This window comes from Nostoc sp., assembly GCF_036917395.1.
GTDB lineage: Bacteria > Cyanobacteriota > Cyanobacteriia > Cyanobacteriales > Nostocaceae > Nostoc.
Genome location: NZ_JBALDI010000018.1, coordinates 1 through 57671, shown reverse-complemented (window position 1 = coordinate 57671; position 57671 = coordinate 1). Strand labels below are relative to the sequence as shown.

The 57671-nt window shown below is 41.5% G+C and carries 46 protein-coding genes and 3 pseudogenes (1 of these 49 running past the window's edge); 36 read left to right on the top strand and 13 right to left on the bottom strand.

Annotation, left to right across the window (positions count from 1 at the left end; translation table 11 throughout):
- The 12 genes from V7K46_RS09200 to gshB all read left to right on the top strand — a co-directional run.
- Positions 1-1445, top strand: partial view of a B12-binding domain-containing radical SAM protein gene (locus tag V7K46_RS09200; RefSeq protein WP_335112315.1) — the 3' portion only. 202 nt of this gene lie to the left of the window's left edge; the window shows 1445 of its 1647 coding nt (coding positions 203-1647); its start codon lies off the left edge, out of view; the stop codon is at positions 1443-1445.
- 11 nt (positions 1446-1456) lie between these two features.
- Positions 1457-1645, top strand: a complete 189-nt coding sequence (locus V7K46_RS09195; RefSeq protein ID WP_300418224.1) for a CPXCG motif-containing cysteine-rich protein — start codon at positions 1457-1459, stop codon at positions 1643-1645.
- 19 nt (positions 1646-1664) lie between these two features.
- Complete coding sequence (locus V7K46_RS09190) at positions 1665-2111, top strand: SRPBCC family protein (RefSeq protein WP_335112313.1); 447 nt, start codon at positions 1665-1667, stop codon at positions 2109-2111.
- Between the two features lie 319 nt (positions 2112-2430).
- The gene (gene crtW / locus V7K46_RS09185) at positions 2431-3192 is read left to right on the top strand and encodes a beta-carotene ketolase CrtW (RefSeq protein WP_335112311.1); all 762 of its coding nucleotides are present in this window, start codon (positions 2431-2433) and stop codon (positions 3190-3192) included.
- Between the two features lie 258 nt (positions 3193-3450).
- Positions 3451-4431 (top strand): 7,8-didemethyl-8-hydroxy-5-deazariboflavin synthase subunit CofG, encoded by a 981-nt coding sequence (gene cofG, locus V7K46_RS09180; protein WP_335112309.1) that lies wholly within the window; start codon positions 3451-3453, stop codon positions 4429-4431.
- Positions 4432-4936: 505 nt separating this feature from the next.
- Entirely contained in the window at positions 4937-6262 is a 1326-nt protein-coding gene (locus V7K46_RS09175) for an ATP-binding protein (protein WP_335112307.1), read from the top strand.
- Positions 6259-7719, top strand: a complete 1461-nt coding sequence (locus V7K46_RS09170) for a tetratricopeptide repeat protein (protein WP_335112305.1) — start codon at positions 6259-6261, stop codon at positions 7717-7719. Before V7K46_RS09175 ends, V7K46_RS09170 begins: the two co-directional genes overlap by 4 nt.
- Positions 7720-7820: 101 nt before the next feature.
- Positions 7821-8075 (top strand): UPF0175 family protein, encoded by a 255-nt coding sequence (locus tag V7K46_RS09165; RefSeq protein WP_334738196.1) that lies wholly within the window; start codon positions 7821-7823, stop codon positions 8073-8075.
- Positions 8068-8574, top strand: a complete 507-nt coding sequence (locus V7K46_RS09160) for a DUF3368 domain-containing protein (protein WP_335112303.1) — start codon at positions 8068-8070, stop codon at positions 8572-8574. Before V7K46_RS09165 ends, V7K46_RS09160 begins: the two co-directional genes overlap by 8 nt.
- Positions 8575-8769: 195 nt before the next feature.
- Complete coding sequence (gene hflX, locus V7K46_RS09155) at positions 8770-10515, top strand: GTPase HflX (RefSeq protein ID WP_335112351.1); 1746 nt, start codon at positions 8770-8772, stop codon at positions 10513-10515.
- Positions 10516-11118: 603 nt separating this feature from the next.
- Positions 11119-11391: a glutaredoxin 3 gene (grxC, locus tag V7K46_RS09150; protein ID WP_335112301.1), complete on the top strand. Its 273-nt coding sequence runs from the start codon at positions 11119-11121 to the stop codon at positions 11389-11391.
- A gap of 243 nt (positions 11392-11634) precedes the next feature.
- Positions 11635-12609: a glutathione synthase gene (gene gshB / locus V7K46_RS09145; protein WP_335112299.1), complete on the top strand. Its 975-nt coding sequence runs from the start codon at positions 11635-11637 to the stop codon at positions 12607-12609.
- Between the two features lie 786 nt (positions 12610-13395).
- Here gshB and ftsZ read toward each other — a convergent pair.
- Both ftsZ and V7K46_RS09135 read right to left on the bottom strand, forming a co-directional pair.
- Positions 13396-14712, bottom strand: coding sequence for a cell division protein FtsZ (ftsZ, locus tag V7K46_RS09140; RefSeq protein WP_335112297.1), 1317 nt, complete (start codon positions 14710-14712; stop codon positions 13396-13398).
- 456 nt (positions 14713-15168) lie between these two features.
- Positions 15169-16023 carry a cell division protein FtsQ/DivIB gene (locus V7K46_RS09135; protein WP_335112295.1) on the bottom strand — a complete coding sequence of 285 codons (855 nt, stop codon included), beginning with the start codon at positions 16021-16023 and terminating at the stop codon, positions 15169-15171.
- Between the two features lie 689 nt (positions 16024-16712).
- Between V7K46_RS09135 and V7K46_RS09130 the strand changes: the two genes are divergently transcribed.
- Together V7K46_RS09130 and V7K46_RS09125 are read left to right on the top strand one after the other, a co-directional pair.
- Positions 16713-18044 carry a P-loop NTPase fold protein gene (locus tag V7K46_RS09130; RefSeq protein ID WP_298910666.1) on the top strand — a complete coding sequence of 444 codons (1332 nt, stop codon included), beginning with the start codon at positions 16713-16715 and terminating at the stop codon, positions 18042-18044.
- A 109-nt stretch (positions 18045-18153) separates the two neighbouring features.
- On the top strand, positions 18154-23181 hold the full coding sequence (locus tag V7K46_RS09125; RefSeq protein WP_335112293.1) for an nSTAND1 domain-containing NTPase: 5028 nt from the start codon (positions 18154-18156) through the stop codon (positions 23179-23181).
- Between the two features lie 129 nt (positions 23182-23310).
- Here the strand turns inward: V7K46_RS09125 and V7K46_RS09120 are convergent, their stop codons facing one another.
- A complete protein-coding gene (locus V7K46_RS09120) occupies positions 23311-23658 on the bottom strand; it encodes a hypothetical protein (protein WP_335112291.1) in 348 nt (115 codons plus the stop codon).
- Positions 23659-24823: 1165 nt separating this feature from the next.
- On the opposite strand from V7K46_RS09120, the gene V7K46_RS09115 reads away from it, so the two are divergent.
- From V7K46_RS09115 to V7K46_RS09095, 5 genes and pseudogenes are all read left to right on the top strand, one after another.
- Positions 24824-25657 carry a photosystem II manganese-stabilizing polypeptide gene (locus V7K46_RS09115; RefSeq protein WP_335112289.1) on the top strand — a complete coding sequence of 278 codons (834 nt, stop codon included), beginning with the start codon at positions 24824-24826 and terminating at the stop codon, positions 25655-25657.
- A 756-nt stretch (positions 25658-26413) separates the two neighbouring features.
- On the top strand, positions 26414-27190 hold the full coding sequence (locus V7K46_RS09110) for an RNA polymerase sigma factor SigF (protein WP_335112287.1): 777 nt from the start codon (positions 26414-26416) through the stop codon (positions 27188-27190).
- A 166-nt stretch (positions 27191-27356) separates the two neighbouring features.
- Complete coding sequence (locus tag V7K46_RS09105; RefSeq protein WP_335112285.1) at positions 27357-28250, top strand: hypothetical protein; 894 nt, start codon at positions 27357-27359, stop codon at positions 28248-28250.
- 5 nt (positions 28251-28255) lie between these two features.
- Complete coding sequence (locus V7K46_RS09100; protein WP_335112283.1) at positions 28256-28492, top strand: hypothetical protein; 237 nt, start codon at positions 28256-28258, stop codon at positions 28490-28492.
- Positions 28493-28905: 413 nt separating this feature from the next.
- A pseudogene (locus V7K46_RS09095) lies at positions 28906-29108 on the top strand (ABC transporter ATP-binding protein); the annotation flags it as partial.
- 2 nt (positions 29109-29110) lie between these two features.
- On the opposite strand, the gene V7K46_RS09090 reads toward V7K46_RS09095, so the two are convergent.
- On the bottom strand, positions 29111-29791 hold the full coding sequence (locus V7K46_RS09090; RefSeq protein ID WP_335112281.1) for a tetratricopeptide repeat protein: 681 nt from the start codon (positions 29789-29791) through the stop codon (positions 29111-29113).
- Between the two features lie 693 nt (positions 29792-30484).
- Between V7K46_RS09090 and V7K46_RS09085 the strand changes: the two genes are divergently transcribed.
- Together V7K46_RS09085 and V7K46_RS09080 are read left to right on the top strand one after the other, a co-directional pair.
- The gene (locus V7K46_RS09085; RefSeq protein WP_109009512.1) at positions 30485-30811 is read left to right on the top strand and encodes a YbjQ family protein; all 327 of its coding nucleotides are present in this window, start codon (positions 30485-30487) and stop codon (positions 30809-30811) included.
- A 359-nt stretch (positions 30812-31170) separates the two neighbouring features.
- The gene (locus V7K46_RS09080; RefSeq protein ID WP_335112279.1) at positions 31171-31806 is read left to right on the top strand and encodes a hypothetical protein; all 636 of its coding nucleotides are present in this window, start codon (positions 31171-31173) and stop codon (positions 31804-31806) included.
- Between the two features lie 69 nt (positions 31807-31875).
- On the opposite strand, the pseudogene V7K46_RS09075 reads toward V7K46_RS09080, so the two are convergent.
- From V7K46_RS09075 to sufR, 3 genes and pseudogenes are all read right to left on the bottom strand, one after another.
- Positions 31876-32055: pseudogene (locus tag V7K46_RS09075) on the bottom strand (YbhB/YbcL family Raf kinase inhibitor-like protein); the annotation flags it as partial.
- A 221-nt stretch (positions 32056-32276) separates the two neighbouring features.
- The gene (locus tag V7K46_RS09070; protein ID WP_335112277.1) at positions 32277-32537 is read right to left on the bottom strand and encodes a hypothetical protein; all 261 of its coding nucleotides are present in this window, start codon (positions 32535-32537) and stop codon (positions 32277-32279) included.
- Positions 32538-32626: 89 nt separating this feature from the next.
- A complete protein-coding gene (gene sufR, locus V7K46_RS09065; RefSeq protein WP_335112275.1) occupies positions 32627-33325 on the bottom strand; it encodes an iron-sulfur cluster biosynthesis transcriptional regulator SufR in 699 nt (232 codons plus the stop codon).
- 250 nt (positions 33326-33575) lie between these two features.
- Here sufR and sufB point away from each other — a divergent pair, with 250 nt between their 5' ends.
- The 6 genes and pseudogenes from sufB to V7K46_RS09035 all read left to right on the top strand — a co-directional run bounded on the left by sufB (position 33576) and on the right by V7K46_RS09035 (position 40039).
- Positions 33576-35015: a Fe-S cluster assembly protein SufB gene (gene sufB / locus V7K46_RS09060; protein WP_335112273.1), complete on the top strand. Its 1440-nt coding sequence runs from the start codon at positions 33576-33578 to the stop codon at positions 35013-35015.
- A 106-nt stretch (positions 35016-35121) separates the two neighbouring features.
- Positions 35122-35913 carry a Fe-S cluster assembly ATPase SufC gene (gene sufC / locus V7K46_RS09055; protein WP_335112271.1) on the top strand — a complete coding sequence of 264 codons (792 nt, stop codon included), beginning with the start codon at positions 35122-35124 and terminating at the stop codon, positions 35911-35913.
- On the top strand, positions 35913-37322 hold the full coding sequence (gene sufD / locus V7K46_RS09050) for a Fe-S cluster assembly protein SufD (RefSeq protein ID WP_335112269.1): 1410 nt from the start codon (positions 35913-35915) through the stop codon (positions 37320-37322). Before sufC ends, sufD begins: the two co-directional genes overlap by 1 nt.
- Positions 37323-37430: 108 nt before the next feature.
- Positions 37431-38693: a cysteine desulfurase gene (locus tag V7K46_RS09045; RefSeq protein WP_335112267.1), complete on the top strand. Its 1263-nt coding sequence runs from the start codon at positions 37431-37433 to the stop codon at positions 38691-38693.
- Between the two features lie 103 nt (positions 38694-38796).
- Positions 38797-39405: pseudogene (locus tag V7K46_RS09040) on the top strand (hypothetical protein).
- Position 39406: 1 nt separating this feature from the next.
- A complete protein-coding gene (locus V7K46_RS09035; protein ID WP_335112265.1) occupies positions 39407-40039 on the top strand; it encodes a Uma2 family endonuclease in 633 nt (210 codons plus the stop codon).
- Positions 40040-40103: 64 nt separating this feature from the next.
- On the opposite strand, the gene V7K46_RS09030 is transcribed toward V7K46_RS09035, so the two are convergent.
- Positions 40104-41210: a ParB/RepB/Spo0J family partition protein gene (locus V7K46_RS09030; RefSeq protein WP_335112263.1), complete on the bottom strand. Its 1107-nt coding sequence runs from the start codon at positions 41208-41210 to the stop codon at positions 40104-40106.
- 241 nt (positions 41211-41451) lie between these two features.
- On the opposite strand from V7K46_RS09030, the gene V7K46_RS09025 reads away from it, so the two are divergent.
- Entirely contained in the window at positions 41452-41673 is a 222-nt protein-coding gene (locus V7K46_RS09025) for an addiction module protein (protein ID WP_335112261.1), read from the top strand.
- 120 nt (positions 41674-41793) lie between these two features.
- Here V7K46_RS09025 and V7K46_RS09020 read toward each other — a convergent pair whose 3' ends face one another.
- A complete protein-coding gene (locus tag V7K46_RS09020; protein ID WP_335112349.1) occupies positions 41794-42471 on the bottom strand; it encodes a Uma2 family endonuclease in 678 nt (225 codons plus the stop codon).
- Positions 42472-42605: 134 nt separating this feature from the next.
- Between V7K46_RS09020 and V7K46_RS09015 the strand changes: the two genes are divergently transcribed.
- The 4 genes from V7K46_RS09015 (at position 42606) to V7K46_RS09000 (ending at position 49054) form a co-directional block, all read left to right on the top strand.
- Complete coding sequence (locus V7K46_RS09015) at positions 42606-44180, top strand: CPBP family intramembrane glutamic endopeptidase (protein ID WP_335112259.1); 1575 nt, start codon at positions 42606-42608, stop codon at positions 44178-44180.
- Between the two features lie 625 nt (positions 44181-44805).
- Complete coding sequence (locus V7K46_RS09010) at positions 44806-45081, top strand: TM2 domain-containing protein (protein ID WP_335112257.1); 276 nt, start codon at positions 44806-44808, stop codon at positions 45079-45081.
- A 738-nt stretch (positions 45082-45819) separates the two neighbouring features.
- Positions 45820-48330, top strand: a complete 2511-nt coding sequence (locus tag V7K46_RS09005) for a heavy metal translocating P-type ATPase (RefSeq protein WP_335112255.1) — start codon at positions 45820-45822, stop codon at positions 48328-48330.
- Between the two features lie 226 nt (positions 48331-48556).
- A complete protein-coding gene (locus V7K46_RS09000) occupies positions 48557-49054 on the top strand; it encodes an FHA domain-containing protein (RefSeq protein WP_335112347.1) in 498 nt (165 codons plus the stop codon).
- Between the two features lie 78 nt (positions 49055-49132).
- Here the strand turns inward: V7K46_RS09000 and V7K46_RS08995 are convergent, their stop codons facing one another.
- Entirely contained in the window at positions 49133-49480 is a 348-nt protein-coding gene (locus tag V7K46_RS08995; RefSeq protein ID WP_335068841.1) for a hypothetical protein, read from the bottom strand.
- Positions 49481-49675: 195 nt separating this feature from the next.
- On the opposite strand from V7K46_RS08995, the gene thyD reads away from it, so the two are divergent.
- Positions 49676-50596: a thylakoid membrane protein ThyD gene (gene thyD / locus V7K46_RS08990; RefSeq protein ID WP_335112253.1), complete on the top strand. Its 921-nt coding sequence runs from the start codon at positions 49676-49678 to the stop codon at positions 50594-50596.
- Positions 50597-50719: 123 nt separating this feature from the next.
- Here the strand turns inward: thyD and V7K46_RS08985 are convergent, their stop codons facing one another.
- The 3 genes from V7K46_RS08985 to V7K46_RS08975 form a co-directional block, all read right to left on the bottom strand.
- A complete protein-coding gene (locus V7K46_RS08985; RefSeq protein ID WP_273768252.1) occupies positions 50720-50965 on the bottom strand; it encodes a hypothetical protein in 246 nt (81 codons plus the stop codon).
- A 145-nt stretch (positions 50966-51110) separates the two neighbouring features.
- Positions 51111-51533, bottom strand: a complete 423-nt coding sequence (locus V7K46_RS08980) for a tetratricopeptide repeat protein (RefSeq protein ID WP_273768253.1) — start codon at positions 51531-51533, stop codon at positions 51111-51113.
- 128 nt (positions 51534-51661) lie between these two features.
- Positions 51662-52018: an iron-sulfur cluster assembly accessory protein gene (locus tag V7K46_RS08975; protein WP_335112251.1), complete on the bottom strand. Its 357-nt coding sequence runs from the start codon at positions 52016-52018 to the stop codon at positions 51662-51664.
- A gap of 327 nt (positions 52019-52345) precedes the next feature.
- Here V7K46_RS08975 and V7K46_RS08970 point away from each other — a divergent pair, with 327 nt between their 5' ends.
- The 3 genes from V7K46_RS08970 to zds form a co-directional block, all read left to right on the top strand.
- Positions 52346-53992, top strand: a complete 1647-nt coding sequence (locus V7K46_RS08970) for a DUF6930 domain-containing protein (RefSeq protein WP_335112249.1) — start codon at positions 52346-52348, stop codon at positions 53990-53992.
- Between the two features lie 1873 nt (positions 53993-55865).
- The gene (locus V7K46_RS08965) at positions 55866-56042 is read left to right on the top strand and encodes a CopG family transcriptional regulator (RefSeq protein ID WP_335112345.1); all 177 of its coding nucleotides are present in this window, start codon (positions 55866-55868) and stop codon (positions 56040-56042) included.
- 276 nt (positions 56043-56318) lie between these two features.
- Positions 56319-57671: 9,9'-di-cis-zeta-carotene desaturase (gene zds, locus V7K46_RS08960; protein ID WP_335112247.1), on the top strand; the 1353-nt coding region annotated here is incomplete at its 3' end.

The window sequence follows — 57671 nt, the reverse complement described above, 5'->3', positions numbered from 1 at the left end:
TCCCCAGAACACCGGAAATTGTGGGATTTTCGATTTCCTGGGAACTGGATTACGTGAATATTTTAAATTTGCTGGAATCTTTAGAAATTCCCATTTTGGCAACTTCTCGTGATGATTCTCATCCAATAATTTTTGGTGGTGGGCCCGTTCTCACAGCTAATCCCGAACCTTATGCAGATTTTTTTGATGTAATTTTACTGGGGGATGGCGAAAACCTCCTGGGAAATTTCATTGAGGCGTACAAAGAAGTGAGAAATGCTTCTAGACAAACTCAACTAAAAAGACTTGCACAAGTCCCAGGAATTTATATTCCCAGTTTGTATGAAGTCGAATATCACAGCATAGATGGTGCAGTAAAGTCAATTAAACCAATTTCTCCCGAAATTCCCGCAGTGGTGCAAAAGCAGACTTATCGGGGAAATACTCTATCGGCATCGACTGTAGTCACCGAAAAAGCTGCATGGGAAAATATTTACATGGTGGAAGTGGTGAGAAGTTGTCCAGAAATGTGCCGCTTTTGTTTGGCGAGTTATCTCACACTGCCTTTTAGAACAGCCAGTCTTGAAGGTTCATTAATTCCAGCGATCGCAAAAGGTTTAGAAGTTACAAATCGGCTAGGATTATTGGGGGCTTCAGTAACTCAGCACCCAGAATTTGAGACTTTGCTAGATTATATTAGTCAGCCAAAGTATGATGATGTCCGTCTCAGTATTGCCTCCGTGCGAACTAATACCGTAACAGTCCAGTTAGCAGAAACTTTGACGAAACGAGACACGCGATCGCTTACCATTGCTGTAGAGAGTGGTTCTGAGAAAATCCGGCAAATTATCAACAAAAAGCTGCATAACGATGAAATCATCCAAGCTGCGATAAATGCCAAAGCTGGCGGATTAAAAAGCTTGAAACTCTACGGAATGGCAGGAATTCCCGGTGAAGAAGCAGAGGATTTAGAGCAAACTGTGGCGATGATGCGTAATATCAAAAAAGCTGTGCCGGGATTACGCTTAACATTCGGATGCAGCACCTTTGTACCCAAAGCACACACACCGTTTCAATGGTTTGGGGTGAATCGCCAAGCAGAAAAGCGGTTGCAGTTTTTGCAAAAACAGCTAAAACCGCAGGGGATAGAGTTTCGCCCAGAAAGCTATAATTGGTCGATTATACAGGCTTTGTTATCCAGAGGCGATCGTAGACTCTCGCAACTTCTTCAACTTACTCGTAACTTTGGTGACTCCTTGGGTAGTTACAAACGGGCTTTCAAACAACTCAAAGGACAAATCCCCGATTTAGATTTCTACGTCCACGCCGAGTGGTCAACAGAGCAAGTATTACCCTGGAGCCACTTGCAAGGGCCTCTGCCACAGTCTACACTACTAAAGCATTTGGCTGATGCTAAGAGTTATATCAACCCATCCCCAAAGGAATTACAGCCATTGAATTCATAGCTGAAAACTTGATGCAAAACACAGCTGAGTATTACTGCGCCTATTGCGGCGAACCCAACTTAACTTTTATTGATTTGAGTGCTGGAGGACAACAATCTTACATTGAAGATTGTCAAGTTTGCTGTAACCCAAATATTTTGTATATCCGGGTTGATGAAGATACTCTAGATATCGAAATTGATACCGAATCCGAAAGTTGAATTTTAGGTTTTTCTTTCCATGCTGCACTTTAAACATTTCTCAGTAATTAATGCCCCACCAGAAGTAGTTTGGAAATTTCACGAAAGACCAGATATTTTGCAACTACTGAATCCACCTTGGCAGCCAGTCCAAGTGGTTCGTCGTGAGGGGGGGCTGAACGTGGGCGCTATCACCGAATTTCGCCTGTTTCTCGGCCCATTACCCTTAACTTGGTTAGCGCGTCATACTGAGTGTGAAAAATATCGCCTATTTGCTGACCAACAAATATCTGGTCCTTTTGAATCTTGGGTACATCGACATGAATTTGAACCAGAAAATGGCAAAACTAAGCTGACTGATGCTATTTCCTTCTCTATGCCTGGCGGAGGAACAGTTGAATTTGTCAGCGGTTGGTTAGTGCAAGTGCAACTAGAAGCAATGTTTCGCTATCGTCACTATGTGACTAAACGGGAATGCGAATCATGATAGCAAAATGTGTTACATCCTTTTCGCCAGCTTTAGCTATTTAGAAAGTACTATAAAATAAATCTTAGTTCTTATATATACTAAACCTTACAGTGTAATAACTTATATTTTTCCACATCTCAACCAAAAATATTTATTGGTATCGGCTTGCATGTGTAATAATAGTTAAAGTATCTTAATATTTATAAACAATTTCAAGTATTGGCACTGTCCAATGCGAAACACTGACCAGTAAAAGGGTTTTCTGGCTCGTGGTTAGTATTTTTTGTGGTGACCATATTTTAGGAATTTTTACCTGAATACTAGGCGGAGTAAAAGCGTGATTCAATTAGAACAACCACCCAGTCATCAAACAAAACTGACCCCAGTAGTGAAAAGTAAATCTCAATTTAAGGGACTTTTCATTGCTATTGTCATTGTTAGCACATGGGTCATTAGCCTGAGTTTATTACTTTCCCTTGACATCTCCAAGTTAAAATTGTGGATGTTATCGCCTGTTATCCTATGGCAAACATTTTTATATACGGGATTATTTATTACATCACATGATGCTATGCATGGGGTAGTGTTTCCCCAGAACACCAAGATTAATCATCTTATTGGGACATTAACCTTATCTGTTTATGGTCTTTTACCATATAAAAAATTATTGAAAAAACATTGGGTGCATCACCACAATCCAGCAAGTCAAATAGACCCAGATTTTCATGATGGGAAATACAAAAATTTCTTCGCTTGGTATTTTCATTTTATGAAGGGTTACTGGAGTTGGGGACAAATGATTGCTCTGACTCTTATCTATCACTTTGCTAATTATATCCTTCATATACCCCACGCTAATCTAACAACCTTTTGGGTGATTCCCTCGCTTTTAAGCTCATTCCAATTATTTTATTTTGGTACTTTTCTACCCCATAGCGAACCCATAGGAGGTTATATTCAGCCTCATCGTGCCCAAACAATTAGCCGTCCAATTTGGTGGTCATTTATCACCTGCTATCATTTTGGCTACCACGAGGAACATCACGAGTATCCCCATGCTACTTGGTGGCAGTTACCAGAAATTTATAAAGTAAAATAGTTATTGTTTATCTAATATGATAATAACAACAGGCACCAAATTTTAGATTTTAAATTTTGGATTTTCGATTGAAGTTTCTTGCATCCAAAATTTAAAAAAGTCTAGTCTTGTACTTTTCCAAGAGTTGCCTCCGAATTTAAACGCGAGAATAAATTTGATTGCTGAGGTCAATCTAAAATCTAAAATCTAAAATCTAAAATTGTGTGACACGGTAATCTATATAGTTTGAGCAAGGCATTCTTTTAGATTATCCTGCTTATGCCAATTAATAATTCTCGTCTTGTCACCTATAGCCCTGCTTATACAATCGTTCCCACTTACGAGTGCTTTAATCGCTGTAGTTACTGCAACTTTCGTAGTGAACCGGGTAAAAGTCCCTGGATGAGTCTCTCAGATGCAGAAAGTATTTTAAAACCACTTCAAAGTGAAAAAGTCTGTGAAATCCTTATACTCAGCGGTGAAGTGCATCCGCATTCGCCAAGGCGTCAGGCGTGGTTTGGGCGGATTTATGATTTGTGTGAATTAGCGCTTTCAATGGGGTTTTTACCACATACGAATGCGGGGCCCCTGAGTTTTGAGGAGATGCAAAAGCTTAAGGGTGTTAATGTTTCGATGGGGCTGATGTTGGAACAGTTAACGCCAACATTGTTAAATAGTGTACATCGGCACGCACCGAGTAAATTACCAGAAGTTCGTTTACAGCAATTGCAATGGGCGGGAGAGTTGCAGATTCCCTTTACAACTGGGTTACTGTTAGGAATTGGGGAAACAGTTGATGATTGGTGGGAAACATTAACAGCTATATCTCAACTGCATCAACGTTATCACCATATTCAAGAAGTTATCCTGCAACCTCATAGTCCAGGACATCAGCAAACCTTTGATGCACCACCTTTTGACCCCCATCACTTACCAGAAGTCATTTTCAGGGCGCGTCAGATTTTACCGCCAGATATTACGATTCAAATTCCGCCGAATTTAGTTAAAGATGACCGATGGTTACTTGCTTGTATCGAAGCTGGTGCGCGAGATTTGGGCGGAATTGGGCCAAAAGATGAAGTAAATCCCGATTATCCTCATGTTCAGGAACAGGCATTAAGAGAAATTTTACAACCTGCGGGGTGGGAATTGATGCCGCGTTTACCAGTATATCCCCAATTTGATAGCTGGTTGTCGAAAGAATTGCAAACAGTGGTGAAACGCTGGCGAAAGACTCTAACCCCAGTTTCTCTTTTGTAAGAACAGGGAAGTAGAAATTTTCCCATCTAGAACACCAATTCAGTAATCCTGAAAGAACCTCTCCCCCAACCCCTCTCCGCTTCGGAGAGGGGAGTTTGGCTCCCCCTTCCCTACTAGGGAAGGGGGCTGGGGGGTTAGGTTTTTGAGAACTGAATTGATGCTCTATTAGTTGACGAGTCTTTGAACTGGATGAATCCATCTTTTATCTCCGTTAACGAGTATTTGAACTGGATGAATCCACCTTTGCACTCCGTTAACGAGTCTTTGAACTGGATGAATCCATCTTTTATCTCCGTTAACGAGTCTTTGAACTAGATGAATCCACCTTTTATCTCCGTTGACGAGTATTTGAACTGGATGAATCCACCTTTGAACTCCGTTAACGAGTCTTTGAACTGGATGAATCCACCTTTGAACTCCGTTGATGAGTCTTTGAACTGGATAAGCGCACCTCAATTTTCTATAATTTCCATTATTATGAGCATCATTACTATATTTTTTACCTATGCCTAATAATGATGACTTACTCGCAAACCTCTACAACGCTTTTAACCCCTTTGACCCCTTACCCGCAGGTGATCCAAAATATGTAGATTGTCAGGATGTGCGGGGAGATGCGGATATTGAGCAAGAGTTGGGAAATCGAATGCGACTAGCAAATACAAATACTTGCCAATTGTATTCTGGTCATCGGGGTGCGGGGAAGTCTACAGAATTACTCAGATTAAAGAAGTATTTAGAAAATCGGAAATTTTATGTTGTCTATTTTGCGGCTGATGAAGAGGATATCGATTCTGAAGATGCCCAATATACAGATATACTCCTCGCCTGTACCCGCCGTTTGCTCAAAGATTTGAAAGAAATTGCCAGTCCTCGTCCGATACTCGACTGGTTAAAAAGTCGTTGGGAAGATTTAAAAGATTTGGCGCTGACTCCCATAGAGTTTGAGAGTTTGGGAGTAGAAGCCCAACTTGCTCAGTTTGCCAAGTTGACAGCAAATTTAAGAGCTGTTCCTGAATTACGCCAGAAGATTCGCCAAAAAATTGATCCTTACACCGTCACTTTAATTCAGGTGTTGAATGAGTTTCTAGCGGATGCAAAAAAGAACTTACCTACGGGTAAAACTCAACTGGCGGTAATTGTCGATAATTTAGACCGGATGGTGTTAGTCAAAGATGGCGATCGTACCAACTATGAGGAAGTCTTTTTAGACCGCAGCGAACAACTCCAAGCTTTAGATTGCCATTTGATTTACACTGTCCCGATTTCAATGGTCTATTCTACCAGAGCAACAGACCTCAGAGATATTTACGGCGACCCCCAAATTTTGCCGATGATTATGGTAAACACTCTCAAGGGAGACATTTACCAGCCAGGACTCAAGAAAGTTAAGGAGGTAATTAACAAGCGAGTCCGGCAAATTGCACCGGAACTATCACTAGAAAAAGAAATTTTTGACAGTCCCCAAACCTTAGACAGACTTTGTTTGATGAGTGGAGGTCATGTGAGGAATTTGCTATTGTTAACTCAAGATGCCATTGGACGCACTGAAGAGTTACCTGTTTCAGAAAAGGCGGTGCGACGAGCAATTACTCAAGCTAGAGATACTTTTCGCCGTGCTGTGGAAAATCATCAATGGTGTCTGTTAGCAGAAGTGTCTTCTTCTAAACGTATTATTAATGATGACTTGTATCGGAGTTTGATGTATAACCGCAGTCTTTTAGAATACCGCTATTTGGATGATGAGGGAGAGATGCAGCGTTGGTATGATATTCATCCATTGATTCAAGGAATTCCAGAATTTAAAGAAGCTGTAGCGAAACTTTCATGAACCCAAATTTAAGTGATTGGGATGATGATTTACTCCCAGAACCAGAAGAAGCTTATCAAGACTTACTTCGCGCACTGAAGCGAAAATCAGGATTTGGTTTGTTTTTTGTCCAATGTACACCTGGAGAAGCAGACAAGTTCATTGTCAAACTTCCCCAGGAGATTCTACAGAAAAAGATTGCAGTGCTGCGTTTTGTCGAGTCAATTGATAATTTATATCAGCCAGTGGCAGAGTTTATTAAAGACAAGCAAATTGATATTTTATTGATTAAAGGTCTGGAATATTCTTTATATAAATATGAAAAAAGAAAGTTTGGGGAAATTACCGAAGGGCAATTTAGCAATTTAACCAGTGTTCCGCATATTTTAAATCACTTAAACCAACAGCGAGAACGCTTTAGAGATGACTTTCCCATTAGCTTTGTTTTTCTCTTGCGTTCATTTTCGATTAACTATTTAATTCACCGTGCCCCAGATTTTTTTGATTGGCGTTCTGGAGTGTTTGAATTACCGACAACGCCAGAAGTGGTAGATGAAGAATCAACTCGTCTACTAGATGAAGCAGACTATGAGGAATATTTGAAACTTAGCCCCGAACAAAAAATTGAGAAAGTTCTGGAAATTCAAGACTTGCTGACTGAAAAACATCAATCAGAGAATCTTCAGGCAAGTTTACAATGTGAACTGGGCAAGTTGTTACATTCTGCTGACGAATTTGAAGCCGCGATCGCATCCTACGACCAAGCACTGAAATTTCAACCAGATTACCACGACGCTTGGAACAATCGGGGCAATGCACTATATAATTTAGGACGGAATGAAGAAGCGATCACATCCTATGACCAAGCACTGAAATTTCAACCAGATTACCACCTAGCTTGGTTCAATTTGGGTATTGTGCTAAATAATTTAGGATGCTTTGAAGAAGCGATCGCATCCTACGACCAAGCACTGAAATTTCAACCAGATTACCACGACGCTTGGAACAATCGGGGTATTGTGCTACGCAACTTAAGACGCAATGAAGAAGCGATCGCATCCTACGACCAAGTACTGAAAATTAAACCAGATTACCACCGAGCTTGGTATAATCGGGGCTATGCGCTAGATGATTTAGGACGCAATGAAGAAGCGATCGCATCCTACGACCAAGCACTGAAATTTCAACTAGATTACCACCGAGCTTGGAACAATCGGGGCATTGCGCTATATAATTTAGGACGCAATGAAGAAGCGATCGCATCCTTCGACCAAGTACTGAAATTTCAACCAGATGACTACCAAGCTTGGTACAATAAAGCTTGCTGTTATGCTCTCCAAGGTAATATTGAACAGGCACTAAAAAAGCTGGAAAAAGCATTTAATCTGAATCGTGAAGAATGTTCTGAATGGGCAAAATCTGACTCTAGTTTTGATGGTATTCGGCAAAATGAGCGCTTTCAAGCTTTAATTCAATAACCGCTATAAAGACTAAATTAATGTAGCGATTAATTTAGCGACCGACTTCACACATTGACTGAAAATACTAACCGAAATAAAAAGCGAACATCCTGATAAAAATTATGTCACAACTTAAAATTGACTATCCAGAAACTTTACCAGATGCCTTACAGCAAACGCGAGAACAGTTTGAACAAGAAGCTAAAATGGCGATGGCAGTTAAACTATTTGAAATGAAACGTATTTCTTCTGGTTTAGCTGCACAATTAGCAGGTGTAAATAGGGTAACTTTTTTACTTAATTTACACCGTTATAGTGTAGCGATGATTGATTTAACAGAAGAGGAACTTATATCTGATTTAGCAAATGCTTGAAAATAATATAATTGTTATCAACACAGCACCCCTTATTTCCATAATAGCGGCAATAGGAGATTTAAGAATTCTTCAATCTTTGTATACACAGGTTTTGGTTCCCTTTGAAGTTTGTCAAGAAATACTTGCTGGAGGTGCAAGCGGATTTGCAGTAAGTGAATTTGAGGATGCCGATTGGCTACAAAAATCGCAAATACCCTTAAATAATATTTCTCCATTCTTACTTAATTCTTTAGATTTAGGAGAAGCTTCTGTTATCCAACTTGCGCTCAATGAAAATATCCAGACTGTTTGCATTGATGAAGCAGCTGGTAGACGAGTTGCCAGGTTAAGCGGTCTTTCTGTTACAGGTACTATCGGTATTTTGTTGCGTGGACACCGAGAAGGATACACTATTGATATTAAACAAGCAATTGGCAGAATGATTGCTCGTGGAATTAGGCTAAGTGAAACTATTATCAATTTTGCACTTCAACAAACTGGTGAAATAGATCCTTAAATTTTGTTCTGAGGCGGCGCGTGTTGTTACCATTGCTCGATTTGTGAGTTACTACCACCAAAATAGCTTCAAATAAATACCCACCGTGAACTAATTACTAACGCATCCCTCAAAGGAGAGAGATAGGAGCCTAAACCCTGTTGTAAAATAGACCTATAAGGATTCGGGGGGCCATTTAACTGGTCATAAACGCCTATAGAAACTATTTTTGGAAATCTCCAAGGTCTGAAGTCCAGCCAGCTGAAACAACTACAGCGGCTGTATCACCAGCGCATACCAGGCGATCGCATCACCACGCCTGAGTTTTCCCAGCGTCTGGCAGCAATTAGCACAGAAGTCAATCAGCCTGTGTGCGCCTACATCAACCGTCGCGGACAAGTGATTCGCGTCGGGGTAGGCACACCGCGTCAAACGCAAATACCACCGCTGGAATTGCCCCGCTACGGTGCAGAACGACTCAGCGGTATTCGTTGTATTGCCACCCATCTGAAGCCAGAACCGCCAAATGAGGCGGCGCTCACGGCTATGGCACTGCAACGCTTAGATGCCCTAGTTGTCCTAAACATTACTGGAACGGGATTTACACGGCGGGGAGGCGGTTCGACTGGGTACGTCAAAGAAGCTTATCTAGCTCATCTGACACCCCAAGAGTCTCGCACCCTAATTACTAGTCCTGCTGCTCTCAAGGTAGAGGAAAGCCAAATCCAATCCCCAAGTTGGAATATATCGCCACCTCTGGACTTGGACCATCTGGCAGACCAGGATTTAGTAGACTTGGTAGAAAATCTGGAAGCGGAATTCCAGCGCGAATTTATCGCCCAGGAAGTAGATGCTGACCACGATCGCGTGCTGATTGTGGGGCTGATGACCAGTGAGATGACTCCCCTACAATTCCAAGACAACCTATTGGAATTGGCACGTTTAGTTGATACCGCTGGGGGAGATGTATTACAGACAATACAACAAAAGCGATCGCGCATTCATCCCCAGACAGTAGTTGGCGAAGGTAAGGTGCAAGAAATTGCCCTAACTGCCCAAACACTAGGAGTCAATCTCGTCGTCTTCGACCGCGACCTCTCACCCTCCCAAGTCCGCAACTTAGAAATGCAAATTGGTATCCGGGTGGTTGACCGCACCGAAGTTATTTTGGATATCTTTGCCCAACGCGCTCAGTCCCGTGCTGGTAAGTTGCAAGTAGAACTAGCCCAGTTAGAATACATGCAGCCGCGACTGGCTGGTAGAGGCCGCACCATGTCCCGATTAGGTGGTGGTATTGGGACTCGTGGCCCTGGTGAAACCAAACTGGAAACTGAACGCCGTGCCATTGGGCAGCGCATTTCCCGACTGCAAAAAGAAGTCGATCAGTTACAAGCCCATCGTTCGCGGTTACGGCAGCGACGGCAGCATCAAGAAGTTCCTTCGGTGGCTTTGGTTGGATATACCAACGCTGGTAAGTCCACTTTACTGAATGCTCTCACAAATGCAGAAGTTTATACAGCCGACCAGCTATTTGCCACTCTCGATCCCACGACGCGCCGCTTAGTAATTCCTCATGGCGAAACAGATGAACATCAGGAAATTCTGATTACAGATACGGTAGGGTTTATACACGAACTGCCTGCATCGTTAATGGATGCCTTCCGCGCCACCTTGGAGGAAGTCACAGAAGCCGATGCTCTACTACATTTGGTGGATTTGTCTCACCCCGCTTGGCTGCGTCATATTCGCTCAGTTAGGGAAATCTTGGCGCAAATGCCAATAACTCCAGGCCCGGCGCTGGTTATTTTTAACAAAATTGATCAAGCCGATAGTGAGACACTGGCTCTAGCTAGAGAAGAATTTCCCTTAGCCGTATTTATTTCTGCGAGTCAGCGTTTGGGATTAGAAACCCTACGTCACCGCCTTGCCAAGCTAATTGAATACGCCGTTGACTGTGGGTAAATACTGAAATTAAAGTTTTGTATTTCAGTTAAAAATGCCGTAGTTTTATTGACTACGGCATTTGCTATTAAAGATAAAGAATATTTCTACTCCCCTAAGCTCAAATAAACTAAATATACTGAAAAAGCTTTTGCCGTAATAGTTTGAGCGATTGTGATCAAAACTGTATACCTTTATAGACTCCTTTTATCTGCAAAATTTTCCCTTTTAACAAGATAGGTATCTACATGGCTTAAAAACTTGTATTTAGTCCTCTTGAGAAGAATACAAGCTATTAGCCTCAAAATTTATTCCCAAGCAGGATGACAACGAAGCCCAAAATTTATTTAATGTTGGTAATGACAAGCTCTTAAAGCTTGTTATACAATCGCTAAAAAGCCTATAAAACAAGCTAGCTTTTTAGCAATTTTGATTTTTGAATGCGTACTCCTGCAAAGAAGCAAGCTTGGCGTAGCATATGTTTAAGGGATTCATCTGTACTAGTAACTTAATGTGGCAAATTTACTTAGCCACTTCTGAGGATAAAGTCAAAACGAGATAGAGCCGCTACAGCAAGTGGCAAAGTTCTAAAATTGAGAAGTATTAAATCAAGTTGAGGACATTATGGCTGCAAACGTAGAAATTTACACTTGGAGGACTTGCCCTTTTTGCATCCGTGCCAAAAGTTTGCTGAACAACAAGGGGGTTGAATTTATCGAATACAACATTGACGGAGATGAGGTAGCCAGAAATAAAATGGCTCAAAGAGCAAATGGACGCCGTTCTTTACCGCAAATTTTCATCAATGATGAACATATTGGTGGTTGTGATGATATCCACGCTTTAGACCGTCAAGGCAAGCTCGATGAGCTACTAACTTCTAGCAATAGCGTGTAGATTCAGAAGGTTTTGCGATCGCTAGCAACAAGCCGCTGCAAATTACACCGTAGTCGCAACAACTCTAGAAGGGAGAGCAACGCTGCCTTGTTTACAGACTTTTTTATCACAAAAGTGATATCTGTCCACAAGACTTTACCCTCCAGGTTATACTCAGCAGTACACATGTACGTCAATTGGTGAGAGCATCAAGAGATAATAATTGAATAACCATTTAATTTCTTGGTGATTGAGGTATAAAGGGTGAAACTGGCTTTTATCATTGATCCCATCCATCAGCTTGACCCGTGTCATGATACCAGTGTTGCCCTGATTGAAGCAGCGCAAATCTTGGGACACGAAGTCTGGGTAACTCAGGGAAACCTGCTGAGTGTGGTGGATAGCAAAGCTTGGGCTGTACTACAGCGAGTTGAAGTTGTACCAGTGCAGTTGGTAGAGGGACGCTGGATAGCGGCAAATCCTTGGTATAAGTTGAGCGATTCCTCCCTTACTTCTTTAGAAACAATGGACACCGTATTTATACGGACAGATCCACCAGTCAATGATTCCTACCTCTATGCCACCTACATTCTGGATTACATTGACCAAAATAAAACCCTGGTGATTAACAGTCCCGGTGGCATCCGAGGGGCAAATGAAAAAATGTACGCCCTCCAGTTTACCAAAGCGATTCCAGAAACGATTGTCAGTGCTGATAAGCAGTTTATCCGGCAATTCGTCGAAGCAAAGCGAGCTGCGGTTCTCAAACCACTGGGTAACAAAGCTGGAGAAGGAATTTTATTTTTGCAATCAGGCGATCGCAATTTTAATTCCATTGTCGAACTCAGTACCCTCCAAGGTCGAGTGCCAGTAATGGTGCAGACCTATCTACCGGAGGCAAAAGAAGGAGATAAGCGAATTATCCTGCTGAATGGCGAACCGATTGGTGCGCTCAATCGCCTCTCTAGCGGAACTGATTTTCGCAATAATATGGCAACTGGTGGTACAGTGGCTCAAACCGAAATTACCCCAAGAGAAAATGAAATTTGTACCCAAGTAGCTGAACGCTTACGCCAAGATGGCTTAATTTTTGTGGGTATTGACGTTATTGGTGGTTACCTAACTGAAGTTAACGTCACTAGTCCTACCGGAATTCGTGAGATTGATCGCCTAGATGGTACTCACCTTGGTCATCAGGTTATTCAATGGATTGAACAGACACTCAAAAGCAAAAAATAAATGTAAATTATTTTTTGCTTCGTGTCTTATTCTACGTGAGTTCGACGGCTGATGTGATATCCGCCTAATGAACTGAATCAAAAAACCTCTAAGAGGATGTTTGAAAAGTATTGTTGGTAACAGCAATACCTGCCAAAGTTAACCCCCCTTCCCGATGTTAGCGTTGGCGAACACAAGAGTGTCTCTAAGAGTTGCGGCATCAAGTGCGGGAATGGGGATTTAAAAGCCTCTCTCCCTCTGGGGGAGGGGAGTTTATAGTATACTTTGCGACTTTTCAAACATCCTTAAAGAGGTTTTACTACGCAAAATCGTCCCTCTCCGACTCCTAGAGGGACAGACTTGAACTTTAGTTCAAGTCTGGGAGAGGTTCATCGAACTCACGTTATTCTCCAGGAAACAGACTTCCTTCAACGCTTGCATAGGCGAGTTTCCCACGCAACTTTCTTTAAGTAAATATATTTACTTGTACCGAATATGAGTTTAATGGATCGCGGGGGTAGATGTAGCGATGTCTACACAGGCTGTTCAGCGTCGCATCTGTAGTCGGACATGCCTTCCTACTTTTTTATTCCAAAAGCACATCTGGACATGTGAGCCAGCAGACTCCTGCCCAAGTTCATTCTATAAGTAGCGTAAACGAGTTTCTTTACCAATTAACAAAATTGGGGATGGCAACGAATTGCTTACCCCTGCTTTTGGTAAAGCCCTGGAACTAGCAGATTTTATACAGTACTCAGCCTAACCTGAGACTGCTAATTTAATCTAAAATCTCAAATCCAAAATCTTTTAATTCCGTGGTGTTCGTCGGTTTCTCAAGAAGTCAGGTATATCCAATCCAGGTTTTTCTTTTGGTTCTGGAGTTGGGGTTGGAGTTGGGGTTGGAGTTGGAGTTGAGGTTGGGGGATTAACTGGGGGTTGCTGTGTTGTTGGTCGCTTCGAGGTATTAGGTGCTACTCGAACGTTAGCCACGCTTTGTTGTGGTACAGCTTGCACTTCACCTGTAAATCCAGTAGCAATTACAGTAATTCTTACCTCACCTTGGAGTCTGTCATCAATTACAGCCCCAAAAATAATATTGGCGTTGGGATCAACTACTTCATAGATTGCTTCTGCGGCTGCATTCACTTCATGCAAAGTCAGGTCAGTACCACCTGTAATATTAAAGACAACACCTCTAGCACCTTCAATAGAACATTCTAGTAACGGCGAAGAAATAGCTGCGATCGCAGCTTCTCTAGCTCTAGATTTACCAGAGCTAACGCCAATTCCCATCAATGCTGATCCCGCATCTGCCATTACAGCTCGGACATCAGCAAAGTCAACGTTTACCAAGCCGGGGATCGTGATGATATCAGAAATACCTTGCACCCCTTGACGCAGCACATCATCTGCATAGCGAAAAGCTTCTTGTACAGGCGTTTGTTCGGGGATCACTTCCAGCAGTTTGTTGTTGGGGATAATAATCAGTGTATCTACTCTACTTTTTAGTCCTTCGATACCTTGTTCCGCTTGGCTGGTGCGGCGGCGTCCCTCAAACACAAATGGACGTGTGACTACACCAACAGTGAGAGCGCCCATTTCTTTTGCTACTTCTGCCACAATCGGGGCTGCACCTGTCCCAGTACCACCTCCCATTCCAGCGGTGATAAATACTAGGTCTGCCCCCTCTAAAGCTGTAGCAATTTCGTCTCGTGATTCCTCAGCTGCCTTTTGACCAATCGCAGGATTACCACCTGCTCCTAAACCCCGCGTTAGCTTCTGTCCAATTTGCAATCTACTGGGAGCGCCTGCCAGAGTTAATGCTTGGGCATCAGTATTTATTGACCAAAACTCTACCCCAGAGACATCAGATTCGATCATGCGGTTAACGGCATTACCACCGCCACCACCTACACCAATTACTTTGATGTTGGCAACCCGACCAGGAACAATCTCGCCAATTCGGCTATTTTCCGCAAAAATCTTCTTATTTTCGTGATTTGGTCCAAAGTTCACCCCAGAGTTATTAAAGGGATTGGTCGAGTTAACTGCCAGAGAGAACGCCGGCTGTCCCGTAGATTGGGCATTTTTATAGGTAAGTCCTTGGTTATTATCAAGTGTCATTGGATTTGTGAAAGGGTAGATAAACGACTTTTTCAGGTGTTATTCACTTAAGAGTCAACTATAGTTTGACACTGCCACAATACTATGGCACTGTCCTTTATTGTTTTCACTACTCCCAAGCCTAACAGAATTGGCTGTGCGAAAGATTTGCTATGGGATAAGCTTTTAAGGCAGCCGATCGCACAGCCAATTCTAGAGAAGTATACTGACATTTATCTAAAAGTGTTCTGTATAACTTCAACCAGACATTAATCTCTTCATTCTTCTCAACAGAGGACATAGTTTGTAAAGATACGCCACAACGCATCTTATCTACCTCAATAATATTGATCTTCTCATTTTAATTAGAAGTTAATGCCGATTTTCATGCGGTTTGCTGGAAAACTGAAAATAATAAATATATTTATCAGCATAAAGCTTCTTAATTTACTAGGAGCGCTCAATACATTAAACATGCTAGATGTTTTTAGGGATTTTAGGAGTTAATTTTTGGTCTTTTTGGTTCATCTGTACTAATGGGAATTCCGGATTTTTCAGATCAATATACTCTATTTGGCCAGAATTGAGTTTTGCTGTTAAATGGCGCATTTGGGCGAGTACCTTAATTTGTTCAGACAACTGGGGGCCTGGAACGCCGAGATGCACATTTCCTAGTTCTGTTTTCAAAATTAAATTCGTTGGATTTTGGCAGTCAATTTCCATCACTTTCACAGGACTTTGGCTGACAGCTTGATGAAGCTGAGTCCAGTAGAGACAGTATTGTTTTGGTAATCCAATTACTCTGAGATTGGGTAATTTCTTTGTGGGATTCAGTGATGTGTATTTTTCTAAAGGCATCCAGACCCCACTTGCATCTAATAAGCCGATTATGACTTTTTTGTTGCTAGTACCCTGATTTTGCACATTTGGTGTTTGAGTCACCGCTACAGGAACTCGTTCTTGGATTTCGATGATTAATCCAGGAGGAAACAGGCGGCGTCTAACGATCGCTTGGGCAATAGTTGGTTGTTTTTTCAAAGAGTTAGCGATCGCTCCCGGTTCAATCCGCCACAAAGACTGGGGGTAAGATAGCACCAACAGTGAGTGAGTTGTCTCATCCGACAATAATTGATTGCCTGATTTCATCACTATTTGTTTGGGAGTTTTTAGCACCCACACTGGTTGAACTGCCACCCACAGCAATCCACCCGCCAAACCGGTAATGGCAAAGGTTCGCCAAATAGCCTGAATAATTCTCATCTGCCGTTGCCGACGTAATTTATGACGACGCTGGGCTAGATCCGTGCGGGAAACTGATATTATGCCAGCCATTCAAACCCCTTTCTGGTTGCAGTCCAAATTCCTTCATGCGCTTGTATCATTATTAATTTCAGTAAATACTGTTGGCATGTATTAGCCACTCTCCTCCAGACTTTTTTTATTTTTAGTAACACTTTACAGTAACAACATAAAGATCGTGGCGCTAGTCATCATTCCGATTAAAGTTTCCGGTGTCTAGTCTTAACCGACTGTTGTCTTTTTGACAAGTGATCATCAAATATTTTTTCTCTAAAGATTACAAAATATTAATTTAGATATTTATAATTTTGTTTCCTTGACAAATAGAATGTGAAATGATACACCAGTATTTCAGAATCTCTGTATAGCTTGCTATAATTAATACCAGTTCTACCTGATCAGCTATACAAACTGAGAACCATCTAATCTAGTAGTTTTTTTACTGATTTACTCAACCATAAAGGTTTGTGCCAAGTCAAACAAAAGCTAGAGATTGTCAAAACCTCAATAGCAGGTGTAAAAAGGACAGATATGTTTAAGGTTATTAGGGTCAATTAAATCTCTACCATACTACTGACAGCTACTGACAGTGATCCTGCACCAAGTACTGTCCCTTGCAAGACACTACCGACTTGCGAGTTAATCGTGTGCCTACATCCTGACTAGAGATTTTTTGTATAAAAAATACGAATTAAACTGCATCTACACCCACATCTACATACATGAAAACGACATTAAATTTATCACGTTTTTATAAGGCATGTAACCCAAGCTACACGCTCAATATAAGTAACGTGTTGGATCGGCAGTATTACATAGATTTTGCTGATGTCCGTGGTTGCAAAATTGTCGAAGAATTGCAGCGGACTATCTGCCGGATTTCTCCTGATGAGCCAACCTGCCAGTTATTTACGGGTCACATTGGCTGCGGTAAGTCAACGGAATTGCAGCGCCTGAAGACGGAACTAGAATTGGCGGGATTTCATGTAGTTTATTTTGAGTCCAGTCAAGACTTAGATATGGCAGATATTGATGTTAGCGATATTTTGCTGAGTGTAGCCCGTCAAGTCAGTGCCAGTTTAGAAGGGATTAACATCAAACTAAAACCTGGCTATTTTACCAATTTGTTTAAAGAAGTAGGCGATTTTTTGCAAAGCCCCATAGAGCTTTCTGGACAAGCAGAATTGTCCTTGGGTATTGCCAAAATTACCGCCAAAACAAAAGATAGTAGCCAGATGCGGAATCAACTGAGGCAATATCTGGAACCACGTACCAGTAGTATTTTGCAAGCGATTAACGAAGAAATTTTAGAAAAGGCTATTGAACAGCTAAAGCTACGGGGTCAAAAAGGACTGGTAGTGATTGTAGATAATTTGGATCGAGTGGATATGCGTCCTTTAGCATCGGGGCGATCGCAACCCGAATATCTCTTCATCGACCGGGGTGAACAGTTACGCCGACTTAAATGCCACCTAGTTTACACCATTCCCCTGACGTTAATTTTCTCCAATGAGTACGAGACACTAAAAAATCGTCTGGGGGGAGGGATTGCGCCAAAAGTACTGCCGATGGTATTAGTGCGACAAAGAGATGGCAGTGATTATGAACCAGGAATGTCACTAGTGCGCCAGTTAGTCTTAGCAAGAGCTTTTCCAGAAGTTCCTTTGAATGGAAGGCTTTTATTAATTACAGAATTATTCGATCACTCTCAAACCTTAGATCGTCTATGTCGCGTTAGCGGTGGTCACATTCGTAATTTATTGGGTTTACTTTATAGCTGCCTACAACGACAAGATCCACCTTTTTCTAGGGACTGCTTAGAAGCTGTGATTAAGGACTACCGCGACGATCTGCTATTAGCTATTGATGAATCCCAGTGGGAATTATTGTTTGAAGTAGTGCAGCAGCAGAGAGTAAAAGGTGAGTCTGACTACCAGAGCTTACTACGAAGCATGTATCTGTTTGAATATCGTGATCCTCTGGGGCGCTGGTTTGGCATCAGTCCAGCTTTAGCAGAAACAGAAAAAGTCCTTGCTTGGCAACAAAATAAGTAACAGTGCTGGGTGAGTCAATTGTCATTAGTCCTTTGTCGTTTGCCATTGGACTAATAACTAATAACTAATGCCCAATGCCCAATAACCAATGCCCAATGTCTAATAACCAATGATTAATGATAAGCAGCTACACGTCTACACCAAAGAAAATCAGCATACTTTGCAAAGACTGATTAGAGCGATCGCGCTTTCCGAAGGTCAATTTGCCCTGATTTTAGTTCGGTGTAACTATGAGCAATTACGTGAGCAAATGTTAGAAAATATTCGCTCCATCACTAAAGACATCAATATCAGAGAAATCGTTCTCAATCCACCAACTACTTCCTTACACAGCACAATAGTCTCAGAACTATTTTTAGATAATCCTGCCGTCGTTACAGACTCTTTGCCATCTGCTGTTATGGTTTTCGGCATTGAGTCAGCCATTGACCTGGAAAACTTACTTACAGGCATCAACCAAGCACGAGATATCTATGCCGCAACTTTTCCATTTCCAGTGGTATTGTGGCTACAAGATGAAGTGGCATCATTACTGTCCAGATTAGCGCCTGATTTCAAAAGTTGGGCTGCAACCACTATTAAATTTGAAATGGCAAAAGCAGATTTAATTGATTTGATCCAGCAAGAAGAAGAATCTCTATTTTCCAAAGTTTTAGAAGCAGGTGCTGAAACATTTTTATCTAATGCCTCCCTAAATTTAGATCCTAAGTCCCAACACCGCCACGAAATAGAATCAGCCCGTAATGATTTGTTACGCCTCTATGGCTTTCAATTAACACCAGGATTAGAAGCTAGTTTAGAATTTGTATTGGGGCGAGATAAATACGCCAACGATCAAATTAATGGTGCTTTAGCCAATTATCAAAGAAGCCTAGCATTATGGCAGCAGGAAATCAGGATAATAGCAGAGTGGGAGAGTAATTCTTCTTTACCCACCTCATCTTTACTCAAGCAAGCAATAGTATTATTTCATCTGGGGCTGTGTTATCACCGAATGGCAGACTTACACCAGAATAATAATAGTAGCTATTGCGAACATGCTCTCTTGTGGTTTAAACAATGCTTGGAAGTATTGGAGGAAGTACAAAGAGAAGACTTAGTGGCTAAATTTATTTTGCCTGCTTGTGAAATGCTGCAACGTTTACAAGCTTGGGATGACTTAAAAAAATTAGCTCAAAAGTCATTACTTCTACATAAAACTTATGGAAGTCCTGCACAAGTTGCTCAAAATTATGGCTTTTTGGCAAATGTGGCAGCTTCTGAGTCGAATTGGGTACTGGCTCATGAATTAGCGAATACAGCACTTTCTATCTCCGAAGAAGCAACAGAAGTTTCTCTGCGAGATGCTTTGCAAACACGAGGACAAGAAAGTTGGTATCTTCTCTTACTAGCACGTACACAGCGGCATTTAGGTAAGTCGGAGGAAGCTATCAATAATTTGGAATGGGCGAAAGTAGTTTGTGAGCTACAACATCAACCATCGCTTTATCTAGAGATTTTAGAGGAATTGCGATCGCTTTACTTTTTTGACCGTCATGACTATGCAGAAGCCTTTAAGCTGAAGCAAGAAAAAATTCAAATAGAACATCAGTATGGCTTTCGTGCTTTCATTGGGGCAAGTCAGTTGCAGCCGCAACGCTCTAAAATTAACCCAGCATTAGATCCTCAAAAAATACCGTTTATTCCTGAGGGGGTTGCCCAAGAAATATCTGCTTCTGGACGACAGCAAGATGTCAATCGTTTGATTGAAAGAATTACTCGTGCTGACTACAAACTCACAGTAGTTTATGGACCATCGGGTGTAGGTAAAAGTTCAATTATCAAAGCTGGTTTAGTACCAGCTTTGAAAGGAAAAGTTATCGGTGAACGCATTCCTATACCTATTGTTTTGTCTGTTTACACTGATTGGATTACAGTCTTGGCAAGCAGTATAAACCAAGCTTGGTCACACACAGAAATATCGGTTAATCTGAACTCTACACCTACTATACTGCTCGAAAAAATTCGGTTAGCAACCGAGCGCAATTATACAATAATTTTAGTATTAGACCAGTTTGAAGAATTTTTCTTTGTTAGTAATCCTCGCACACAAAGAATAGAATTTTACAAATTTTTTAGTGAATGTTTAAATATCTCATTTGTAAAAATTATTCTTTCATTAAGAGAAGATTATTTACATCATTTATTAGAATTTGAACGGTTGAGCCAAAAAAATAGTATTGGACTATATGATTTAGGCGTAATTAATAAAAATATTCTTGATAAGGACATTCGCTACTATTTAGGAAAATTCTCTAGCCAAGATGCTAAAGCCATAATTCACAGTCTTACTCAACGTTCCCATTATGAACTGAGTGATGAATTAATTAACCGATTAGTCCAGGATTTGACAGGAGAACTAGACGAAGTACATCCAATTGAATTACAAATAGTAGGTGCTCAACTACAAATAGAAAACATTACCACACTCGGACAATACAAGCTTTGCGGTGGCTCGGCAAAATTGGTGGAACGCTGGCTTGGGGAAGTTATCAAAGACTGCGGTCAGGAAAACGAAGAATTAAGCTGGAAATTATTATTTGAATTAACTGATGAAAAGGGGACGCGACCGTTAAAAACTAAAGCTGATTTAGCAGCTACATTAGTTAATAATCAGGATCTAGATACAATATCAAGCTTTGACACAGTTGGGGAACTGATTTTAGAAATATTGGTAGGTTCGGGATTGGTGTTGCTAATCAGAGATGAATTAGGCGATCGCTACCAGCTAGTTCACGATTATTTAGTTGAACCAATTCGCCAAAAAAACAACTATGGTATGGTCGCCGAATTAGAAAAAGTCAAACTTGAAAAAACTAGAGCTGAAGTAGCCCAAAAACTTAGTCAAAAGCAACTCAATTTGGTATTGCAACGGCGACTGCGGGAAGCACGGATAGCAGGCGCAGTGCTGGCAATCATGGGGGGAACAATAGCAGCATTATGGTGGCAAGCTGACTTACAAAAAAGAGTAGCAATTCGCCAAACTGTACGAGCTGAAAGCAGTGAAACCAACTTGAGGATTAGTGGAATTACTGCTGCTAGCGAAGCTCTTTTTGCCTCTAATAAAGAGTTTGATGCTTTATTAGAAAGTTTGCGGGCTTGGAGAGGACTTAAACAGGCAGATGGAGTGCAGTCAGATACCCGAATGCGGGTGGTGACAGCACTGCAACAGGCAGTTTATGGGGTAACGGAAGCTAACCGCCTGGAAGGGCATAGTGATATTGTCTGGGGAGTAACTTTTAGCCCCGATGGTCAAACCCTAGCGTCAGGTAGCCGAGATCAGACGGTGAAAATTTGGCGTCCTGACGGTACCTTACTTCAAACCCTCAAAGGCCACACTGATGCTGTCACCTGTGTAAGTTTCAGCCCAGACGGTCAAACCCTAGCCTCCGCCAGCCTCGACAAAACAGTGCAAATCTGGTACAAAAACCCGATTACGGGTGAATTTGACCCCAAGCCATATAAAACCCTGAAAGGACATAAAGATTGGGTTTACAGCGTTAATTTCAGTCCTGATGGTGAGTTGTTAGCTACTGGCAGTAAGGATACAACCGTAAAACTTTGGCGCAAAGACGGTAGCTTAGTAAAAATACTGAGAGGACATCGAGGGTGGGTCAACTGGGTAAACTTCAGTCCTGATGGTCAATTCATCGCCTCAGCCAGTGACGACAAAACAGTGAAAATCTGGCGACGGGACGGTAGCCTCGTCACAACTTTACAGGGACATCAGCAGGGTGTGACTGTAGCTGTTTTCAGCCCTGACGGCAAACTGTTGGCGTCAACAGGTCGAGATAAGACAGTGAAACTTTGGCTGCGGAAAAATAACAGCACTAAAGACGGTTTTGACTTTATTCTTTACAAAACTTTACGGCAGCATAGCAGTACAGTGTGGAGTTTAAGCTTTAGTTCCGATAGTAAAAAGTTAGCTTCCGCAGGTGAAGACAATACTATAAACCTCTGGAGTAGCACTGGTACCTTACTCAAAACCTTCAAAGGACACAGTGATGCTGTTGTCAGTTTAGCTTTCAGTCCAAATAACAAATTACTGGCTTCAGGAAGTTATGACAAAAGCGTAAAACTATGGAGTTTAGATGCCCCAACACCGTCTATTCTTCAAGGGCATCAGAAGCGAGTTTTGAGCGTTGCTTGGAGTCCCAACGGTCAGATGCTAGCTTCTGGTAGTAGCGATCGCACTGTCAAACTTTGGCGACGATACACCAGTAGTGGCGAGGTCAAAACCCGACTTTACAAAACTTTGGTGGGGCACACAGATAAAGTTCCTAGTGTCAGTTTTGACCCCAAAGGTGAAATGCTGGCTTCAGGAAGTTATGACAAAACTGTGAAACTTTGGCGGCTTGACGGTACTTTAATTATGACTCTCCACGGGCATCGCGATAGTGTGATGAGCGTGAATTTTAGCCCTGATGGTCAGTTTTTGGCATCAGCTAGCAAAGATAAAACGGTGAAACTTTGGAACCGTGAGGGCAAGTTGCTCAAAACCTTAGTGGGGCATCAGGGTTGGGTAAATAGCGTGAATTTTAGTCCTGATAGTCAGGTTCTAGCCTCTGCCAGTGATGACCAAACTGTGAAACTTTGGGGGCGAGATGGTACTTTGCTCAAAACTTTCTCGCCCCATGACAGCTGGGTGTTAAGTGTCAGCTTTAGTCCCACTGACGAGTTGCTGGCTTCTGCCAGTTGGGATAACACCGTGAAACTATGGCGACGGGATGGTACGTTGTTAAAAACCTTATTAAAAGGGTACAGCGATAGCGTCAATGCTGTAACTTTCAGTCCCAATGGTGAATTCCTCGCCGCCGCCAGTTGGGACAGTACAGTGAAGCTCTGGAGTCGGGAAGGCAAATTAATTAAAAGTCTCAATGGGCATCGCGCCCCAGTGTTAAGTGTCAGTTTTAGCCCAGATGGTCAAACACTAGCATCAGCTAGTGATGACAACACGATAATTCTGTGGAATTTACATCTTGATGATCTGCTTGTTCGTGGTTGCGATTGGGTGGGTGATTACCTCAAGCACAACCGCAATCTTGAAGAACGCGATCGCCTTCTTTGTGATGGCATAACCAGTACAAACCCTTTTTAATTTATGAATAATTATTAATTTATAATTATGAATTAAGTTGAAGCCTCAATCAGCAACCGCTCTTGGTTTAGCGGTTGATGAGGCGATCAGAGTTGTTAATTCAAAGCTAGAAAATAATTTTCGAGATGATCAGCCAAAGGAGCGATCGCCCTCCAAAACTTCATGGCTATTTTCTGCGGGAGCTTCTTGGGGCAAATTTGCCAAAAAGGCTTGTAGTCTCATGCGCTCAATATAAGGCCAACCTCCCTCAGACTCAATATCTTTCAGCAGTGAGTAGAGTTGCTGACGGTTAACAGGCAAACTCTCTTGAAAAACCCCATCCCGGATCTCTCGATGTAACTGTTCCAATTGCCTAAGCATTGCCAAAAGAGCTACAGTATCGTCTTCACAACCCTGAACTGCATCATACACCACAGTTGCGATCGCTTGCAGTTTACAGGACAACTCCCCTGATTCAAGATTTTTCTGATCGTTCATTCCACCCTTTCCGTATAAATGAGGTCAACTCAAATTTACCGGAGATTTTTAATTTTCCCTAGTTTGCCACTGTTGATTAGCTGTTACTCTACACCAGAAACTCTGCGGCTAGCCCATTAGTAGCTATTTTGAGTAGCTGTAATAGCCTCAGAATCAGAAAAAGAAAATAATCTTAATATTCTGCTAAAATTTTTAGAGATTAAAGCCGCCGTCAAATCGGATGGTAAGCAGTACTTTATCTATTTGCTAGCCAAGACAACTTCCACAACTTGAATCACTGAGCGACTTGTGCCGAGCAAAGCCGAGGTAAGCCGAAGTTTTAAGAAGTAATTCCCAATGTTTTTGAGGGAATAGCGGAGCCAGCGCTGTGCGGGGGTTCCAAGAATTAAAGCGACTGGCGTGGATGGCCGTTTATCCCTGTAGTTTTAGGCATTTGGACTAAAATTACCAACGTGGAAGTCTCGGCAATGAGTACTTTTAGGTAGCTTTGTGCAGATTTCTCCGAGCGGTGAATATAACTAGATTTGTATCTTTATTAAAGACAATTGCGATCGCTCCTAAAAGGGAGCGGTAAAGTTTAACATAGCCTCTACGGCAGCTAGATGTGATCAGGACAAGACTTTCTTGGATTTTGAGTACTTTGATTTTGAGTTAAAAAAAATCGTATGATCTGGCTGATTTCCCCATCAAACAATGGGCTGTATGTAGTGGCGTCACATACATAATACAAAAAGACTTGGGCGACGCTGCTTTTGCTACAGGCAAGAGCAAAGTGCGAAGTTGACTCCTCTCTTCGTGCTTATTGAGGCAAGCACTCATGCCACTCTGTGTAGGGCTTACTCATCCACGCGCCCAACCCTAACAAATGCCACCAACAGTCAAACTGCTGGTTTTTTGCTTCCCTAGTTACACACATCCAAAATGGATGCAGTGTGCTACTTAGTCTGGGGCTTCTTACACCCCAAGCTCAAGAGAGCGAAACGTTTAAGTACGTTTAGCAGAGAAAAGTTTGAGCGGCGACTTCCAACCTATACGCCCGGACACTTGTTTCAACTCCTGCAATCAGAGCAACGCAGTGTCCGAACGAGGATGGCTTCTCGTCAGAGATCAAAGCTTCGATGCAGTTTTACAACTTAGATATTAATTTTTGAGATTGAGGTTAACCATGAGGTATCGCGCTTTAATTGTTGCATTCTTGGCTTTGTGCCTGGGGCTAATAACTGCTTGTAGTGATGCTCCTGCTACTAGTAGTAGAGATGTACTCACTTACGATCAAATTCGTGGCACTGGCTTGGCGAACAAATGCCCCCAACTAGCAGAAACAAGGCGTGGCTCCATTCCCATTGATTCTAGCCAGTCCTATGCCATCAAAGAACTTTGCTTAGAACCAACAAGCTTCTTCATCAAAGAAGAACCTGCTAATAAACGGCAAGAAGCAGAATTTGTTGCTGGCAAATTGTTGACCAGATACACTTCCACCATTGACCAGGTGCAAGGCAACCTAAAAATCAACTCAGATAAGAGCCTGACCTTTGTGGAAACTGATGGTCTTGACTTCCAAGCCATCACTGTGCAACTTCCTGGTGGTGAGCGAGTACCTTTCCTCTTCACCATCAAAAACTTGGTTGCTCAAACCCAATCCGGTTTGACCACTATTAACACCTCCACGGACTTTGAAGGCACCTTCAAAGTTCCTTCCTATCGTGGTGCTGCCTTCCTAGATCCCAAGGGTCGCGGTGTCGTCAGTGGCTACGATAATGCTGTGGCTCTCCCCGCCCAAGCGGATGATGAAGAACTTACCCGCACTAACGTTAAGCGTGCTGAAAATCTTAATGGCAAGATTTCTCTGCAAATCGCTAAAATAGATGGCTCTAGTGGTGAAATTGCTGGTACTTTCGAGAGCGAACAGCCATCTGATACAGATTTAGGTGCTGGCGAACCGAAAGAAGTCAAGATTCGCGGTCTATTTTTTGGACGGGTTGAACCGACTCGTGGCTAAATTCTCTGGAGTTAGGTAACTGAGTAGCATTCAGAACTACAATTCTGTAAGCATCGGGTTTGATCACCAAAGTTAACTTCTTTGCCCCCATTTTCAGGGCTGTTTTATTCCTATAGAAGCCTTACAGAGACGAAAAGAGACAAAGTTTCAAGGGGAGACAAGAGAAAAATTCTTCCTTCCCTTGTCCCCAGCTTTTCAAGAGGCTTTGAAAGAATGAAACAGCCCTGCCTTTTCCCTTTCATTAAAAGACTATGGACTTAAGTACAAAAAAGGGCATCTCGCCTTTTTTTATTGTCTTACGTAAATATACATACTATTTGATAAATATTATTAGTAATTTTTAATTATTGGATAAGTTTCGGTTGAATAGACACGTAATTATACTGGAAATAAAATTTTTCATTATCCAGAAAGATCCGGACTACTGTTGTTTGATTTCTATAAATTAGCATGAATGATTAATTAATTAAAGTTAAGTAAAATCTCGGTTTGATATCTAGTAATTAATTTTATATTTTGTTTCTATGTAGTTCTAAAAACAGCTACAGAGCATACCAAAGATCAATAACAATTTCGCCCATTTAAATTTTGCTCGATTGTCAAGCAACTCTATGGAATTTTTTCTAGGAAAATTTAGTTATTTTCCATAGGATTTTGCGATGACATATAGTCCAATATTCTCTTTGATATTGTGCGATCGCAGCTAAGTTTAAACGTGAGTAATTGGTTGTTAATTTACTCAATAAACACGGTGTTATGCCTACCACAGTCACCAATGAGCTAAAACATGAGATTTGGCAGTTGTTGCGAGAATATCAGCAATCTCGGTCAGAAAATATTCGCAATCAGCTGGTAAAACTTAACATTGGACTTGTGAGAAAAGAAGCTCACTACTGGACGAATCAATGTCATGAAACCTACGATGATTTGCTTCAGGTTGGGTGTTTGGGTTTAATCAGAGCTATTGAAAAATTTGAACTTTCCAAAGGACATGCCTTTAGTTCCTACGCTCTTCCCTATATTCGGGGTGAAATTCAACACTATCTCCGAGATAAAGGTGTCACGGTGCGAATTCCTCGAAAGTGGTTAGCACTACAACAGCAAGCAATAGGAGTGTCACGTTCTTGGCGTGAAAAGCATAATCGCCAACCAACAGACTCCGAACTAGCAACTGCACTGGAAATTTCTCCAAACGAATGGCAAGAAATTAAATTAGCATGGGTAAATCGTGCTCCCTTGAGTCTTGATGTGCCAATCCAAGATGGAGAAGAAGGCTCTACCTGTTTGGGAGAATTGGTTCCAGATCCTCACTATCGCAGCTTTCAATTAGCACAAGAAGACCAACTTCGATTGCACCAAGCATTGGTTCAGCTTGAACAACGCACCCGCGATGTGTTGGAATGTGTGTTTTTACAAGATTTGACACAAAAACAAGTTGCAGAACATCTGGGAATCAGTGTCGTAACAGTTTCCCGTAGAGTTAAGAAAGGTCTGGATTTGATGAAAGAGCTTATGGGTGTAGCAGAGGATTAACTGCAAATCAACACCAAGCCGCAGTTATGCCCAGGAGGCAGTGCTAAAAATAACCCTTGAAATGTAAAAAATTAGGTTATAAAGGGAACAGACTTTGCCTTTGATCCAAATTTTAGGCATGTTGATTTCCACTTTTCAATTTTCCAATGGCTTTTGAGAACACCTCATGGGCAGAAATTCAAAAATTACAATTGTAGCTATTTTGACTTTGGCGATCGCTGGATGTGCTTCTGAAGATACACAACAAGCCATCAATCCTGCGCCGATTCCCAAAATAGCAGCAAAGTCGCCCCCAGCGGCTCAATCCTTTAACAATCCAGTGATACCTGCCAAACAGGTTTCACTAGTAACTCCTGCATCTGTTAACTTGATTCAATCCACTAATGCTACAGAGCGGGCCCGGCTAGTTGTGCTATCAAAAGACCGAAGTGACCCGTTTGCACAAATTTTTGGGCAGGCGGTTGCCGGAATGCCTAAAACATCTGGAAGACCTGTTCCCGTATTGCCTAAGCTACCTACTGCATCACTAGCAAGACGAAAACTTCCAACACGCAGCATAGCTTTAACCAGACCTGTTCCCGTATCGCCTAAGCTACCTACTGCATCACTAGCAGGACGAAAACTTCCAACACGCAGCATAGCTAAAAAAATCAATCCTACCTTGACTTCAGTCTTGCCTAAAGTTTTACCTCAAGTTATCCCCAACCCCACTTTAGTATCTGTATTGCCACCACCAGCACAACCTGACTTAGCAAGGGCAGTTCTTGTGACTGGTGTAGTTCTAATTAGTAAGGAACCGCAGGCAATTATCAAAGTACCGGATGAGCCGACAAGTCGCTATGTGCAGGCGGGACAGCGATTAGCAAATGGCGTACTGGTTAAACGGATTGAAATGAATCAGGGCTACAACCCCATTGTGATTTTGGAACAATATGGTATTGAAGTTGCCAAAATGGTAGGGGAAGGGGCTGTCAATTCAACACCGTCAGCTGCATCTGCTACTGCCAATCCTATTTCAGTGACAACGCCCCCCTTAAATTCTTTTAATGTTGGAGCTTGATAAAGATGGAGATTAAGGAAAAAATTGAGTTTCCTGGTTTGCCTTTAGCTGTCTATAGAGAGATAGCAGCTCATTTACGTCAAGTCGAAGGGGTAGAAGTGGATTTAATTCCCCAGTCATCCCAACAGTTTGATTACAATCAAAGTCAAATTGGTGGCTTGTCCATCTCGTGGACAGCAAACTCTGGTTTAGAAAGTCGGCAACAAGTTAACCAAATTTTGGCTTACTATCAAAATCGCTAGATGAATCCTATTTGATTTCGTTCAAATCGAAGCCTCAAATTCCCGATTTTTACAGAAGTTGGGAATCTTGTTGTTCACGAATAATTAAGTACGTCTATGGTGGATGACGACTTCATCCCAATTCTTTGTAAAACTGCATAAAATCAACCTTGGTCAGACTTGGGGCTTAAGCCCCAAGTTTTGGAGCAACCTCAGAGGTAATTGGTATCAGTTAATATCAAATTATTGAATTTAGCTGAAAACTTGTGTACTTAAAAACTTAAAAACTAAATACCTGAGTATCCGCACTGCAAAATTCTAATTTCGTCAGGAATTAGATTGATAACGACATCATCTGAGTTGAAAACATGGAACTGTAGGGGAGGCTACATCATATTAGCAACCCGCAGCAACAACTACTGATTAATCTAATTCACAGTGAAGGTTTGGTGATGAAGGAATTGGGTGTGTCTGAAGTGGGAAGTGATGGCGCTCGTCCTGGGAATACTTGTTTTTCCCATCCCTGAAAGCAGCAAATGTCTACTTGAATGAACAGCCCGATAAAACCGGAATGATCGTGCGTCCCTCTAACCTGGAAGATATTTTTGTGGAATTAACGAGACGCCAGTTAGATTAGCCTCATCCTCCTAACTGTCGTAGCATGGCTTCTACCCTGTTCACACCTTCTGAGTCATTGCGCCGTTTATACAAGTCACGGGCTTTCTGAAGCAAGCTGTTCGCTTGTTTAGCTTGTCGTCGCTGTTTATACATTGAACCCATCAATTCATAAGTCTGGGCATTGTTCTTATCCAAGCCGATTGCTTGCTCGTATGCCCAGGTAGCAGCACTATAGTCTCCCATACGAGATTGCGTCACAGCCAATCCTAAATAGGCGTTAACGTTGTTACGGTTCAGCTGTATGGCACGACGGTAGCCTTCCTTTGCCCCAGGCGTGTCGCCCAAATTCGCTTTGATGTAACCCACAGCGTAGTAAAAATCACTATTGTTAGGGTTGATGGCGATCGCCCGACGATAAGCTGTTAATGCCGCCTGGTAATTTCCCTGTTGAGCGTACAAATAGCCAATACCTGAATGAATTTTAGCATTTTTGGGATCTAGGCTCGCTGCTTGCTGATAAACAGCGATCGCCCCACCATAATCGCCGGTATCCACTAACCTCCGTCCATCTTCTAGTAGTTGCTTTAATTGGGGGTTTTTGCCTTGTGCCACTAATACCTGAGCCTGAGCCACTGAAGGTATGCTGAAGACAAAACATCCTAATAACACCACACTAAACACAAATGATGTTGGCTTGTACACAGTAAAATTCCTGAAATTTTAGAGGACTTTTTTTCTTGTACATTAAAACAAAAATATGGACTTTTGAAAACTGTATTTATTCGTATGAATTAAGATATTCATAGTTCATTCACTATAATCAGTGCTATATCACAGAGTTTTTACTGAAAGATGAAATGCGAAGTATAAATGCTGAAATGATGTTATCCTACATATAATTTTAGGAGAACACCAAAATTACACTCTTTCTTATCAGTAGTTATACGTGTAAATCCTCAAAAACCAATAGGTGATACGCCAATCCGATAAATTATTGAATATTAATTCCTATTGAGTATTTCACTTAACAACTTGCTAACTGTGTATCCAATTAACATTTATTTATACTATCTTTAGCAAAACCGCACACTTTGCGAGCAGTCGTTCTCTATCGATTGTCTACATCCTTTTTTAGTCATTACACGATAAGATAAATTCAAAAAGCAAAATGCTCCTTCAAATCCTGATTCATTTTTAGGACAATACTACAAGTGAAAGCGCAGTTGCAATGGCACTTCGTACCCACTGAAAGCGATCGCAGTCTAAAATTGTGTGAAAGTATGTTTATCAAACCTATCTCAACGCAGGCTAATTAGGGATGTGTAAATTTATTTACACTAATTAGAGGATTTTAATAATAGATATTAACCTATATCCTATCTGGGAGGCTAATTTATGATAATAACTACCACTGATGTGATTCAAGGAGCCGTTATTGAGTCATATTTAGGCATTGTGACAGCAGAAGTAGTTTACGGCAGCAATTTCTTGCGGGATTTTTTGGCTGGTATTCGAGATATTATTGGTGGACGCACTGGTAGCTATGAGCGTTTATTTGAGCAGGGTCAACGCAAGGCATTAGAAGAATTAGAACAACGAGCACAACGTTTAGGAGCGAATGCTGTGATTGGGATTGAAATTGATACTGGCACAATCAATATTGACCAGTCAGGAGTTCTTTTGCTGATTACTGCCACAGGCACCGCAGTCAAGATGCGTTAATATTTTATTGGTTGTCTAATTAGTTTTTTAAAATCTTTTGATCAAATTTACAAACTTTTGTATTAAGTTAAATTTCCTACAGAATAAAAGCTGGATTACAATAGTAGCTAATAACTGTGTTGTAATTTCAAATTTTTTATTTATTATATGGAGAATTTCTAAAAAATTATATAAAAAATGAATCATAAACTTTATTAAGATTTGTTAAAGTAAGTCTGTTTTTTCTTACTAAAGATAGACTTATTAAATATTTCTATTGATAGATATAAAAGCAGATGATTTAGCTATTTAATTTTAAGTACAAACAAGAATATACCTGAGCAGCAAGTTTGCTGAAACAGGACTGGAGAACATAAGCTATGTCATACGTAAATCGGACAGGTGATGACACAATTCCTACTGGACCTGTAGTAGCAGGCCGAGTAAGTGAATATCATGATCTTGTTCGCTGGGGGCCGATTATTTCTGGTTTATTGGTTTCCTTAGCTACCCAATTAATTTTGAGCGCTATAATTGGTGCGTTTGCGGCAGGCACAGTTGAAGGTTCAGGTGCACCGAGATCAATTGCCCCTAACGCTGCGGGTAATGCGGGGCTTTGGTCAACTATCGCTTTACTAATTTCCCTATTTACTGGTGGTTGGGTTACAGCCCGTGCTTGTGGGCCGATGAACCGCAATACAGCTCTCCTTAACGGCGCAATTCTTTGGGCAACAACTTTGGCAGTTAGCTCGTGGCTGCTAGCAAGTGGAGTATCTGGTGCTTTTGGTGTTGCTGCTTCCAACGCTGGGGCAGTCATAAACCAGGTACAACAACAGCAAGGTGGTGTTAATGTACCGCAAGCAAATATAAGTGCCCAACAAGCTCGTGAAGCGGCAGGTAATTTACGTTCGGGATTGTGGTGGTTTGTGTTTGGTTCTTTGTTGGGTTTAATAGCCTCAATGATTGGAGCCGTAACTGGATCTCGTAGTCCTCGGGCTAACAATTACAATCCTTAAAAAATTGTTTGACAAACAAATCAATTTTAAAGGCATCTTGAAAAAGGTGCTTTTTGTTTATTTTATTATTTAAGGCTGGTGTTTGTAGTATCCAATTAATTCTACCGTTGCTAAAATATGAGTATCAGTTGCTGTTAAAATTTGGCTTTTGTTAGCACCTGCTGCCAAACCTAACTTTTTCTCTATGGCATAAAGTTTAAAAAAGTAGCGATGGATACCACTGGAAGGAAACGGGCCACCGTAACCAAACTTGCCAAAATCTCATATATTTTTTATACATAATGCATGAATTTCATCATTTTTTAGACAGTGAAATTACTAGTCAATAGTGACTTAAGAACAGCAAAATTGCTAACATATCTTATCTGTTAATATCCTGCTTCTAAGCAACAGAAATGTTTTTTAGAAGCGGGATATTTTGCATGGCTATTTTTTTTAAGTTAATGAAACGAAAACTTTACTACCACAGTTCACCATTTCAGGTATGAAGCTTCTATTCCCTGCTCACGTCGAATCTTGCCATCTTTTTCAAACCAGGAAATTAGTTGCTGTGCTGTCAAATCTTCAATAGCAACACCGTACTCTTGGGCAATATGCTTCAAAAGCTTAAGTGATGAAATTGTCAATCTTGTTAAAAATTTTTCTGGGGAAGACAACAAAGCCGCGTCTATTTTTGCCGACTCTTCCAGGGTTAAAAATTGTGCTGATGGTTGCTGTGGTAATACGTCCATAAACGCTATCTCAAAATTAGTTGATTATTGATAATGGGTAGTTGCGATTCAGGTATTATCGATTACCGAAGCTAGATGTAAAACCGAATTTATTCATGAGAATTTTGCTGGCGAGCTTGTACCAAATAGCCACAACGATGTTCGCCGTTGATAATCCAGTGGGTGCGTTCTACGGTACAATCAGGTAAGACGGCTGCAAACATTTCTAATTCGTGACCACAGATGCTGGGGAAAGACTCGGCAACGTTGGAAATGGCGCAGTTATGCTCCATTAAGATAAAGCGATCGCTCTCAAAGCAGTCATTCACATCAACAGGGTGATACTCCGCCATGAAGCCTTCCGCTTTTCTCAACTCTACTAAGTTAGCTACACGTTCCCGCAGTGAACCGCTACCCACGCGATCGCGATATTCTAGGGCTTTACGCTGCCATTGTTTCTCTAAAATCGATTTAAATTGATCGTGTCCTACCGTTTCAGCTAAGGTGTCTAGCAGCGAAACCGCAAAATTGCCGTGCCCATCACCAAAGCGATCGCTCATTTTTCGATGCAAGCGATCGCGTCCCTGACGACTCAGTTGATAAAGGTGCTGCGGACGCCCCATACCTGCCGCCTGCGCTGATGTCGAATACGAAACTAGCCCTTCCGTCTCCAAATCCTTGAGATGGCGACGAATCGCTTGAGGGGTAACGTCTAAAAGTTCAGCTAGCTCCAAAGCCGTTGCTTTTTCGTGTTTGTGCAGATATTCTAGGATATCTTGCTTGGTTGAGGACTGGTGGGTAGTCGCCATCTTATAGTTGGTGCAAGACGTTCAGCGAACGTCCCAAAAATTTCTTTGAAAATTTGACTTTGACAACATTGTTGTTGTTAATTTAGCGTAAAATGAAGATAGCTTAAACAACATAGCTGTTGTTTTACTCTCCACCACTATTCTAGCAGCCGTGTAACCATTCCGTAACGGGAGATGGGAATCGGCTAAACAAAAGCCCAACTCCCATCCTTATAAAGATTCAAGTTCCGAACACTAGAGATTATTACTGATGAGTGCCACTGTCAAAACCTTAGTCAACCAACCCTACAAGTACGGCTTTGTCACCGATATTGAAGCCGACACTATTCCGCGTGGACTAGACGAGGACGTTGTTCGCTTGATCTCCTCTAAAAAGAACGAGCCGCAGTTCATGCTGGACTTTCGCCTCCGGGCTTATCGCCAGTGGCAAAAAATGACTGAACCAACTTGGCCGAATGTCAAGTATCCGCCAATAAATTATCAGGATATTATTTATTACTCAGCGCCGAAACGCAAGAAAGAAAAACTAAACAGCTTGGATGAAGTCGATCCAACCCTTTTAGAAACCTTCGAGAAGTTAGGCATTTCCCTCTCTGAACAAAAGCGACTGGCAAATGTCGCTGTCGATGCGATTTTCGATAGCGTCTCTGTCGCTACTACATTTAAAGAAAAGCTAGCAGAAGACGGCGTTATTTTCTGCTCGTTTTCGGAAGCGTTGCAAGAACACCCAGAATTAATTAAAAAATATCTGGGTAGCGTTGTTCCCATCGCTGACAACTACTTTGCCGCCTTGAACGCCGCCGTATTTAGCGATGGTTCCTTTGTCTACATTCCTAAAGGCGTGAAATGCCCAATGGAACTGTCTACCTACTTCCGCATCAACTCTGGTGATACGGGACAATTTGAGCGGACTTTGATTGTCGCTGAAGAAGGTAGTTATGTTTCTTACCTTGAAGGTTGCACTGCACCGATGTATGACAGCAACCAATTACACGCCGCCGTTGTGGAACTCGTCGCCCTCGACAACGCCGAAATTAAATACTCTACTGTGCAAAACTGGTACGCTGGAGATGCTAACGGTAAAGGCGGTATTTACAACTTTGTCACCAAACGCGGTTTGTGTCAGGGCGTAAATTCTAAGATTTCCTGGACTCAAGTAGAAACAGGTTCGGCAATTACTTGGAAATATCCCAGCTGTGTGTTGGTGGGTGATAACTCTGTGGGTGAGTTTTACTCGGTGGCGCTGACAAATAATATGCAGCAAGCCGATACCGGCAGTAAGATGATTCACGTAGGTAAGAATACCCGCAGTACAATTATTTCTAAAGGAATCTCCGCAGGGAAATCTAGCAATAGCTACCGGGGTTTGGTGAAAGTTAACCCGACAGCGAAAGGGGCGAGAAATTATTCTCAGTGCGACTCAATGCTGATTGGGGATAATGCTCATGCTAATACTTTCCCTTATATCCAGGTGCAAAATAATACTGGGAAGGTGGAGCATGAAGCTTCTACTTCTAAGATTGGGGAAGATCAACTGTTCTACTTCGCTCAACGGGGTATTTCTTCAGAAGATGCTATTTCGATGATGATTAGCGGCTTCTGTAAGGATGTTTTTAATCAGTTACCGATGGAGTTTGCGGTGGAAGCTGATAAGTTGTTGAGTTTGAAGTTGGAAGGCAGTGTTGGATAAATGGAAGCAAGGATAAACACAGATACATCTGTGTTCTGTGTTTATTTTTGGAAGAGTGATGAACCGCAGAGGCGCAGAGAGCGCAGAGAAAGAGAAGGGAGAGAAGATGATTATTGAAAATAGTGAAGTTGTGCTGTCAGTAAGGAATCTGACGGCTAATGTTGATGGGACACCGATTCTTAAGGGTGTGAATCTTGAGGTGCGATCGGGTGAAATTCATGCGATTATGGGGCCGAATGGTTCTGGTAAGAGTACTTTTTCTAAGGTGTTGGCTGGGCATCCGGCGTATGAGGTGACTGGCGGTGAGGTGATTTTTCAGGGGCAAAATTTACTGGAGTTGGAGCCGGAGGAACGCGCCAGAAGTGGTGTATTTTTGGCGTTTCAGTATCCGTTAGAAATTCCGGGTGTGAGCAATTTAGATTTCTTGCGGGTGGCGTACAATTCCCGTCGCAAGGCGCAAGGTTTAGAGGAAATAGACGCTTTTGATTTTGACGATTTGATTGAGGAAAAGCTGGATGTGGTGAAGATGAATTCCAGTTTTCTTAGTCGGAGTTTGAATGAAGGGTTTTCTGGTGGTGAGAAGAAGCGGAATGAAATTCTGCAAATGGCGTTGCTAGAACCAAAGTTGGGAATTTTGGATGAGACTGATTCAGGTTTGGATATTGACGCGCTCAGAATTGTCGCTAATGGGGTAAATCAACTGGCAAGTCCAGAAAATTCCACAATTTTGATTACTCACTACCAGCGATTACTTGATTATATTGTGCCTGATTTTGTGCATGTGATGGCACAAGGACAGATTATCACTAGTGGTGGTAAGGAACTGGCATTAAAATTGGAGTCTGGCGGTTATGATTGGGTGTTAGCAGAATTTGCAGCTGCTGAGGTGGGTGTGTAATGAGTATTCAAGTATCTCAAAATCAGGCTTCCAACACCTTGGTAAATGGAGATCCTTACCTGAGTGAGTTGTTAAATCAATTTCAGGGATTGATTTTCGAGGAAGTTCCTCAGCCGGAAACATTTGCTTGGTTACAAGAAGTGCGCGATCGCGCTGCTAATTTTGTCCGTCACTCAACTATCCCCACTACCCGTGAGGAAGAATGGCGATTTACTGATCTGTCGTCTCTACGGCAAGTAAAATTTAATGTAGAGACACGAGGGTTTTGGTCTATAAAATTTGATATCACACGACTGACTTTACCAGAAGCTGTTGATAGTAGGTTGGTGTTTGTCAACGGAATTTTTTCGCCTGATCTGTCATCTGTTGCAGATTTGCCAGAAGGTATATGGGTGGAAGATTTAGCTGGATTTCCTTTAGAATATCGCTCTCGCCTACAGAATTATTATTCAGTCCAAGAAGAGGGTACGCAAGAAGTTTTCACTGCGTTGAATACGGCTGCTTTCACAAATGCATCTGTAGTATGGGTGGGAAAAAATGTTGTGGTGGAAACGCCAATTCATTTACTATTCCTGTCTATTCCTGGTAATTCACCGATACTATCACAACCTCGTTCTTTAGTAGTGGCTGAATCTGGTAGTAGTGTTACGCTCATTGAAGATTATCTGTATCAACCAACAGACATAGAAGATCCAGATCAAATAGAACTTGGGGAAGTAGTTCACTTTACTAACGCAGTTACAGAAATCTGGATTGAGGAAAATGCCCAGGTTAACCATACTCGAATCCAAGGTGATAGTGCAGAGGCTTTTCACATTGGTAAAACATTTGTCTCGCAAGCTCGTGATAGTCGATATACTTGTCATGCCATAAATTTAGGTGCGAAGCTGTCACGGCACAATTTAGAAATTTTGCAAACTGGTGAACAGACAGAAACTACTCTCAATGGGTTGACGATGATTTATGGTAAGCAGTTGTCTGATACTCACAGTGCGATCGCACTAAATTATCCTCACGGTACTAGCGATCAATTGCATAAATGTATTGTAGGCGATCGCGCTCATGCGGTATTCAATGGTAAAGTTTTTGTACCCAAAGCAGCACAGTTGACAAATGCAGCCCAGTTGAATCGGAATTTGCTGCTATCATCGAAAGCCAGGGTTGATACTAAACCCCAACTGGAAATTACTGCCGATAATGTCAAATGCGCTCACGGTGCTACCGTTAGCCAATTAGAAGATGACGAAATATTCTATCTGCAAAGTCGGGGAATTGATGAAAACGATGCTCGGAAGTTGTTAGTTAACGCCTTCGCTGCTGAAGTCATCAATAAAATACCGATTCCCTCTCTGCGAGAAATCCTTTTAAACACAGTTAATAATCTTAAGTCCATATCGCCTGACTCTTGAGAAAATTTTAGATTTTAAATTTTGGATTTTGAATCTTCAATCCAAAATTATATGGAGTCAATCTAAAATCTAAAATCCCAAATCCCAAATTGTTTGACTAATCTACCAATGACTTTCACTCCTACCAAAACCCTTGCTGATCAAGTTCGTGCTGACTTCCCGATATTGCATCAGGAAGTTAACGAGAAACCTTTAGTTTATCTTGATAATGCTGCGACATCGCAAAAGCCTTTGTTCGTATTAAATACCTTGCGGGATTACTACGAGCAATATAATGCTAACGTGCATCGAGGTGCCCATTCCCTAAGTGCTAAAGCTACGGATGCTTATGAAGGGGCGCGAGACAAAGTTGCTAAATTCATTAATGCTGCATCACGTCAGGAAATCGTTTATACCCGCAATGCAAGTGAGGCGATTAACCTAGTAGCCTACAGTTGGGGAATGAACAATTTGCAGCCGGGAGATGAGATTATTCTCTCGGTGATGGAACACCACAGTAATATTGTGCCTTGGCAATTGGTGGCGCAAAAAACGGGTGCAGTACTTAAATTTGTAGAACTGACACCAGAAGAAACTTTTGATTTGTCACAGTTTAAAAAGCTGATTTCTGAAAAAACAAAGTTGGTGTCGGTGGTGCATATCTCTAATACTTTGGGTTGTCTTAATCCAGTAAAAGAAATTGGTGCGATCGCTCACAAATCTGGTGCTAAATTCTTAGTTGATGCTTGCCAGAGTCTTCCCCACTACCCTGTCGATGTGCAGCAGATAGATTGTGATTGGTTGGTAGCATCCGGTCATAAAATGTGCGCCCCAACTGGGATAGGATTTTTGTATGGCAAGTTAGAATTGTTAGAATCAATGCCACCATTTTTTGGTGGTGGTGAGATGATTGCAGAGGTGTATTTAGACCATTTTACTTATGCAGAATTACCGCATAAATTTGAAGCTGGTACACCTGCAATTGGAGAAGCGATCGCACTTGGTGCTGCAATAGATTATCTTAGCAGTATCGGCATGGATAAAATCCACGCCTACGAAGCAGAATTAACAGCTTATTTGTTCCAACAATTAGAGCAAATTCCCCAAATTAGAATTTACGGCCCTAAACCAAATGCTAAAGGTGAAGGTAGAGCAGCTCTTGCGTCATTCACCGCCGGAGAAGTCCACGCCAACGACTTATCTACATTATTAGATCAAGAAGGCGTTGCTATCCGTTCTGGACACCACTGTACTCAACCATTACACCGTTACTTAGGTCTTGCTGCAACCGCACGAGCAAGTCTATCTTTCTACAATACCCGCGAGGAAATTGATATTTTCATCAAAGCACTGAAAGAAACTCTGGACTTTTTTGCAGGTTTCCTTGATTAAAGTTACGAAATATTCAGATTCTAATTGTGCCAAATATCAGCAATCTATCTTGCTAATATTTGGCACAATTTAATTATCTGGATTCTTTACAGGAGTAACTAAAGTGTCATACAGTGACTTTACTTTAGACAGAGTTAGGAAAGCCTTTGGTTTAACTATTTCTGATAAAATTGATATATTTGCATCTGTACACGAAGTAGAGTGTCCACCATTACTTGCAGAAGTATTACGGGAAAATGTACCTTTAGCCCTTGCTAGTAATACTGAAAAATCCCGTTCCGAGATGATTATTGCACCTATTTTAATTGCTGTAAGAAAATATTTAAATAATCAAATAAGTTTATTTTCTGGTATCGATTTTACTGTTGATTCAGCACAAGGTTTAAATGGAAATTGCGATTTTATTATTAGCCGTTCACCATAATTACTAATTCTTAACGCACCAGTTATCACAATTGTAGAAGCTAAAAAAGAAAATATCAATGCAGGATTAGGTCAGTGTGTAGCAGAGATGTTAGCAGCTAAATTGTTTAATGAACGTGAGGGAAATAACATCCAAAGAATTTATGGTACTGTCACCACTGGAACTAACTGGAAGTTTTTGAAACTTATTGAGCAAATGATTGAAATTGACTTGAGTGAGTATTATATTAATGACATAGGTAAAATTATCGGGATTTTATCTAACATCCTGACGGAAAAAGTATTGTAATATGCTTATCAAGTCAACACTTGCGGAACAGAGAACAGTGCTACATAACGTTAGCTGGGAAACCTTTGAAGCCTTGCTAAGAGATACAGGTGAGGATAGAGGTTCTCGCTTTGCTTATGACTGCGGTGTTTTAGAAATCATGACTCCACTTTTTGAACATGAAAATCCTAAAATTCAGTTTGACCGATTTATTCTAGTCTTAGCTGAAGAATTAGGAATTGAAATTATAAGTGCTGGTTCAACAACATTGAAACGAAGAATTGTAAAGCGAGGAATAGAACCAGATACTTGTTATTATATCCAGAACGAACCCGCTATTAGAGGTAAGGTAAAGCTAAATTTAGAAACAGATCCGCCGCCTGACTTAGCAATTGAGATTGACATTACCAGCAGTTCAGTTAACAAATTGGGGATTTATTCAGCGTTGGGTGTAACTGAACTTTGGAGATATGATGGACAAAATTTAAAATTTTATCAGTTGGTAGAGGGGCAATATGTCGAATGTAAGTTTAGTATTGCCTTTCCTATAGTTTTAGTGAGTGAGATAAGCAGATTTATTGAGCAGAGTAAAAGTATGGGAGAAATTGCTTTGCTCAAATCATTTCGCGCTTGGCTGAGAGGGAAGTTAGGGTAAAGTATACCTCATTCATCAATCTAATTACTAGCTAATTTTGTCTAAAAAATATGTCCGCTTAAATTTACTTTTTAATCTTATTCAGGTTATCAGATAATCTATTAATGGCATCTAATTCTGTACCATATTTCATAATAGCTTCCAATTCTTGAGCTAAATCTTCAAGCACTATCCAATTACATTTTTTATTCATCTTAAGAGCCTGAAAACTGGGTCTAGACAATTCCTTCTTAACTTTCTCAACACGTGACAGAGGAACGACTACATAAAGTGGGAAATTTAAATTTGGAACAAGAGCAACTAAATCTGCCGTTCTTAGTAAGCCTGAGTAAATAGACGTAGTACATTCAATCTCGAAAGCTGCTGTAATCTGGTTATCACCACTCAGCCAAACCACATCAATAAGCGCAACTGTTTTTTGTGCATCATCACGAATTCCTAATTGTGGCAAAGAATCCATACTCAAGCTGCCTAATTCTTCTTTCTCCCAGATACGTGAGCGATCATTAGAAGCAATCCACACTGAGCCACAAAGCTTTTGACCTAACTTAGCTAATATCCACTGCATTTGTGTATGTTGTGTTTCGCTAGTATTTTCAATACTACTAATCATTTTGAAAGCCGCATTTACACTTTTGTGGTTCAATTTATTTCGTAATGTCTCTGCTTTAGCAAGATTACCAACTAAAAGTGCTTCATCAATAGCTGATACAACTTTACGAGCCTTTTCATAATTAATACCACTTCCTATACCAACCCTCTTCGCTACAACATCCCTAGTACTTCCCACGCCAGATCCTTTCGTTCCCATACGCCGACGAGAGTTAGCTTGCTCAATAGCTTCCCAAGTTAATCCTTCTCGGCATTTTTGCTCTATAGATTTTTCTCTGTTAGCATTCTCCAGTAAGAGAGCTTCTAATTCAGCTATTTCATCAGTAAACTCTTTTTCTTCAACAGGAACTGTTTCCCACCCAAGAGATGACACTGCTTTCCAACGCCGATGTCCACTGATGATTGTACCCTCTGGTGTAACAATAAGCGGTTTAACCCATTTAGACCTTTTAATCTCTTGGGCTAGTTGCTCAATATCTTCGTCGCCGTAAATACTGTCATTTTTTGGATGGGGATGAAGTTCAACAACTTTGTGTTCTTTAATCTGAATGTTTGTCATTGAGTCTAATTACGAAGTCACACTGTGTCTAATGCACTACTCTAATCTAACAGTGACATTAGTGTATCAAAATAGCAAAGAATCAAAATATATAGCTTGCTTGAGTCTAAAATGCGATTGCATTGTTTTCACTAAAACACAACTAAAACGCGATCGCTCCCTCACTTCTAAGGCAGTATTATTTTTCAGTCATTTATAATCTAAAATAAGGTTATATTGAGCAACTACATTATCAACAACTATGCACTCCATATTAAAAGTTGATATTTCCGAACTAAGTGTATCTGAACGTATACAGCTTGCCGAGGACTTATGGGACAGCATTCTTACCACACCTGATGAAGTTCCTCTCAACGATGAGCAAAAACAAGAATTAGATAGACGCTTGGAGATGCATTGCCAAAACCCAAACCAAGGTTCAACCTGGCAATCCGTCAAGCAAAGACTAGGTTTATCCGAATGAGCTATCAGTTAATAAGTAGATGGATCTAAATAAATATAAGATAGTTCGGCATTGCGTTGGCGCAATGACATTTTATATTTAATTTCGCCCAGCTACTTAAAGCGATCGCTCCCCACAAAATTAACTTAAAGAATCTGGATCTATCCCCAACCTTCGCAATTCTTGTGCCAACCTGTCGGCGCGTTGTTCGGCAGCAATAGCTCGTTCTTCTGGTGTTAAATATCTGACTCCTTGTTTGTCATACCAATACAACCAATCCCGCGTAATTCCCTGATAGGTTCCCCGTTCGTGACCAATTGCTAAACCTATCTCTGTTAACCAAACAGGATTTCCTCGCTGCAATACATATTCCCCATTTACTAAGCGATAAACTTCTAAAGGTGCTTTTCTACGGCGTTGGGGATTGTAAACAACATAATACAAAATCTCCATCTCAGCATACATTTTCTTTTTGCTGCTGTATTCCCCACGCCGTTTATGAGAAACCACCTCCAGCGCCACAATTGGCATAACTTTTTCTTCCCACAACACATAACTTAAACGCAAGTTCTCATCAAAAACTCGCTCGACTCCTAAACTTAAAAATCCATCTGGTACAATCGGCGGTAGTTCGGGATCGTAATAAATACCCATATCAACCCCAAAAAACCAATCCATACGGCTTGTCCATAACCAAGCAAGGATGGCTTTGAGTAAACCGGGAATTAAATCTTGTAATTCATTGTCCACAGGTATATAGTCCGAGTCGGGCAGATCCTCGGCGGAGGGTAAGCAGTGCAATGGGTTGTAATTTAACATGGTGGGTGCTTCGGCGTAGCCCGTCGTAGATATCGCAAACTTATAATATTGATGATATCTATCCACCTCTGACTTTTTCTTGCGATAATTCCCAAGGGGGACGCGCTCTCCACTGGTTAGTTAAAGGGGGATAAATGACACTCAAGCGGTTGGTTTTAATTTTTGTGCTGACGCCGATAGCAGTTCTGTTGGCAGTTTCGGCTTTATTCGGTAGTTGGCAAGAACCTCAGTTCCAAAGTCGCCTAGAACTATACCAAACCAATATTGCTCTCCAAGCCCAAGCTTTGCGAGCAGAAGATAGCAACCATGACAATCTCCAGGCGATTCGAGAAGCGATACTTGGTGAGCAACCCCTGGAAAGCGCCACAAACCAGTATGAGGAGGCGCGTCAATCAGTTCAAGCTAATTTGGACAAAGTTAATAACAAACTTGCACAATTACGCTCTCAACCTGAAATAACTCCCATACCTCCGAAACCTCTACCTGAGGTTCCTCCCACTACTAAAACCTCTAAACAGGGACAGCAACAGTTACAGCAGTCCCTCAAGCAATTACAAAAATTACTGGCTGAATTAGACCTGCGCCTGGGAATTTTACAAGCACAGCAAGGACAGACGGATACAGCCCTTAAGACTTGGAGCAAATTAGAACAACGCTCAAATATCAATCCAGAATTTGGGGAAACCGCCGCTGTATTGAGTGGACTGTGGAGCAATCCTTCCCGTCTGCTCCCAAATGCTGAACAACCAATTCAAAAGAATTTAGAAGGTTGGTTTCGCTCTAATGCTTTGGTTCAACTATACCAACTCCAGCAACGACAAGACGCTTTATCAGCAGTTAAAGCTGCACAACAAGAATCTGCGGCTCAAGCAGTGGTGAAATTAGCGGTTATTGGCACTATTCCCACCTTGGCAGCTTTAATTGGTCTAATACTGCTGATTTTATTATTTGCTCAACGCTTGTTGAAAGGAAAAGCCTCGTTACTAGCTCAAAATGCTGATGTCCTTTGGTCAACACCTTGGGATGGTGAAACGGTTTTGCAGGTTTTTGTCATCGGCTTTTTCTTCATGGGGCAAATTTTTGTACCTTTAGTGCTATCGCTGCTCCCTATCCCACGTCCCATCACTGATGTGCGACTTCAGGCTTTTTCTGTTTTAATTAGTTACTTACTGGTAGCATCGGGTGCGCTGTTAGTGCTGTATTTCTCTCTCAAGCGCTTTTTTCCACTACCAGAATTTTGGTTTCGCTTCCGTTTTCAAGATAACTGGTTTTTGTGGGGACTGGGAGGCTATTGCGCGGCTTTACCTATAGTTGTAGTGGTATCTTTAATCAATCAACAGCTATGGCAAGGACAGGGTGGTAGTAATCCCCTGTTGCAACTAGCGTTGGAAAGCCGAGATGGTGTAGCACTTGGTATATTTTTTTCCACAGCAGCGATCGCAGCTCCATTTTTTGAAGAAATCCTATTTCGCGGCTTTTTGTTACCCTCTCTAACTCGTTACTTACCCGTGTGGGGATCGATTCTGATCAGTAGTTTGTTGTTTGCGATCGCTCACCTCAGCTTGTCGGAAATTCTGCCACTGACAGCATTGGGAATTGTGTTAGGGGTAGTCTACACGCGATCGCGCAACCTCTTTGCTCCTATGCTCCTCCACAGCCTCTGGAATAGTGGTACATTATTAAGTTTATTTGTTTTAGGTAGTAATTAATACTAGTTATTTACTGTTGTCTAAAACAAAAATATCTGCTTTTATCTCCATAGGTAAGAACAATTTACTAGTTATAATTGGTGGTTATAAGCATAAATACTAGCTGAAAACCTAATTAAGATAATGGCAAAAGCAAATCACAGAATGCTGTTAACATAAACAACAAACTATCTAGTTAAATTTATTATCATCTGGGTGATTTTAGCCAATAACTGGTCTAGTGATTGGTGTGATGGCGTTTCACGCCCACTGGAAGTGATCCGAAAAAAATCCGGAAATAATACTGATGGACTTGTAAAAAGTGGTGTAGCAGTTTTTGCTGATTCTTGAGGTGCATTCTTCTCAAGATCAATGTTTTACCTGAAAATCTGCAAAACTGCCGTACCAGGGTTTGTGATCATCAAATCCACCAAAAGTTATTAAGGAGCGCTAAATTTTCAGGCTATGCCGCAAGACGTTTTAGCGTCTTCTCAGGAATAGAAGTACGCTGATTTTGGTTATTTGTCTTGAGGCTTACTGGTACTGAAAAAATTAAAAATTTATTTATTCAGCAAATACAGTTACTTACTTTCATTACAATAAAGACTTTATTTTTATACCTTACTTATCAAGGAGCAGCATTCATATGGCAAATATCAACCCCAGTCACCCTACCAAACAACTTCTAGCTGGTTACTGTGGCATTATTCTTGGAGCATTTGGGGTTCATAAATTTATTCTAGGATACGCTCCACAAGGCTTTATCATGTTGGTGATTTCAGTAGTCGGGGGTTCTTTCAGCTACGGGGTTGCCTTTTTACTTATGCTACTTGTAGGTTTAATTGAAGGCATGATCTATTTGAATAAGTCCCCTGAAGAATTTGTAAATACCTACTTTGTGAATAAGCAGGGCTGGTTCTAAAAACTTATATTTCACACTTTGGTTACTCTGTAAAGTTATATATCTTGAGTGGATATTTGAAAAAATTTTCATTTCTTATATTTACAATTCTGTCTACCGTAACACTAAAGTGCTTATTTATATTCTAGATTAGCTAAAATTTGACAATTTATTACTATGAGATATTCATAAATATAAGTAAGAATAAATACACCTAAATTATGGATGTCATTTATGGTTGAGAAGTGGCATCTGCACTATCTTGTTAGGAGCCTTAGGTATTCATATCATGTCCACCTAATCATTTACGATACTTTATTTTATTAACTCTCCCTTGGGTAAACTTCTTTCTTGAATAACTATTAATAAAAGTTATTGTGTATTCTGTACAGACTTATAGGTATAAATAGATATTTTGGCTAAAAAATTCTAAATCCTACTGCTATGCTAACTATCAAACGTAAACAGCTGATCTGGATACTCTTTTTTTTGTTGGGCTTTGGCTATTTCAGCGCCATGTCTAATTTGGAAATTCACAATTTTTGGAAAAGCCTGATTGTCCTCATGCCAATGCAGGTGATAGCTATTATCTATGTGACTTATCTCCGCTGGAGCCGTCATTGACCCTCAGCGAGATACGATAAATTAATAAATTTAATAGGGTTGACATACAGTCGTAGTTCCATATTTCGCCTACGCTCAAATTAGAGACGCTTTTAGTCAGGCGTTGAATTTCTGTAGCGAATCTAAACACTTGCCATGCAACTTGTCCCGAAAACTAAGCTAGCCCCAGAATTTGACCCAATCCTAGAGAAAATTATTCTCGATGTTGGGGGCATGAAGTGTGCTGGGTGTGTGAATGCAGTAGAGCGACAGCTAACCCAACATCCAGGAGTCAAGAGTGCCTGTGTGAACCTGGCCACAGAGGTAGCAGTTGTAGAGTCAGAAACTGGTGCGGTAGATGCAGATGCACTAGCACAACGATTAACAGCCGTTGGATTCCCGACTCAACCCCGAAAAGCTAAGGGCACAGTAGCAGGCGAGATATCTACCTTACCAGACCCAGCAGAACGACAACGCCGAGAAATGCGGTCTTCTGTTAGGCAGTTGGCGATCGCAGCGATGTTGCTGTTATTGTCGGGAAGCGGACATTTTGGTAATCTTGGTAGCTCAGTCCTGCCACTGCTAAATAACATCTGGTTTCATTGTGGACTGGCGACAGTAGCGCTATTAATTCCTGGTCGCTCGATTTTAGTAGATGGCTGGCTGGGCTGGCGGCGAAATGCGCCTAACATGAACACCCTAATAGGATTGGGAACGCTGACAGCCTACATTGCTAGTTTAGTCGCGCTGCTTTTTCCCCAAATGGGTTGGGAGTGTTTCTTTGACGAACCAGTAATGATGCTGGGCTTTATTCTTTTAGGAAGGACATTAGAGCAACAAGCTAGAGGTCGCGCTGCTGCCGCATTTAGGAAATTGCTAGCACTCCAGCCACTCTTAGCGCGATTGATTGCCAACCCAGAGAAAGTCGGAGTGGGATCTTCTAGTGTAGAGATTCCTGCTGAACAGGTGCGGGTTGGTGAATGGTTACAAGTGCTGCCAGGTGATAAAATCCCTGTCGATGGTGAAGTGATGGTTGGTCAAACAACGGTGGATGAATCCATGTTGACTGGGGAAGCCGTGCCAGTAATTAAGCAACCGGGAGATACTGTGACAGGAGGGACATTAAACCAGTCAGGAGCGATCGCTATTCAGGCAACCCGAACTGGAAGTGATACAACTCTAGCTCAAATTGTCGCTTTAGTAGAAACCGCCCAAACTCGGAAAGCTCCAGTACAGAAATTAGCAGATACAGTAGCTGGTTACTTTACCTACGGTGTGCTGACAGCATCTGTATTGACATTCGTCTTTTGGTACTTTTTCGGTACTCACATTTGGACTGATGTCAGTATGTCTGGTGGTATGGAAATGATCAACCATGCTGACCACTCCGTAGAGACGCGATTAATCGCGTCTCTACCCACTCCCCACTCCCCCCTATTAATCAGCTTAAAACTAGCGATCGCAGTTATGGTAGTCGCCTGTCCCTGTGCTTTGGGACTTGCCACACCAACAGCGATTCTTGTCGGGACTGCTATGGGCGCAGAACGGGGTCTGTTAATTAAAGGCGGCGACGTTTTGGAAAGAGTACACCAGTTAAACACCGTAGTCTTTGATAAAACTGGCACTCTGACCACGGGTAATCCCATCGTCACAGATTGTCTGTTAATTGGAGAAATGGGGAGTGGGGAATGGGGAGTAGGGAGTAAGGAACCCCACTCCCCACTCCCTACTCCCTACTCCCTGATTCAATTAGCAGCAGCCGTAGAAAGCGGTACTCACCACCCCCTAGCAAAAGCGATTCAGCAAGAAGCACAGCGGCAACAGTTATCTATTCCAGAGGCTGTGGACTTTCACACGGAACCGGGACTAGGGGTGTCTGCTGTGGTAGAGGGTACACTTGTACTATTGGGTAACTGGGACTGGTTGAGTTGGCACGGCATTGCGATTAGCGAAACTGCACAACAGGTAGCACAGGATTTGGCAACAGATGGTAAAACAGTCGTTTGCGTAGCAGTTGGGGGAACTTTAGCCGGGTTAATTGCTGTTTCTGATACCCTCAGACCAGATGCCCAATCTACCGTAGACAAGTTGCGTCAGATGGGTTTACGGGTAATGCTGCTCAGTGGCGATCGCAAAGAAGCAGCTAGCGCCATAGCCAAACAACTAGGATTAGCTAGTGCTGATGTAATAGCAGGTGTCCCTCCAGCTAAAAAAGCAGCTGCAATACAAGCACTTCAAGGACAAGAGAGAGAGAGGGGGGGAATTCCAAATCCAAAATCTAAAATCCAAAATCCAAAATCCGTTGTCGCAATGGTAGGAGATGGAATCAACGATGCTCCAGCTTTATCTCAAGCAGATGTAGGAATTGCTTTACACTCTGGAACAGATGTGGCAATGGAAACTGCTGAAATTGTCCTAATGCGCGATCGCTTAAACGATGTCGTCGAATCTATTCAGCTTAGTCGCGCCACTTTCAACAAAATCCGCCAAAATTTATTCTGGGCTTTTGCATATAATACGGTTGGCATTCCTTTAGCAGCCGGTGTTTTGTTCCCTAGTTTGGGTTTTGTCCTTAACCCATCTGGTGCTGCTGCATTAATGGCTTTTAGCTCTGTTAGTGTCGTCACAAACTCAATATTATTACGGCGATTAGCTCATCACCCGTAGAATACTCTTTTGCACGTAAAATTTCCCAGCACAAATCTAGGTTATTCCCATCTCAAGTTAAACTGAGTCGCCCTGTCAGGATTTTACGCAGCCCACAAAGCCTCTTGAGACACTTACCAAAGCTATCATAGCTACTGGAGTAGAACGGCCATGTTCTACTCTTTCAAGGTATTATGCAATTTTAAAGCTTATTTAGATCAGCACCACAAACTTATGGTGCGCGAGAATCGCAGGATACGATACTAAACAAATCTTGATTAATTACAGTTCCACCAATTTGTCAATGGCAGCAGAAACTAATGAAAACCATCTACTGATTATTGAAGACGATCAAGGTCGCAAAGAATTTTCTCTGGAGCAACCCGTCTACTCTATCGGTAGAGACCGCGAATGTAATATCCGTTTGATGTCGCAGTTTGTCTCCCGCCGCCATGCCACATTAGTGAGATTGCCACGAGAGCATAATAGTCATAGCTACTATTACCGAATTGTAGATGGCGATGCCAAAGGTAAGCCTAGTTCCAACGGTTTGATGATTAATGGACGTAAGATACCAGCCCACGATCTCAGAAATGAAGACGAGATCGTTTTTGGACCTCAAGTCCGTGCCATTTATTACCTTTTAAAAAACACTCAGCGTTTGGGGCAAACCGATTCGAGCGAGTACGACATTACACTAATAAACCCCGGTATGGCCGAGGATTTAGAGGATGTGGGAGATTGAATTCTAAACTAGCAATCACAGTCTGACACTCTCACGGCTTCAAGTCGTGGGAGTGTCAATTCTAATCACTCATTAAACCTATCCTGCAAGACTTTCAATCAAATGCCAATGGCGGCTACTTTCAATAGCCTGCTTGATGAATTCAAACATTTGTCGGCAGTAATTATCTAGTTGGAGTGGTAGTTCTTCATTCTTAATCACAATACTCATCCGGGTTTCTGTTTCAGTAGATTTTGATTTATCAATCAGTACTTCTACTGTGACCAATTTAGGAAAAGGAACATTGCCGGGAACTTCCCGAGCGATAATGTAATCGCCCATATGGTATTGAATATCCAACTGACAGTCCTGTAGAAGTTCTACAAGTAACGCTTGGAGATGGTCACTAGGAACAGAAACAATAAATGAACAGGTATAGCGAGCCATAATAGCCCCACGCCTTGCAACACTCCGTCCATCCTATAATACCGAAGCATCTAAACAGAAAGTCATTCAAAAGCAAAGTTTTTGAGATCAGGCATTACCAGATATACAGTCATATCTCTTCTATCGAGAAGGAAAGTACCGTAAGCTGAAAGTTTGATCAAAAACTTTACAATAAAGCTTTGGCTGAGGTAGAAAATGAAAGTCGCAATTACTGGAGCAACAGGATTTGTTGGTAGTCGTTTAGTACAACGACTCCACGCAAAAGGTGATACAATAGTAGTATTAGCTCGGAACACCGCCTTTGCTCAAAAGGTTTTTCCATCCGAGGCTTTCCCCAATCTAGAAATTGTTGCCTATACACCAAATGCATCTGGTTCTTGGCAAAGTGTCATTGCTAGTTGTGATAGCGTAGTTAATTTGGCAGGAGAACCTATTGCTGAAGGACGCTGGACACCAGAACGCAAACAAGAAATTCTCAATAGCCGGAAGTTAGGTACACAAAAATTAGTTGAAGCAATAGCCAACGCTAACCCCAAACCAACAGTATTAGTTAACGCTTCGGCTATTGGCTACTACGGCACTAGTGAAAGCGCAACCTTTGATGAAACAAGTCTATCTGGTAACGATTTTCTCGCCCAAGTCTGCCAAGCCTGGGAAACAGAAGCGAGAAAGGTAAAAGATGCTGGTGTACGGTTGGTAATTCTGCGTCTTGGGATTGTTCTGGGCAATGGTGGTGCTTTAGGTAAAATGATTCCGCCTTTCAAACTCTTCGCTGGTGGCCCCATTGGCAGTGGTCGGCAATGGTTCTCTTGGATTCACGTAGACGATTTAGTTAACCTAATTCTGCAAGCTTTAACTAAACCGGAAATAGAAGGTGTATATAATGCCACTGCCCCTAACCCAGTCCGAATGGCAGATTTAAGCCAAACTTTGGGACGAGTGATGAATCGCCCTTCTTGGTTGCCTGTTCCTGCTTTTGCGATCGAAGCTCTTTTAGGAGACGGAGCTATAGTAGTTTTAGAAGGTCAGCAAGTTTTACCCAAGCGCACCGAAGAAACAGGCTTTGAGTACAAATACCCGAATTTGCAATCAGCATTAACACAAATTCTTACATAGAGTCAAAAGTCACAGTTCAAAGAGACTGGGTATCAGGTATTAGGTACTGGGGACTGGAAGAAGCAGGGGAGTTAGAAAGACTAACAATCCTCCATGCCCCATACCCCATGCCCAATCCCTGAACTATTGACTAGAGAGAAATTTTCTTGAAACCCAACTGATAATACCGCTGAGAATAGCACCGCCCATGAGGATGCCAATCGCTGGGTTAAACACGGGTTGCCACAGTTTATGCCATAAATCCAAACCCAGGTTGACTCCTACCGCATCACCGATCGCAGCGATCGCTAACCAGACAAAGCCAAATAAAACCAAAAAAACATCTGCGACTAAAACCATGTTTAGCCAATTCAACAATTTATCTTTCATCTATCCTTTTGTCTAATTGCCCCAAATTTTACGACTGCTAACTAAGTGACGGGTAAGTTAGAAGTGAGGATTACCGACTTGAATTTAACTCCTAACTCCTGTAGAGACGCGATTAATCGCGTCTCTACTCCTAACTCTTAACTTCTCACTCCTCCAACAGCCAATTTTTGACTTTTATCAAACTCTGCCAATCTGGCTTTCTACTTAAGCCGTCTTCAATACTGCTTTTTATTTCATCGCGCCATTCTGGGTTGACAAAAATTAGCTGCTGTGCTAAGTCAATATGTTCTCGTAAACCTTTTTGACCTGTTTCCAGCATTGCTAAGGCGATATTTACTCTAGCTTGTGGGTCTTGTGGATTTAACTTGACTCCCTTCTGTGCAGCTTTGTAAGCCAAATTGGGTTTGTTATCGAGTAGATACAACCACGCTAAACAAATCCAAGCAGAACTATTTTTAGGAGCGCGATCGCACACTTCTTTAAATACAGGGATTAAAGAATCTACTGCAACTCCTGCTTTATAGCGCTCTAAACCTGTATCAAACAGGGATTCAACTGTTTGAGTCATAGTAAATTAATCAATAGTCATTAGTTAATAGTCATTAGTCATGGCTCAATAGTCAATAGTTAAAAAACTCTACTCTTGACTATAGACTTATTCACCGGAGCTTTCAAAGTCTCCGGCTTTGGTCTTAACTAAACCCCAAATGACTTGCCGCACCCACAAGTTTGGTTGGCATTGGGGTTAGTAAATTGGAAGCCACCGCCAATCATGGCATCGCTGTAATCGAGCATTAAGCCGTAGAGATATAACAGACTCTTGCGATCGCTGACAATTTTGAAGCCATCATAGTCAAAGACTTCATCCTGAGGGGTGATCTTGCTAGTGTCTTCAAAGTCCATCATGTAAGACATCCCAGAACAACCACCCTGACGGACTCCTACCCGTAAGCACAAGTCTGTGCCTTGCCTGTCCCGGAGGGATTTTACCTGGTGCAATGCGGTTTCGCTCAACAGAATTCCGCGTTGTTGAGCCTGAATAGCTTGTGTCATCTGCTTTTTTAACTCCTTAATTAGTCTAAGCGTTACCCTGTATCGGCTTGTTAATGCCTGTGGGTTGCCCAAGGTGTTTTTGTTTTCATTCTAGCGGCTTAGATGTCGTTAGATGCCAAATTGTAAACACTCCGTCAAAAGCAGCCAAAGATTTCTATTCTAGAATTGAGAGATTCAGTGTGTTTATACATTCGGTATTTCTGAAGTTCAAGTTTTGCGGCAGCCTGAGAAGCAACTATCTTTCAGGTGCAGCCATAAAAATTTAATCCGAGGCTAGCTATCCCCCAAAGTTTACTTCCAAATTGCTTCTTTTGATTAACTTATTCTATGACCAGCTTTAATCGCTCTACCAGTCGTCGCTTGAAGAAATTAACTCAAATTCCTTCTGTATGGGAGGGCGATCGCCGTCCGTTGTCATCACCAAGCCAGCACTCAGACTCAGAAGAAAAGGGAGAATGCATTCTTTGGGTAGATTACTCCCAAGGTGTGGTTCGAGGAATGGACGTGGTAGCTTCAGATGTCGGACCAGAAGCAATAGTTCGTACCTTAATGCGAGCAATGGAGCATCCCCACAGTCCGGCAAGACCTGCCAGACCCCAAAGAATTGTAGTCAAAGATCGTGAGATCCAATTTTACCTGCGGGGGGTGCTGCAAGATTTAAATATTGCCATTGACTACGCACCAGAACTGCCTTTAATTGACGAACTGTTTCGCGGGTTCGCTGACATCCTCGATAGTCAAACCCCCGACTTACCCCCACAGTATGCCCAAATCTTGCGCGAGAAAGCATTTGCAATTTGGCAAGCAGCACCTTGGGAATTTTTGGAAGAACAACAAATTTTATCAATTGAGATTAATAAGTGGGATATTGGTACACTCTACGCCTCAGTCATGGGAATGCTGGGAATGGAGTATGGGATTTTGTTTTATCGCTCAGAAGAGTCTTTAAAACAGTTTCGCGCCGCAGTTTTAAAAGATGAAGAATCAACCGATCATCTAGAAGAAGCTTTCCTCAAGCAAGATTGCCTGTTTCTCACCTTTGAGAGTACTGACGAAACTGATGAAGATGAAGACGAAGACGAAGAAGGTGATTTGGCGGATCTGCCATTATCAGAAATTGACCCCACGTTTGGTAATATCCACCCCTTAGAAGGACTACGGTCTGTTTTGTATGAGGAAGAAGCACTTGTAATCTTCGTTGCGATCGAAAGCCTAAGCCGCTTTATTCGCGATCACCGTCGCCAACTTCATGGAGAAACCTTCCCCACCCTCAGCCGTCGCTATCGCATTTCTCTGCCGCAGTCGGAAGAATCAACTAAATCAGTGGCTGTTACAGTCTCTACTATGCCGCAGTTAGCAGCAGAATTAGAGGAAATGGCTGGCTTTGATGTCGAAGAACAGGAGATTGAGAATGAAGGTTCTCCGACTTTCCAATCATTGCAAGATGACTTGATACCGGAAGATTCTTTCCTCAGCTTAGGTGTAGTGTCCTGGGAAATGTTGGAGTACCTGCGAAAGGGGGTCAGCTACCATAAGGCTGGTGAAATCAAACAAGTGGGTGATGGTTTACCAGTGGTTTTAATTCAAACTTCTCGGCCCAAGGCTAAAATTGTAATTGAAAGGATTGAAGCAACAGGTGGACTAACAGCAATTTGCTTTAATCCAGGTGCCGACCCCTTCGATGGCGATCGCTACGACCTTGGTTTATTGCAAACTCAAAATGGCGAATTATTCCTATTTGGTGAATTTTTAGATGAAGATCCTATTCATGTAGAAGCCCGAAAAAAATGGAATCAGCGGTGTAAAAATACTTTGGGCTACTGTGGCTTAATCATTGCCAAAGGACTAACAGGAGCTTCCCGTGGCAATCCTCAATTACGAGATATGATGGCTTTGTTTGAAGCGCGATCGCTTTCACCTAAAGATTTAGGTATTGGCACTCTCCAACTCATGCCCCAACTTAAATTTGAATAGTTCCACGAATTGCCACAATCCTCAATCTCAAATTGTGGCTATGAGAAATTAAGTTGATGTGCATTTCATTTGCATATTGAGCAAACTCAGTACTGAGGAGCAAGTGGCATTACTGTGTCGTCAGTAAACTGAATACTTAGTACTGTTGCATCTAGAGGATAGATTTAGTAATCAAAAAGCTAACCCCCCAGCCCCTTGTAGGGTTGGGCTTGCCTAACGGCAGGCTGACGCCAAGATCGAGGGGTTGGGGGAGAGGTTCTTCCAGGATTACTGAATTGGTGTTTTAGTACATGCTTTGCACGGCAGTCTTTTAACTGGAGCTAACGGAAAGGTCTCCGGCTTTACTCACAACTCAGCACTTTTCATCCTTATTTATCCGCGTACCTCTTAAAGCGCGGCACTTCGCTATCCACATTCATGTATATGTCAACGCCAATAGGTGACCAATGATTAAAAGTTAACTTTACTTAAATTTCATCAAGTATCTGTATTCTCATAGTTTTCCAGTAATTTAATTTGAGATTTGCCAGTATAAATCAGTATAAATTACCAGACAATTATTTACAAAGTCCGGTTTAATCAAACTTAGCCGATACACTTCAATATCAGAATATTTTTTTTAATAAGTTTTTGAGCTTAGGATCTTGTTATGTATCAATATTATTAAGCAAAAGTTCAGGTAAGAGATTTTTCTTTGTATTTTTTTTATAAAGTGTAAAATTGATATCATTTAGTATCTAAATAAAGTTTATTTAAAGCATAGAAATCATGGCTATAATAAATAGACTACCCAAAAATATTAAAATATACCATTGTTTTTACAAGGATAATTACTAAGAAGTAATGGTAAAACTTTAAAACTTTTTTGGTAGGAGTTGTTTCTTGGTTTTAGATAGAAAGAAGCTGTTCAATAGGGAATTTTTAGCACAGTAATTGGAAAAAAATGATTTGTACAACCTGCTGATAGATGAATATTATGAATAGCAAAATTATCGCTGAGTTTAACATAAATTATATAGCTTAATGGAGGAAACAAACACATCTAAAATTTCATTGTTTTTCTACCATGAGTTAGTGTGAAAGCATCAAATTAAACTAAAATATTCTTATTAGCAACACTCAAATAACACTATATTTATTTTAAGGTTATTTGCCTATGTAAAATTACAGATAATAGTGTTAAAATTTACTACAAATTTTTGCTATTTACACCCAGAAAACTAAGTCTTGTCCCCTTTTTTGTGTTTACTATATTGGCACCGAAAAGCAATCAGCTTGATCAAGGGGAGCCAAAATTTATAACCGTTCACGTGGCTCTGAACTTCTTGGTTACATTAATGGGTGCAGATGGGTGTTTGTTCTAAAGCGATCGCTTATCTGCCTACTTTTAAGTGATTATTTGCAACCTCTATAGACCATTAAAACCCGCCTGTAAGCCAGCATTTCAGCATTATCGTGATTCTACAGCTTTATTTTCTGGTGTCATACCAGATATTCTCTCAAAGCAGGTTTGGCAAACTTGGTTAACAGAGAAGGTCAAATGCTTTCGATGAAGAATAATTTTATAAATCTTGATTGAGTCAAAAGTAGATGTCTCAAATTGATTTAGAAAATTTCTTTCTCAGGCTTTACTCGTGCTGTTAGTGGGGTTATTATCTTCAAAAGCAGCTATTTGCTGTTTATCTTGTCAAATATAGTAGCAAAGAAAGTGTAGTTTTTTGATTTTTTTAGAAAATGATGAATACTTTGACAAAACGAACATTTTTAATATTAATGGTATTACTTGTTTCCGGCGACAAACTCTGATAACCTTATCGGTTCCCTCATTACTTGGACTCTTTCAAAAATACTAAAAGATACAGCAGATAGCAGCATGATAATGACAAATAAAAAATGGGCCGTAAAACGCATAACAGTAAATCTCGCAACACAGGAAGCGGAAAAACTAGATAAATATTGTCAACAAACAGGTAGACCTGCAACCGATGTGATTCGCGAACTGATTAGAAGTTTGCCTGTCTCCGACGACAACAAAGATGTAAACAGGTAAGAAGATGCTTTTACGACTTACGAGATAACTGCTTCACCAGAAAAAAAATAGCTATGATACTTTTTTGATTTTGCCGTAATGGACAAGGTTTGTCTAGCCCATACAGACGCGATTTTTCTCGCGTCTGGTCATTTACGGCGATTAAACAGGAGTGATCAAAGAGGTTTTAGTATCAATGTTGCCATGCCTTGATATACTGGTGGAGTTGATATTAAGTAGCAAATTCCGACACCAAGACAGTTACAATCTGTAAAGAAGCTGAAAAGGAACAACGGAATGCGCGTTGCAATCGTAGGTGCGGGACTGGCTGGGCTAGCAACCGCAGTAGATCTAGCGGATGCTGGTTGTGAAGTAGAGATTTTTGAGTCTCGTCCGTTTGTAGGTGGTAAAGTTGGCAGTTGGGTTGATGGAGAAGGCAACCATCTAGAAATGGGGTTGCATGTATTTTTTGGCTGCTACTACCAACTATTTGACTTGATGAAGAAGGTGGGGGTGTTAGAAAACTTACGCCTCAAGGAACATACCCACACTTTTATTAACAAAGGGGGGCGCACTGGTGCTTTGGATTTCCGTTTCCTTACAGGTGCGCCTTTCAATGGCTTAAAGGCATTTTTCACTACTTCTCAACTATCGTTGCAGGATAAATTGCAAAATGCGATCGCTTTGGGTACTAGTCCCATAGTTCGCGGATTGGTAGACTTTAACGGGGCGATGAAAACCATCCGCAAATTAGATAAAATTAGTTTTGCCGATTGGTTCCGTAGTCACGGTGGGAGTAATGGCAGCATCAAGCGCATGTGGAACCCCATTGCTTACGCATTGGGATTTATTGATTGCGAAAATATGTCTGCCCGTTGTATGTTAACGATATTCCAGCTATTTGCAGCCAGAACTGAAGCTTCAGTTTTGCGAATGCTGGAAGGTTCTCCGCATGAGTATTTGCACAAGCCCATTCTGGAGTATTTAGAAGTTAGAGGCACCAAAGTTTACACGCGTCGGCAAGTTCGGGAAATTCAGTTTACATCAGATGAACATACCCGCGTCACTGGTATAGTAGTTGCCCAAGGTGATAGAGTAGAAACTATCACTGCTGATGCTTACGTTTTTGCCTGTGATGTTCCAGGAATTCAACGCATCCTACCCCACGAGTGGCGTAAGTGGTCAGAATTTGACAATATTTACAAACTGGATGCAGTGCCAGTGGCTACAGTGCAGTTACGCTTTGATGGTTGGGTAACAGAACTGAACGATGGAGAGCAACGTAAACAGCTAAATCATGCGGCTGGAATTGATAATTTACTTTACACAGCCGATGCTGACTTTTCTTGTTTTGCTGATTTGGCGTTGACTAGCCCTGCTGATTATTATCGCCCAGGACAGGGGTCATTATTGCAGCTAGTGCTGACACCGGGAGATCCGTTTATTGCACAAAGTAATGAAGCGATCGCCCAGCATGTCCTTAAGCAAGTGCATGAACTGTTTCCCTCGTCACGGGAGCTAAATATGACTTGGTACAGTGTGGTAAAACTTGCTCAGTCTCTCTACCGAGAAGCGCCAGGGATGGACGCCTACCGTCCCAACCAAAAAACACCGGTAGATAATTTCTTCCTTGCAGGGAGTTATACTCAG

Bases quoted from the DNA above. Each gene is read 5' to 3' on its own strand.
- thyD (WP_335112253.1), top strand. From the start codon at position 49,676: ATGAAAGTCGCAATTACTGGAGCAACAGGATTTGTTGGTAGTCGTTTA.
- sufD (WP_335112269.1), top strand. From the start codon at position 35,913: ATGAGTATTCAAGTATCTCAAAATCAGGCTTCCAACACCTTGGTAAAT.
- V7K46_RS09195 (WP_300418224.1), top strand. From the start codon at position 1,457: ATGCAAAACACAGCTGAGTATTACTGCGCCTATTGCGGCGAACCCAAC.
- V7K46_RS09015 (WP_335112259.1), top strand. From the start codon at position 42,606: ATGACACTCAAGCGGTTGGTTTTAATTTTTGTGCTGACGCCGATAGCA.
- V7K46_RS09045 (WP_335112267.1), top strand. From the start codon at position 37,431: ATGACTTTCACTCCTACCAAAACCCTTGCTGATCAAGTTCGTGCTGAC.
- V7K46_RS08980 (WP_273768253.1), bottom strand. From the start codon at position 51,533: ATGACTCAAACAGTTGAATCCCTGTTTGATACAGGTTTAGAGCGCTAT.
- V7K46_RS09105 (WP_335112285.1), top strand. From the start codon at position 27,357: ATGGGCAGAAATTCAAAAATTACAATTGTAGCTATTTTGACTTTGGCG.
- V7K46_RS08995 (WP_335068841.1), bottom strand. From the start codon at position 49,480: ATGGCTCGCTATACCTGTTCATTTATTGTTTCTGTTCCTAGTGACCAT.
- V7K46_RS09010 (WP_335112257.1), top strand. From the start codon at position 44,806: ATGGCAAATATCAACCCCAGTCACCCTACCAAACAACTTCTAGCTGGT.
- cofG (WP_335112309.1), top strand. From the start codon at position 3,451: ATGCCAATTAATAATTCTCGTCTTGTCACCTATAGCCCTGCTTATACA.
- V7K46_RS09085 (WP_109009512.1), top strand. From the start codon at position 30,485: ATGATAATAACTACCACTGATGTGATTCAAGGAGCCGTTATTGAGTCA.
- V7K46_RS09170 (WP_335112305.1), top strand. From the start codon at position 6,259: ATGAACCCAAATTTAAGTGATTGGGATGATGATTTACTCCCAGAACCA.
- V7K46_RS09030 (WP_335112263.1), bottom strand. From the start codon at position 41,210: ATGACAAACATTCAGATTAAAGAACACAAAGTTGTTGAACTTCATCCC.
- V7K46_RS09025 (WP_335112261.1), top strand. From the start codon at position 41,452: ATGCACTCCATATTAAAAGTTGATATTTCCGAACTAAGTGTATCTGAA.
- V7K46_RS09020 (WP_335112349.1), bottom strand. From the start codon at position 42,471: ATGTTAAATTACAACCCATTGCACTGCTTACCCTCCGCCGAGGATCTG.
- sufB (WP_335112273.1), top strand. From the start codon at position 33,576: ATGAGTGCCACTGTCAAAACCTTAGTCAACCAACCCTACAAGTACGGC.
- V7K46_RS09160 (WP_335112303.1), top strand. From the start codon at position 8,068: ATGCTTGAAAATAATATAATTGTTATCAACACAGCACCCCTTATTTCC.
- grxC (WP_335112301.1), top strand. From the start codon at position 11,119: ATGGCTGCAAACGTAGAAATTTACACTTGGAGGACTTGCCCTTTTTGC.
- ftsZ (WP_335112297.1), bottom strand. From the start codon at position 14,712: ATGACACTTGATAATAACCAAGGACTTACCTATAAAAATGCCCAATCT.
- V7K46_RS09070 (WP_335112277.1), bottom strand. From the start codon at position 32,537: ATGGACGTATTACCACAGCAACCATCAGCACAATTTTTAACCCTGGAA.
- sufC (WP_335112271.1), top strand. From the start codon at position 35,122: ATGATTATTGAAAATAGTGAAGTTGTGCTGTCAGTAAGGAATCTGACG.
- V7K46_RS08970 (WP_335112249.1), top strand. From the start codon at position 52,346: ATGACCAGCTTTAATCGCTCTACCAGTCGTCGCTTGAAGAAATTAACT.
- sufR (WP_335112275.1), bottom strand. From the start codon at position 33,325: ATGGCGACTACCCACCAGTCCTCAACCAAGCAAGATATCCTAGAATAT.
- V7K46_RS08985 (WP_273768252.1), bottom strand. From the start codon at position 50,965: ATGAAAGATAAATTGTTGAATTGGCTAAACATGGTTTTAGTCGCAGAT.
- V7K46_RS08965 (WP_335112345.1), top strand. From the start codon at position 55,866: ATGATAATGACAAATAAAAAATGGGCCGTAAAACGCATAACAGTAAAT.
- V7K46_RS09125 (WP_335112293.1), top strand. From the start codon at position 18,154: ATGATTAATGATAAGCAGCTACACGTCTACACCAAAGAAAATCAGCAT.
- V7K46_RS09135 (WP_335112295.1), bottom strand. From the start codon at position 16,023: ATGGCTGGCATAATATCAGTTTCCCGCACGGATCTAGCCCAGCGTCGT.
- V7K46_RS09080 (WP_335112279.1), top strand. From the start codon at position 31,171: ATGTCATACGTAAATCGGACAGGTGATGACACAATTCCTACTGGACCT.
- V7K46_RS09100 (WP_335112283.1), top strand. From the start codon at position 28,256: ATGGAGATTAAGGAAAAAATTGAGTTTCCTGGTTTGCCTTTAGCTGTC.
- V7K46_RS09110 (WP_335112287.1), top strand. From the start codon at position 26,414: ATGCCTACCACAGTCACCAATGAGCTAAAACATGAGATTTGGCAGTTG.
- V7K46_RS09120 (WP_335112291.1), bottom strand. From the start codon at position 23,658: ATGAACGATCAGAAAAATCTTGAATCAGGGGAGTTGTCCTGTAAACTG.
- V7K46_RS09130 (WP_298910666.1), top strand. From the start codon at position 16,713: ATGAAAACGACATTAAATTTATCACGTTTTTATAAGGCATGTAACCCA.
- V7K46_RS09175 (WP_335112307.1), top strand. From the start codon at position 4,937: ATGCCTAATAATGATGACTTACTCGCAAACCTCTACAACGCTTTTAAC.
- V7K46_RS09005 (WP_335112255.1), top strand. From the start codon at position 45,820: ATGCAACTTGTCCCGAAAACTAAGCTAGCCCCAGAATTTGACCCAATC.
- V7K46_RS09035 (WP_335112265.1), top strand. From the start codon at position 39,407: ATGCTTATCAAGTCAACACTTGCGGAACAGAGAACAGTGCTACATAAC.
- V7K46_RS08975 (WP_335112251.1), bottom strand. From the start codon at position 52,018: ATGACACAAGCTATTCAGGCTCAACAACGCGGAATTCTGTTGAGCGAA.
- V7K46_RS09115 (WP_335112289.1), top strand. From the start codon at position 24,824: ATGAGGTATCGCGCTTTAATTGTTGCATTCTTGGCTTTGTGCCTGGGG.
- V7K46_RS09190 (WP_335112313.1), top strand. From the start codon at position 1,665: ATGCTGCACTTTAAACATTTCTCAGTAATTAATGCCCCACCAGAAGTA.